53 protein-coding genes (1 of these 53 running past the window's edge) are annotated in these 56,714 nt (G+C 69.8%); 32 read left to right on the forward strand and 21 right to left on the reverse strand.

What is annotated here, in order from left to right; translation table 11 throughout:
• Positions 1–37: 37 nt before the first annotated feature.
• On the forward strand, positions 38–1,120 hold the full coding sequence (gene dxr / locus MO1_RS04410; protein WP_060915307.1) for a 1-deoxy-D-xylulose-5-phosphate reductoisomerase: 1,083 nt from the start codon (positions 38–40) through the stop codon (positions 1,118–1,120).
• 6 nt (positions 1,121–1,126) lie between these two features.
• On the opposite strand, the gene MO1_RS04415 is transcribed toward dxr, so the two are convergent.
• The 3 genes from MO1_RS04415 to MO1_RS04425 all read right to left on the reverse strand — a co-directional run bounded on the left by MO1_RS04415 (position 1,127) and on the right by MO1_RS04425 (position 4,110).
• A complete protein-coding gene (locus MO1_RS04415; protein ID WP_060915308.1) occupies positions 1,127–2,701 on the reverse strand; it encodes a Mur ligase family protein in 1,575 nt (524 codons plus the stop codon).
• A 49-nt stretch (positions 2,702–2,750) separates the two neighbouring features.
• Positions 2,751–3,449 (reverse strand): DUF1775 domain-containing protein, encoded by a 699-nt coding sequence (locus MO1_RS04420; protein ID WP_060915309.1) that lies wholly within the window; start codon positions 3,447–3,449, stop codon positions 2,751–2,753.
• Between the two features lie 76 nt (positions 3,450–3,525).
• Positions 3,526–4,110, reverse strand: coding sequence for a hypothetical protein (locus MO1_RS04425; protein ID WP_060915310.1), 585 nt, complete (start codon positions 4,108–4,110; stop codon positions 3,526–3,528).
• An 85-nt stretch (positions 4,111–4,195) separates the two neighbouring features.
• Between MO1_RS04425 and MO1_RS04430 the strand changes: the two genes are divergently transcribed.
• Positions 4,196–5,512, forward strand: coding sequence for a M50 family metallopeptidase (locus MO1_RS04430; protein WP_060915311.1), 1,317 nt, complete (start codon positions 4,196–4,198; stop codon positions 5,510–5,512).
• A 9-nt stretch (positions 5,513–5,521) separates the two neighbouring features.
• On the opposite strand, the gene MO1_RS04435 is transcribed toward MO1_RS04430, so the two are convergent.
• Positions 5,522–7,423, reverse strand: coding sequence for an anthranilate synthase family protein (locus MO1_RS04435; protein WP_060915312.1), 1,902 nt, complete (start codon positions 7,421–7,423; stop codon positions 5,522–5,524).
• A 238-nt stretch (positions 7,424–7,661) separates the two neighbouring features.
• On the opposite strand from MO1_RS04435, the gene ispG reads away from it, so the two are divergent.
• Positions 7,662–8,792, forward strand: coding sequence for a flavodoxin-dependent (E)-4-hydroxy-3-methylbut-2-enyl-diphosphate synthase (ispG, locus tag MO1_RS04440; RefSeq protein ID WP_036311792.1), 1,131 nt, complete (start codon positions 7,662–7,664; stop codon positions 8,790–8,792).
• Between the two features lie 46 nt (positions 8,793–8,838).
• Here ispG and MO1_RS04445 read toward each other — a convergent pair whose 3' ends face one another.
• From MO1_RS04445 to MO1_RS04455, 3 genes are read right to left on the reverse strand one after another with little or no spacing between them, the layout of a single operon-like run.
• On the reverse strand, positions 8,839–9,858 hold the full coding sequence (locus MO1_RS04445) for a 1-aminocyclopropane-1-carboxylate deaminase (RefSeq protein WP_036311794.1): 1,020 nt from the start codon (positions 9,856–9,858) through the stop codon (positions 8,839–8,841).
• On the reverse strand, positions 9,855–10,517 hold the full coding sequence (locus MO1_RS04450) for a GntR family transcriptional regulator (RefSeq protein WP_060915313.1): 663 nt from the start codon (positions 10,515–10,517) through the stop codon (positions 9,855–9,857). The genes MO1_RS04445 and MO1_RS04450 overlap by 4 nt, the downstream gene beginning before the upstream one ends.
• Before the next feature lie 46 nt (positions 10,518–10,563).
• Entirely contained in the window at positions 10,564–12,000 is a 1,437-nt protein-coding gene (locus MO1_RS04455) for an RNB domain-containing ribonuclease (RefSeq protein WP_157526346.1), read from the reverse strand.
• A 91-nt stretch (positions 12,001–12,091) separates the two neighbouring features.
• On the opposite strand from MO1_RS04455, the gene MO1_RS04460 reads away from it, so the two are divergent.
• Entirely contained in the window at positions 12,092–12,916 is an 825-nt protein-coding gene (locus MO1_RS04460) for a hypothetical protein (RefSeq protein WP_060915459.1), read from the forward strand.
• A gap of 12 nt (positions 12,917–12,928) precedes the next feature.
• Here MO1_RS04460 and pcp read toward each other — a convergent pair whose 3' ends face one another.
• Entirely contained in the window at positions 12,929–13,564 is a 636-nt protein-coding gene (pcp, locus tag MO1_RS04465) for a pyroglutamyl-peptidase I (protein ID WP_174520544.1), read from the reverse strand.
• A 61-nt stretch (positions 13,565–13,625) separates the two neighbouring features.
• Between pcp and MO1_RS04470 the strand changes: the two genes are divergently transcribed.
• From MO1_RS04470 to MO1_RS04480, 3 genes are all read left to right on the forward strand, one after another.
• Complete coding sequence (locus tag MO1_RS04470) at positions 13,626–15,419, forward strand: proline--tRNA ligase (protein ID WP_060915315.1); 1,794 nt, start codon at positions 13,626–13,628, stop codon at positions 15,417–15,419.
• Positions 15,420–15,495: 76 nt separating this feature from the next.
• Positions 15,496–16,575, forward strand: a complete 1,080-nt coding sequence (locus tag MO1_RS04475; protein WP_036311814.1) for an LOG family protein — start codon at positions 15,496–15,498, stop codon at positions 16,573–16,575.
• Positions 16,576–16,579: 4 nt separating this feature from the next.
• Entirely contained in the window at positions 16,580–17,428 is an 849-nt protein-coding gene (locus MO1_RS04480; protein ID WP_255209218.1) for a hypothetical protein, read from the forward strand.
• Position 17,429: 1 nt separating this feature from the next.
• On the opposite strand, the gene MO1_RS04485 is transcribed toward MO1_RS04480, so the two are convergent.
• Positions 17,430–18,230 carry a DUF1206 domain-containing protein gene (locus MO1_RS04485; protein WP_060915316.1) on the reverse strand — a complete coding sequence of 267 codons (801 nt, stop codon included), beginning with the start codon at positions 18,228–18,230 and terminating at the stop codon, positions 17,430–17,432.
• A 119-nt stretch (positions 18,231–18,349) separates the two neighbouring features.
• On the opposite strand from MO1_RS04485, the gene nusA reads away from it, so the two are divergent.
• The 4 genes from nusA (at position 18,350) to rbfA (ending at position 23,028) form a co-directional block, all read left to right on the forward strand.
• Entirely contained in the window at positions 18,350–19,339 is a 990-nt protein-coding gene (gene nusA / locus MO1_RS04490) for a transcription termination factor NusA (protein ID WP_036311820.1), read from the forward strand.
• A 9-nt stretch (positions 19,340–19,348) separates the two neighbouring features.
• Positions 19,349–19,615: a YlxR family protein gene (locus MO1_RS14430; protein WP_076707964.1), complete on the forward strand. Its 267-nt coding sequence runs from the start codon at positions 19,349–19,351 to the stop codon at positions 19,613–19,615.
• Between the two features lie 92 nt (positions 19,616–19,707).
• The gene (gene infB / locus MO1_RS04495; protein WP_174520545.1) at positions 19,708–22,458 is read left to right on the forward strand and encodes a translation initiation factor IF-2; all 2,751 of its coding nucleotides are present in this window, start codon (positions 19,708–19,710) and stop codon (positions 22,456–22,458) included.
• A gap of 138 nt (positions 22,459–22,596) precedes the next feature.
• Entirely contained in the window at positions 22,597–23,028 is a 432-nt protein-coding gene (gene rbfA, locus MO1_RS04500) for a 30S ribosome-binding factor RbfA (RefSeq protein ID WP_036311824.1), read from the forward strand.
• Between the two features lie 6 nt (positions 23,029–23,034).
• Here the strand turns inward: rbfA and MO1_RS04505 are convergent, their stop codons facing one another.
• Positions 23,035–23,901 (reverse strand): iron-sulfur binding domain-containing protein, encoded by an 867-nt coding sequence (locus MO1_RS04505; RefSeq protein ID WP_060915318.1) that lies wholly within the window; start codon positions 23,899–23,901, stop codon positions 23,035–23,037.
• 23 nt (positions 23,902–23,924) lie between these two features.
• Between MO1_RS04505 and truB the strand changes: the two genes are divergently transcribed.
• Genes truB through MO1_RS04525 form a run of 4 tightly spaced genes read left to right on the forward strand, consistent with a single transcriptional unit; the run spans position 23,925 to position 26,664 of the window.
• A complete protein-coding gene (truB, locus tag MO1_RS04510; RefSeq protein WP_060915319.1) occupies positions 23,925–24,821 on the forward strand; it encodes a tRNA pseudouridine(55) synthase TruB in 897 nt (298 codons plus the stop codon).
• Complete coding sequence (locus MO1_RS04515) at positions 24,818–25,186, forward strand: hypothetical protein (protein WP_036311832.1); 369 nt, start codon at positions 24,818–24,820, stop codon at positions 25,184–25,186. Before truB ends, MO1_RS04515 begins: the two co-directional genes overlap by 4 nt.
• Before the next feature lie 57 nt (positions 25,187–25,243).
• Positions 25,244–25,708 (forward strand): hypothetical protein, encoded by a 465-nt coding sequence (locus tag MO1_RS04520; RefSeq protein WP_060915320.1) that lies wholly within the window; start codon positions 25,244–25,246, stop codon positions 25,706–25,708.
• Positions 25,705–26,664, forward strand: a complete 960-nt coding sequence (locus tag MO1_RS04525) for a bifunctional riboflavin kinase/FAD synthetase (RefSeq protein WP_060915321.1) — start codon at positions 25,705–25,707, stop codon at positions 26,662–26,664. The genes MO1_RS04520 and MO1_RS04525 overlap by 4 nt, the downstream gene beginning before the upstream one ends.
• Before the next feature lie 3 nt (positions 26,665–26,667).
• Here MO1_RS04525 and deoC read toward each other — a convergent pair whose 3' ends face one another.
• Positions 26,668–27,378 (reverse strand): deoxyribose-phosphate aldolase, encoded by a 711-nt coding sequence (deoC, locus tag MO1_RS04530; protein ID WP_036311841.1) that lies wholly within the window; start codon positions 27,376–27,378, stop codon positions 26,668–26,670.
• Between the two features lie 227 nt (positions 27,379–27,605).
• Between deoC and MO1_RS04535 the strand changes: the two genes are divergently transcribed.
• Complete coding sequence (locus MO1_RS04535) at positions 27,606–29,762, forward strand: DEAD/DEAH box helicase (RefSeq protein ID WP_036311844.1); 2,157 nt, start codon at positions 27,606–27,608, stop codon at positions 29,760–29,762.
• 93 nt (positions 29,763–29,855) lie between these two features.
• Entirely contained in the window at positions 29,856–30,884 is a 1,029-nt protein-coding gene (locus MO1_RS04540) for an ATP-dependent 6-phosphofructokinase (RefSeq protein WP_036311846.1), read from the forward strand.
• Positions 30,885–30,992: 108 nt separating this feature from the next.
• Here MO1_RS04540 and msrB read toward each other — a convergent pair whose 3' ends face one another.
• A complete protein-coding gene (msrB, locus tag MO1_RS04545; protein WP_036311848.1) occupies positions 30,993–31,403 on the reverse strand; it encodes a peptide-methionine (R)-S-oxide reductase MsrB in 411 nt (136 codons plus the stop codon).
• Positions 31,404–31,490: 87 nt separating this feature from the next.
• Here msrB and MO1_RS04550 point away from each other — a divergent pair, with 87 nt between their 5' ends.
• The 5 genes from MO1_RS04550 to groL all read left to right on the forward strand — a co-directional run bounded on the left by MO1_RS04550 (position 31,491) and on the right by groL (position 35,608).
• The gene (locus MO1_RS04550) at positions 31,491–31,751 is read left to right on the forward strand and encodes a DUF3263 domain-containing protein (RefSeq protein WP_036311851.1); all 261 of its coding nucleotides are present in this window, start codon (positions 31,491–31,493) and stop codon (positions 31,749–31,751) included.
• Between the two features lie 9 nt (positions 31,752–31,760).
• Positions 31,761–32,393 carry a LytR C-terminal domain-containing protein gene (locus MO1_RS04555; RefSeq protein WP_036311853.1) on the forward strand — a complete coding sequence of 211 codons (633 nt, stop codon included), beginning with the start codon at positions 31,761–31,763 and terminating at the stop codon, positions 32,391–32,393.
• 142 nt (positions 32,394–32,535) lie between these two features.
• A complete protein-coding gene (locus tag MO1_RS04560; RefSeq protein ID WP_036311856.1) occupies positions 32,536–32,739 on the forward strand; it encodes a cold-shock protein in 204 nt (67 codons plus the stop codon).
• Between the two features lie 58 nt (positions 32,740–32,797).
• Positions 32,798–33,850 (forward strand): DUF3048 domain-containing protein, encoded by a 1,053-nt coding sequence (locus tag MO1_RS04565; RefSeq protein ID WP_152540146.1) that lies wholly within the window; start codon positions 32,798–32,800, stop codon positions 33,848–33,850.
• Positions 33,851–33,988: 138 nt separating this feature from the next.
• A complete protein-coding gene (gene groL / locus MO1_RS04570) occupies positions 33,989–35,608 on the forward strand; it encodes a chaperonin GroEL (RefSeq protein WP_036311861.1) in 1,620 nt (539 codons plus the stop codon).
• A 78-nt stretch (positions 35,609–35,686) separates the two neighbouring features.
• Here the strand turns inward: groL and MO1_RS04575 are convergent, their stop codons facing one another.
• From MO1_RS04575 to MO1_RS04585, 3 genes are all read right to left on the reverse strand, one after another.
• Positions 35,687–35,974, reverse strand: a complete 288-nt coding sequence (locus MO1_RS04575) for a WXG100 family type VII secretion target (protein ID WP_036311864.1) — start codon at positions 35,972–35,974, stop codon at positions 35,687–35,689.
• 115 nt (positions 35,975–36,089) lie between these two features.
• Entirely contained in the window at positions 36,090–37,730 is a 1,641-nt protein-coding gene (locus MO1_RS04580) for a sensor histidine kinase (RefSeq protein ID WP_036311866.1), read from the reverse strand.
• A gap of 88 nt (positions 37,731–37,818) precedes the next feature.
• The gene (locus MO1_RS04585; protein ID WP_036311868.1) at positions 37,819–38,511 is read right to left on the reverse strand and encodes a response regulator transcription factor; all 693 of its coding nucleotides are present in this window, start codon (positions 38,509–38,511) and stop codon (positions 37,819–37,821) included.
• A 96-nt stretch (positions 38,512–38,607) separates the two neighbouring features.
• Between MO1_RS04585 and MO1_RS14945 the strand changes: the two genes are divergently transcribed.
• Entirely contained in the window at positions 38,608–39,957 is a 1,350-nt protein-coding gene (locus MO1_RS14945) for a CPBP family intramembrane glutamic endopeptidase (RefSeq protein ID WP_303621046.1), read from the forward strand.
• 9 nt (positions 39,958–39,966) lie between these two features.
• On the opposite strand, the gene MO1_RS04595 is transcribed toward MO1_RS14945, so the two are convergent.
• The 3 genes from MO1_RS04595 to MO1_RS04605 are packed head-to-tail and all read right to left on the reverse strand — an operon-like array spanning position 39,967 to position 43,642.
• Positions 39,967–41,610, reverse strand: coding sequence for a DNA repair helicase XPB (locus MO1_RS04595; protein ID WP_060915322.1), 1,644 nt, complete (start codon positions 41,608–41,610; stop codon positions 39,967–39,969).
• Positions 41,611–41,655: 45 nt separating this feature from the next.
• Positions 41,656–43,362 carry a helicase-associated domain-containing protein gene (locus MO1_RS04600; RefSeq protein WP_060915323.1) on the reverse strand — a complete coding sequence of 569 codons (1,707 nt, stop codon included), beginning with the start codon at positions 43,360–43,362 and terminating at the stop codon, positions 41,656–41,658.
• Position 43,363: 1 nt separating this feature from the next.
• On the reverse strand, positions 43,364–43,642 hold the full coding sequence (locus MO1_RS04605; protein WP_036311877.1) for a hypothetical protein: 279 nt from the start codon (positions 43,640–43,642) through the stop codon (positions 43,364–43,366).
• Between the two features lie 105 nt (positions 43,643–43,747).
• On the opposite strand from MO1_RS04605, the gene MO1_RS04610 reads away from it, so the two are divergent.
• Positions 43,748–44,131, forward strand: a complete 384-nt coding sequence (locus MO1_RS04610; protein ID WP_036311879.1) for a cold-shock protein — start codon at positions 43,748–43,750, stop codon at positions 44,129–44,131.
• Positions 44,124–44,813 (forward strand): DUF3027 domain-containing protein, encoded by a 690-nt coding sequence (locus tag MO1_RS04615; protein ID WP_306307168.1) that lies wholly within the window; start codon positions 44,124–44,126, stop codon positions 44,811–44,813. Before MO1_RS04610 ends, MO1_RS04615 begins: the two co-directional genes overlap by 8 nt.
• Before the next feature lie 74 nt (positions 44,814–44,887).
• On the opposite strand, the gene serC is transcribed toward MO1_RS04615, so the two are convergent.
• On the reverse strand, positions 44,888–46,006 hold the full coding sequence (gene serC, locus MO1_RS04620; RefSeq protein WP_060915325.1) for a phosphoserine transaminase: 1,119 nt from the start codon (positions 46,004–46,006) through the stop codon (positions 44,888–44,890).
• Between the two features lie 107 nt (positions 46,007–46,113).
• Between serC and MO1_RS04625 the strand changes: the two genes are divergently transcribed.
• The 6 genes from MO1_RS04625 (at position 46,114) to MO1_RS04650 (ending at position 54,758) form a co-directional block, all read left to right on the forward strand.
• On the forward strand, positions 46,114–46,818 hold the full coding sequence (locus tag MO1_RS04625; protein WP_060915326.1) for an iron-dependent transcriptional repressor DtxR: 705 nt from the start codon (positions 46,114–46,116) through the stop codon (positions 46,816–46,818).
• A gap of 349 nt (positions 46,819–47,167) precedes the next feature.
• Complete coding sequence (locus MO1_RS04630; RefSeq protein WP_235186114.1) at positions 47,168–47,932, forward strand: M23 family metallopeptidase; 765 nt, start codon at positions 47,168–47,170, stop codon at positions 47,930–47,932.
• Between the two features lie 305 nt (positions 47,933–48,237).
• Positions 48,238–48,735 carry an HNH endonuclease gene (locus tag MO1_RS04635; RefSeq protein WP_036311890.1) on the forward strand — a complete coding sequence of 166 codons (498 nt, stop codon included), beginning with the start codon at positions 48,238–48,240 and terminating at the stop codon, positions 48,733–48,735.
• A 325-nt stretch (positions 48,736–49,060) separates the two neighbouring features.
• Positions 49,061–49,747, forward strand: a complete 687-nt coding sequence (imuA', locus tag MO1_RS04640) for a DnaE2-dependent mutagenesis accessory factor ImuA' (protein ID WP_060915327.1) — start codon at positions 49,061–49,063, stop codon at positions 49,745–49,747.
• Positions 49,747–51,348, forward strand: a complete 1,602-nt coding sequence (locus MO1_RS04645; RefSeq protein ID WP_036311896.1) for a DNA polymerase Y family protein — start codon at positions 49,747–49,749, stop codon at positions 51,346–51,348. Before imuA' ends, MO1_RS04645 begins: the two co-directional genes overlap by 1 nt.
• Positions 51,348–54,758: an error-prone DNA polymerase gene (locus tag MO1_RS04650; RefSeq protein ID WP_060915328.1), complete on the forward strand. Its 3,411-nt coding sequence runs from the start codon at positions 51,348–51,350 to the stop codon at positions 54,756–54,758. Before MO1_RS04645 ends, MO1_RS04650 begins: the two co-directional genes overlap by 1 nt.
• A gap of 55 nt (positions 54,759–54,813) precedes the next feature.
• On the opposite strand, the gene MO1_RS04655 is transcribed toward MO1_RS04650, so the two are convergent.
• A complete protein-coding gene (locus MO1_RS04655) occupies positions 54,814–55,845 on the reverse strand; it encodes a GTP-binding protein (RefSeq protein ID WP_060915329.1) in 1,032 nt (343 codons plus the stop codon).
• Positions 55,846–55,909: 64 nt separating this feature from the next.
• On the opposite strand from MO1_RS04655, the gene ykgO reads away from it, so the two are divergent.
• Positions 55,910–56,032, forward strand: coding sequence for a type B 50S ribosomal protein L36 (gene ykgO, locus MO1_RS04660; protein ID WP_036311902.1), 123 nt, complete (start codon positions 55,910–55,912; stop codon positions 56,030–56,032).
• A 7-nt stretch (positions 56,033–56,039) separates the two neighbouring features.
• On the opposite strand, the gene MO1_RS04665 is transcribed toward ykgO, so the two are convergent.
• Positions 56,040–56,714, reverse strand: the 3' portion of a protein-coding gene (locus tag MO1_RS04665; protein ID WP_255209219.1) for a PepSY-associated TM helix domain-containing protein. Its footprint extends 729 nt past the window's final position; only the last 675 of its 1,404 coding nucleotides appear in the window; its start codon lies off the right edge, out of view — the gene reads right to left on this strand; its stop codon occupies positions 56,040–56,042.

The following is a 56,714-nucleotide window of genomic DNA, read 5'->3' on the forward strand; positions in this document are numbered from 1 at the left end:
GGCGGGCGCTTCGGCGCCCGCCGGTAGGGTGAAGCACATGCGACGCATCCTGATCCTGGGTTCCACCGGTTCGATCGGAACGCAGGCTCTCGACGTCATCCGCGCGAACCGCGACCGTTTCGAGGTCGTCGGTCTCGCGGCCGGCCGTGACCGCGACGGCATGCAGGCTCAGGCCGACGAGTTCGGCGTCGACGAGACGGCGCTGGGTGCGGAGGACGCGGAGCGCCTCGTCAGAAGCGTCGAGGCTGACGTCGTCCTCAACGGCATCACAGGGTCCGTCGGGCTCGGCCCGACTCTCGCAGCCTTGGAGACCGGTGCGGTCCTCGGTCTCGCCAACAAGGAGTCACTCATCGTCGGCGGCCCGCTCGTCACGAAGATCGCTGCTCCCGGTCAGATCGTCCCCGTCGACTCGGAGCACTCCGCCATCGCCCAGTGCCTGCGCTCCGGCGACGCCCATGAGGTGCGACGCCTCGTCCTGACGGCCTCCGGAGGACCGTTCCGAGGACGGAACCGAGCTCAGCTCGCCGACGTGACGCCGCGTGAAGCGCTCGCCCACCCGACCTGGGACATGGGGCGCGTCGTAACGACGAATTCCGCGACCCTCGTGAACAAGGGTCTCGAAGTCATCGAGGCCCACCTCTTCTTCGACGTCCCCTACGACCGCATCGACGTCACGGTCCACCCGCAGTCCATCGTCCACTCGATGGTCGAGTTCGTCGACGGCTCGACGATCGTTCAGGCATCCCCGCCCGACATGCGCCTGCCGATCTCGCTCGCACTCGACTGGCCGCATCGCGTCGCGGGTGTCGGAGCGCCGCTCGACTGGACGACCTCGTCGAGCTGGACCTTCGAGCCGTTGGATGCCGAGGCGTTCCCGAGCGTCGCTCTCGCCAAGCAGGTCGGTGTCGCCGGAGCGACCTACCCCGCCGTCTTCAACGCCGCCAACGAGCAGGCGGTCGACGCCTTCCACGACGGCGCCCTGCCGTTCCTCGGCATCGTCGACACGATCGCGCAGGTCGTCGACGCACACGAACCTCCCGCGGAGCTGACGCGGGAGTCTCTCGCCGCGGCCGAGCAGTGGGCGCGCGAGACGGCGGACCGGCTCATCGCCGCTCGCTGATCCCGATCAGTCGGGAGCCGGCCACCCGCCGCCGCGGAGCGCTTCCCGCGCCGCGCCGGCGGCGTCGAAGGGCGTCCGCACGCCCTGGATCTCGCGGTAGTGCTGGTGCCCGGGACCCGCCCAGAGGATCGCGTCACCATCGCCCACGAGCGAGACGGCGGTCGCGATCGCATCCTCGGGCGGAGTCACCTCGTGCACGACGGCATCGGGCCGCGCCGCCAGGGCTCCCTCGATGAGGGCGCGACGGATCGTCGCCGGATCCTCCGACCGCGGGTGCTGATCGGTGACGACGAGGATGTCGCTGCCGAGAGCCGCGACGGCCCCCATGTCGGCGCGCTTGGTCGTGTCGCGGTCGCCGTTCGCGCCGCACACCATCACGAGGCGGCCCGGAGTCACGCGCCGGACGGCGTCGAGCGTCTTCTCGAACGCGTCGGGGGAGTGGCCGAAGTCGAGGTAGAGGGCGGGTCCACGGTCGCCCGACAATCGCTGGATTCGGCCGGGCAGATGCGCGTCGATGCGCCCGTCGCCGACGAGACGGCTGAGCGCCGCCCACTCCCAGCCCGCCTCGAGCAGCATGACGATCGCGAGGCCCGCGTTGGAGGCCATATGCGGCCCGATCACGGGGACCGTGGTGGTGAGCGAGCCGGCCGGGCCTGTCAGCGTGAAGGTCGTTCCCGTGGGGGTCTCCGCGACGATCTCGACGCGCCAGTCGGCGGGGGCCGTCGGGTCCTCCGCGATGGCCGGGGTGAGGATCGTCGTCACCGGGATGCCGGCGGTCGCCGCGATCTCGATGCCCGCGGGCTGGTCGACGCAGATGACGGCGCGCCGTGAGCGGGCGGGGTCGAAGAGGGCGGCCTTCGCCGCGAGGTAGGCGGTCATGTCGCCGTAGTCGTCGAGGTGATCGTGCGTCAGGTTCGTGAACCCGGCGACATCGAAGTGCAGCCCGTCGACGCGGTGACGGGTGAGCGCCTGAGCGCTGACCTCGACGAGGATCGCCTCGACATCCCGTTCGCGCATCAGGGCGATGAGCGCGTGCATCTCGGATGCTTCGGGTGTCGTCAGTCGCGACGGGATGACCTCGCCGGCGATGTGACGCTCCGCCGTGGAGGACAGGCCGGTCACGACGCCGAGGCCGTGCAGCATGCCCTCCATGAGGTGGGTGACGCTCGTCTTTCCGTTGGTGCCGGTGACGGCGATAAGCGGCGGGAGGGCGGCATCCGCTCCCGTCCCGTAGACGAGCGCGGACAGCTCGCCCAGCACCGCTCGGGGGTCGTCGACGACGAGGACGGGCACCCCGGCGCCTGCGAGGAGCGCGGCACCGTCGGCATCCGTTACGACCGCGACAGCGCCCTTTGCGATCGCGTCGCCGGCGAACTCGGCGCCGTGCCGGTGCACGCCGCGGACGGCGACGAACAGCTCACCCGGCCGGAGGTCCGCCGTGGCGAGGGTGACTCCGCGGGCGGAGACGCCATCCAGGCTCGCTTCCGACACCGCGCCGAGGTGGGCGGCGACGTCGGCGAGGGGCACCGTCGGGGAATCCGACGGCCGGAGGACGGGGGGCGGAGCGGAGGGGTTCTGCATGGTCCCTCCATCATCGCACCCGGCCTCCGGCCGCCCGGATCGGAGCGGATCAGGCCCGGCGGCGGTTCAGCAGGGCGACCACGAGCGCGGTCGCTGCGAGAACGAGTGCCCCGCCGCCCAGCCACGTCGCGACGGGCTGGTCGGTCGACGTCTCCGCCGCGGCGGGCGCAGCCTCGGCGGCCGCTCCGTGGTGGTCACCGTCGTGGTCGCCGTCGTGATCCGACGAGGTCGCGGCGGATGCCGGGGCGACCGCCACGATGGGCGCGGGAGATTCGAGCGTCTCGGGGTCCTCACCGTCCTTCGCGATCTGCGTCCAGGCGGTCTCGCCCGTGACGCACTTCTGCGTGACGGGGAAGGCGATGTCGGTTCCGCCGACCTTCGACGAGAACAGTGCGTCGAGCGAGACGGAGGCGGCGAGGCCGTCCTCGATGGGCGTCACTGCGGTGTACGTCACCTGGGTGGGGACGTTGTTCTGGCCGAGGGCGCGGCTGATCTTCCACGACGCGTCGACGACGGGGGTGACGTTGTCGACGCCCTTCGGAACGTCGAACACGAGGGCCCTCGTCGCGGCCCCGTCGCAGCCGTGGCTGAAGGAGAACTCCAGCCGCGAGGTGGCGCCGGCGGCAGCGTCGTCCGAGTGGACGTGGACGTGGGCGGATGCCGCGAGGGGAGCGGCGAGGACGAGGGCGCCGCCGAGGGCGAGGCCGCTGAGGGTGAGCGCCGAGCGGCGCGCGGAACGAGTGGTCATGTCGAGATCTCCCGGTGGGATGCGGGGCGTGCCCGCGAGTGAATGGTGAGCAAGGCGCCGCTGGTGAGCGGCTGGCTCAGCGGGGAGGTCCGCGACGGGAGAGGTCGGCGAGGAGAAGACGCGGGCGGAGCCCGTGCGGGGCCGAGGTCGGCAGTGCCGGGATCGTCGACCTCGGCGGGACGATGACAGCAACGGCGGGGCGCAGGAGTTCCCGGATGCCGCGGGCCACGGCACGCAGCATCCGTTCGCCGTGGCAGACCGCCACCGCGGTGAGGATCCCAGCGACGACGTGACCGGCGAGCATCGCGGCGTCGACCGGCATGGCGGCGCCGCTGACGGGGCCGAGGAGGATGTCGCCGTGGTGATGCCCGGAGAGCGCGGCGCTTCTCGGCGCGGTGTCGCCGACGAGCGCGAACGCGCTGTGGAGGAGCGCCTGAGCGGCGGCGACCGCTGTGGCGGTCCGACGCGAGGATGGACGCGTGCCGACGATCAGGACGGCGATCGGCCAGGCGAGGAGTGCGACCGCGACGACGAGCCAGGGTGCGGGCGGGGTGCCTCCGCCCACGGTGTGGGCTGCCGCCGCTGTGAGGGTGGCGATGCTTGCCGCTCCGCCCGCGCGGACGACGCGCACGAGGCGCGAGTCGACGGGGCGGGGGATCACGCCTCCAGCCTAGATCCGCCGCACCGAGGCTGCGGCGGGCGACGTCATCGACGGTTCATAGCGTGCGGGGGTAGCGTGTCGGCTCGTGACCGTTCTCGCATTCATCATCGGCGTCGTCGTGCTGGTGCTCGGGCTCGCCGTGTCCATCGCACTCCACGAGGTCGGCCACCTGCTGCCCGCCAAGGCGTTCGGCGTGCGCGTCGGCCAGTACATGATCGGTTTCGGTCCCACGATCTTCTCCCGCCGGAAGGGCGAGACGGAGTACGGCTTCAAGCTCCTGCCTCTCGGTGGCTACATCTCGATGGCGGGCATGTACCCACCCTCGCCCCGCGCCGCCGAGGCGGAGGCGGAAGGCCGCCCTCCTCGTCGTCGCCGACTCTTCGAAGCGATGATCCAGGACGCGCGCGTGGTCAACGAGGAGACTCTGCAGGGCGACGGCGCCGACCGGGCGTTCTACCGTCTGCCGGTCTACAAGCGCGTCATCATCATGCTCGGCGGCCCGGCGATGAACCTCATCCTCGCCATCATCCTGTTCGCGATCATGTTCTCGGGTATCGGCGTGCAGACCGCGACCACCACGATCGCCTCCGTGAACGAGTGCGTCCTTCCTGCGGGCACGTCGAAGACTTCTTGCGCGGATGGAGACCCCGCGTCCCCGGCGGCCGCCGCCGGCATCCGTCCGGGTGACGTGATCGTCTCGGTCGACGGCACCACCGTTGACACCTTCGCCGAGGCGTCGGCGATCATCCAGAAGTCGCCGGATGCCACGATCCCCGTCGTCGTGGAACGGGACGGTGCGCGCCAGACGCTCCAGGTCACGCCCGTCCTCGCCACCCGCGAGGTCGCGGCGGCGGACGGCACGACCAAGACCGCGGAGGTCGGGTTCGTGGGCATGTCCGCCCGCGTCGCCTTCGTTTCGCAGCCGATCTGGGATGGCCCCCAGGCCGCGCTCGACCAGACCGGCCGCGTCGTCGGCATCATCTGGCAGCTGCCCGCCCGGGTCTACCAGACCGCCGTCGACACGGTCACGGGCGCCGGTCGCGATCCGAACGGGCCGCTGTCGGTCGTCGGCGCGGGGCGCCTCGCGGGAGAGGTCGCCGCGACGGAAGCTCCGATCCTCAATCGCGTCTCGGGCATGCTCGCGCTGCTGGGCTCGCTCAACATCGCCCTGTTCGTGTTCAACCTTGTGCCGCTCCTTCCGCTCGACGGCGGGCACGTCGTGGTGGCGCTCTGGGACGGACTCAAGCGCGTCTGGGCGAAGCTCACCGGTCGTCGTGCGCCGCGGCCGGTCGACGCGACGAAGCTCGTGCCGGTCACGTACATCGTGGTGATCGCGCTCGTCCTGATGGGCGGGACGTTGATCCTCGCCGACATCGTCAACCCGGTCCAGCTGTTCGGCTGAGCCTGACTCTCAGCCCTCGACGGGGCTGAGCGCGTGGGTCACGAGACGCTCCAGCGTCGTGAGTCCGTCGCGCGACAGGATCGACTCGAGGTGGCCCTGCACGGACGCGTACCCGGGGCCGCGGAGCGCGTAGACGTCCCCGGTGGCCGCGTCGGCGGCGATCTCGGTAGCCGCGACGCGGTCGGTGCCGGGGGAGACCCGCGCGGTGAAGGTGTTGTAGAACCCGATGGATGCCGGGGTCCCGAACACGTCGACGGTCTTCTGGAGTCCCTGGTGCGGGCTCGCCAGCGGCGCGAGGTCGAGACCGACCCTGTCGGCGAGCACCTGGTGACTGAGGCAGACCGCGAGAAGCGGTGCTCCCGCGTCGAGGCGCGCGGCGACCACATCGCGGATCCGCGCGATGCGCTCGCTCTCCTCGTCACGCGGATCACCGGGGCCGGGGCCCGAAACGACAAGGTCCGCCGCCGCGACGGCGTCGGGGGATGCCTCGGACCAGTGCGAGATCGTCACGTCGAAACCGAGGTGGCGGAGCTGGTGGGCGAGCATGGTCGTGAAGCGATCCTCGGCATCCACCACCAGTGCACGGGTGCCCGCGAACGGGCCTCGCTCCGGCTCGCCCTGCGGGTTGAGCCAGAACGCCGCCAGTCGAGCGTTCCGAGACGACAACAGCTCCGCGATCGCGGGGTCCTCGCCCAGCGGGCGGGCGGCGGCAGCGGGGGCGTCCTCGTCGACCGGCGCGGGGACGACGTCGCGCGGGATGGCGCCGATGGCACCGAGCACGCCGGCAGCCTTGCCATGGGTCTCGCCGACCTCACCGTACGGATCGGAGTGGCGCACGAGGGTCGCACCGACCGGCACCCGCAGCCGTCCGTCGACGACGTAGGCGGTGCGGATCAGGATCGGGGCGTCGAGGTCGTGGCCGCCGTCGGGGCGCGGCGTGAAGAGGGCCGCGACGCCCGAGTAATAGCCGCGGGGGCTCTGCTCGTGCCGAGCGATCACGGTGCAGGCGTTCTGCATGGGGGAGCCCGTGACGGTCGGAGCGAACATCGTCTCGCGGAGGATGTCGCGCGGGTCCATCGTGCTCGTCCCGCGCAGCATGTACTCCGTGTGCGTCAGGCGCGACATCTCCTTCAGGTGCGGCCCCGTGATGCGGCCGCCGTCGCTGCAGACGGCGGACATCATCTTGAGCTCCTCGTCGACCACCATGAAGAGCTCTTCGGTCTCCTTCGTCGAGGAGAGGAACTCAGTCAGCGTCTCGGCCGTGGCCCCGCCCGCCGGGTGGCGGAACGTCCCCGAGATCGGATTCATCGTGACGACGCCGTCCTGGGCGCTGACGTGCGCCTCAGGGCTCGCGCCGACCGCGAGGTGGTCCGGGGTGGAGACGAGGAACGTCCAGTACGCCCCGCGCTCGTGCTCGAGGAGGGCGCGGAACCAGGTGAGGCCCGCGGTCAGCGGATCCCCGCCGACGCTCGCGGTGTAGTCGCGGCGGATGACGAAGTTCGCGCCCTCACCGCGGCCGATCTCGTCGGCGATGACGCGGCGCACGATGTCGGCGTACGCCTCGTCGTCGATGTCGAACCCGGCGTCCTCGAGCGGGATGCGGGCGGTCGGCAACTGGGCGAGCGCATCGGCGAGGGGGAGCGAGTGGCGCTCGCCGACCACCAGGCAGCGCAGCGGCGCGGCGTCGTCGTGACACGCGAACCCGCGCTCGACGACCTGACGGAAGGGCACCAGCGCCAGGACCTCGCGGGCTCCGCCTGTCGCGTCGGTGAGAGGGATGTCGGCGAGCAGATCGACATCGACGACATCGCCGGTGAGCACCTCGACCGTCTCCCCGTCGCGAGCGAGGAGGGCGAACGGGATGCCGCGGGCGGCGAGGTCGGCGAGGATGATCGGGGCGGTGCCGGACATGGGGGATCTTCCGTTCGGGGCGGTCGCCGGTAAAACGAGAAACGACCGCCGGGCTGTCAGCTCAGGCGGTCGTCGGGATGCTCGCAGCGTCCGCCTCAGGCGGGGCGCCACCACGTGCGGTTCGCGAACATGGGGTGAACCTACCACAGGCGCCTTTGGCGGCATCCTCGCGGGCAGGCGCCGTGCCGCCAGGGCCTGCGCGGCTTAGGCTGGAGTCGTGCCAGCTGTCAATATCGGGATGCCCCGCGTGCCGGAGGTCCTCGCGCCTCGTCGCAAAAGCCGTCAGATCAAGGTCGGCAAGGTCCTCGTCGGTGGCGACGCGCCCGTCAGCGTCCAGTCGATGACGACGACGCCCACCACCAACATCAATGCGACCCTCCAGCAGATCGCCGAGCTCACGGCCTCCGGCTGCGAGATCGTCCGCGTCGCCGTGCCGCACCAGGCCGACGCCGACGCACTCAAGATCATCGCGATGAAGAGCCAGATCCCGGTGATCGCCGACATCCACTTCCAACCGCGCTACATCTACACGGCCATCGACGCCGGCTGCGGCGCCGTGCGCGTGAACCCCGGCAACATCCGCGAGTTCGACGGCAACGTCGGCCAGATCGCCGCTGCGGCCAAGGCTGCCGGCGTCTCGCTCCGCATCGGCGTGAACGCAGGTTCGCTCGACAAGCGGATCCTCGACAAGTACGGCAAGGCGACGGCGGAAGCCCTCGTCGAGAGCGCCGTCTGGGAGGCATCCCTCTTCGAGGAGCACGACTTCCACGACTTCAAGATCTCGGTCAAGCACAACGACCCCGTCGTCATGGTGAAGGCCTACCGGATGCTCGCCGAGCGGGGCGACTGGCCCCTCCACCTCGGTGTCACCGAGGCTGGTCCGGCGTTCCAGGGCACCATCAAGAGCGCGACCGCCTTCGGCATCCTGCTCGGCGAGGGCATCGGTGACACGATCCGCGTCTCGCTGTCGGCTCCGCCGGCCGAAGAGGTCAAGGTCGGCCACCAGATCCTGCAGTCGTTGAACCTCCGGGAGCGCAAGCTCGAGATCGTCTCGTGCCCGTCGTGCGGTCGCGCGCAGGTCGACGTCTACTCGCTCGCCGACAACGTCACCGAGGGACTCAAGGACATGACCGTGCCGCTGCGCGTCGCCGTCATGGGCTGCGTCGTCAACGGCCCCGGTGAAGCGCGCGACGCCGATCTCGGTGTCGCGTCCGGCAACGGCAAGGGCCAGATCTTCGTCAAGGGCGAAGTCGTCAAGACGGTGCCCGAGGAGGACATCGTCGCGACCCTCATCGAAGAGGCGAACCGTCTCGCTGCCGAGATGGGTCCGGACGCTCCTCTCGGAACCGCGCAGGTCGTCACCTCCTGACACGAGACGGATGCCGAGGGGTGCGACCCCCGGCATCCGCATCGCGTCAGCTCCAGAGGGAGTGGTACGCGTTGATCGCGGGCTGCCCGCCGAGGTGCGCGTAGAGGACCGTTGAGTCCTTCGGGATGTCGCCGTCCTTCACGAGGTCGATGAGCCCGGCGAGCGACTTGCCCTCGTAGACGGGGTCGGTGATCATCGCCTCGAGCTGTGCGCCGAGCGCCATCGCCGACATCGTCGAGTCGACGGGGATCCCGTACAGCTCGCCCGCCCAGCCCTCGAGCACCTGGATCTCTTCGTCGCGGAGGTCACGGCCGAGCTCGATGAGCTCCGCCGTGTTGCGGGCGATGCGGGCGACCTGGTCGCGCGTCTTCTGGAGCGTCGCCGAGGCGTCGATCCCGATGACGCGGCGCCGCACGCCGGTCAGATCTTCGAGGGCGGCGAAGCCGGCAATCATTCCCGCGTGGGTCGACCCGGTCACGGTGCAGACGACGATCGTGTCGAAGAAGACGCCGAACTGCTTCTCCTGCTCGGCGACCTCGAACGCCCAGTTCGCGAAGCCGAGACCGCCGAGGCGGTGCTCCGATGCTCCGGCGGGAATCGGGTACGGGGTGCCGCCGGCATCCTCCACGTCCTGCAGGGCCTGCTTCCACGAGTCACGGATGCCGATGTCGAAGCCGGCGTCGTCGAGACGGGAGTCGGCGCCCATCATGCGCGACAGCAGGATGTTGCCGACCTTGTCGTTGACCGGCTCATCCCACGGCACCCACTTCTCCTGCACGAGGCGTGCCTTGAGCCCGAGGTGGGCGGCGACGGCGGCCACCTGCCGCGTGTGGTTGGACTGGTAGCCGCCGATCGACACGATCGTGTCGGCGCCGCTCGCGAGCACGTCCGGGACGATGTACTCGAGCTTGCGGGTCTTGTTGCCGCCGAAGGCCAGGCCGCTCGAAACGTCTTCACGCTTGGCCCACACCTGCGCGCCGCCCAGGTGCTGGGTCAGCCGCTTCAGGTGGTGGATCGGGCTCGGCCCGAAGGTGAGCGGATGCCGGGGGAACTGGTCGAGGATCATGCGGTCTCCTGAGGGGTGGTGTCGGCGAGCAGGTCGAGCCAGAGGCTCTCGGCCACACTGGCCGCGGCCTGGGCGTCGCGGGCGGCGCAGTGTCGGATGAGGTCGGCATGGCGGGCCGCGGAGGCGTCCGCGTCGTCCGACGAGAAGCGGAGGCGCTCTGCTCGCTCCAGGACGGGGCCGTAGAGGGCGAGGACGGTGCGGACCGCGTCGTTGTCGGCGCGATCGACCGCGACGGCGTGGAAGTCGTGGTCGGCGCGAAGGGCGGCCGCGGTGTCGCCGGCGGCGTGGGCGGCGATGAACGCCTCGTTCGCCTCCCGCATCCGCTGGATGTCGTCGTCGGTCAACAGTGGGGTCGCCTCCACCACTGCGACCCGGTGCATCGACGCGACGACGGCCGCGGCATCCCGGACCGCCCGTCCGTCGACGGGAGCCACGATCGTCGACCGGCCCGGCAAGGCGAGCACGAGGCCCGAACGCGCGAGGTCGAGGAGCGCCTCCCGAACCGGAGTGCGAGATACGCCCAGCCACCTCGACAGTTCGAGGTCGCGGAGCTGCTCGCCCGGGGCGAGGGTTCCGTCGACGATCGCGTCGCGCAGGCGGGTGCGGACTTCGTCGCGGAGGAGGGCTCGTGGCGGGAGAGACGTGGCGGGCACCGGCATGCAATATATTGCACACCGAGGTGAGCTTCCGCGCAAATCGGCGCGCTCAGGCCCGTATGAACTCGCTTCTGCCCCGGGTGACGTCGACGCTGACCAGACGGATGCGGACGGTGCTGCCCGGCTCCGCGTCGACGCCCGGGACGACGGTTTCGAGAGGCGGGTCCGAAAGGGCGACGCGCGCGCCGTTCTCCCGCCGCCGGAGGACCACGGCATCGAGCTCCTCGCCCTGACGGCTGGCGAGCACCGCCGCGGCGACCCGCTCGACGGCGGCCCCGTCGACCTGCGACGCGACCCTCGAGGTTCGCTCCATCGCTTCGGGGATCTCCGCGAGCGAGGCGCGGATCTCGCCCGGGACGTCGCGGCCGTTCGCCAGTGCATCGCAGACGAGAAGGGCCCACCGGTCCACGAGGCGACGCAGCGGCGCCGTCACGTGCGCGTAGGGCGCGGCGATCGCCGCCTGCAAGGTCAGCTCGGGAAGCTCGCCGTCGAAAGCGGCGTACCCGGCGCCCCGGAAGAGCCCGGCGGCGTGCTCGCGGATGGCCCGACCGGTCGGCGTGCGCGGGAGGTCGTTCAGGTACTCGCCGTAGGCGACACCCTCGCGCCAGGGCAGCCCGAAGCCCACGGTCTGGGCACGGAAAGTCGTGATGTCCTCGTCGGATGCCGGGGGCATCGTCCGGAGAATCCCGACTTTCCCGGCGATCATGATCTCCGCCGCCGCCATCCCGGTCAGGAGCGAGACCTGCGCGTTGGCGTCCTCGAGGGCCACGCCGTCGTCGGCCTCGAGAGCGTACCCCGCGGCCGAGGTCACGACGCGGATCTCGGGCAGGTTCAGGCTCGCGCCGCCGCGTTCGATCTCCCGTTGCGCGCGCTCGTCGCCGAACCACACGAGGTGGCGGAGAGTGTCGGGAGCATCGCCGCGGTCGAGCGCGGCCTGCGCGTCCACATACGACCACTGGGCGCGGGAGCGGATGACTCCGCGCGTCAGCGTCGTCGCCACCGGGCGGGCCCCGGCATCCAACTCGAACCGCCAGACGTAAGCCCGACGGTCCTGATCCGGGAGGAGGGAAGCGGCATCTTCGCTGAGGACCGCGGGGTGCAGCGGAATGCGCCCATCGGGTGTGTAGATGGTCTGCCCGCGGCGGCGGGCTTCGGCATCCACGGCCCCGCCGAAGGCGACGAAGGCGGGGACGTCGGCGATGGCGTAGTGCAGGATGCCGCCGCCGTCATCGGTGCGCTCGAGATGCATGGCCTGATCGAGGTCGGTCGATCCCGCCGGGTCGATCGTGAGGAAGGGGATGCCTCGCAGATCCGCCAGCGCGGGTTCGGCCGGCTCGACGGAAACCGTCGATGCGGCACGCTCCGCTTCGGCGTTCACCTCGGCAGGGAAGCCGTTGGGAAGCTCGAACTCGTCGCGAAGGGCCGCGAGGGCGTCCTTCAGCTCCGACTGGGCGGGAGAGACGAGGCGGGCGCGGCGGGAGGGCACGCGGTCAGTGTAGGCCGGGCGCCGCTGCCGGTCAGCGGAATCCTCGATCCCGTCCAGGCGCTCCATAACGCGGACGCATACCGTGACGGGCATGAGCAAGCTCTCGCGACTGATCGGCATGGCAACCAAGGCACTCGACTCGACGTCCGGCGGCTCCGCGTCGTCGTCCGCACCGCCCGCACGCTCGGGCGACTGGCGGACGATGGCACGGTCGGCAGCGGACGCGCTGATGGGCGAGGGACGTGCCCCCGCAGCGTCGGGTTCCGCGCCTGCGCCCACCGCACGGTCGGCGGCCACGTCGCTCACGCCGCCGCCCGCGAACGGCGCCCCGTCATCCTCGTCGTCGAGTCCGCTCTCTCCCGCCGACCGTCAGGCGATCGCGCGATATGACTACCTTCTGCAGACCGCGGACCCGCACCAGGTGGAGCAGATCCATCAGGAGGCGTTCTCGCGTCTCACTCCGGAACAGCGCGCGCACGTCCAGGCGCGCATGGTCGCCGAGCTGCCCGCACACGAACACCCTCGGTCAGCTGCTCCCGCTGACCTCGCCCGCGTAGCAGCGCGCACGGAGGCCGCGCGGCCGGGAATGCTCCGAGGCTTGCTTTCCCGCGTGAACCGGGGTGGTGCGGGGCGCGCCGCCGGTGGCGCGGCGATCGGTGCCGGCGTGGGTGTTCTCGGCGTCGTGGCGGGCGGGGCGATCCTCACCTCGGTCGCGGGGCCGCTCCTGGCGCAGGCCACCGGCATGGGCGTCGACATCGACGCGCTCGCGCAGGGCGTCGACCTCGAGGGACTCGCGGGCGGTGCGCTCTCCGATGTCGGCGAGCACGTCAGCGGCGTCGGCGAGCAGGTGGCCGGGTTCGGTGAGAACCTCGGTGGCTTCGAGCTCCCGGGTCTCGGCGACCTGTTCGGTCGCTGAGCGCGCTCCGACTCAGGGGAGCTCGCCGCCGGCCGCCGCGACATCGGTGTCGACGTCGAGTGAGACGCGGACAGCGAGCTCGACGGCGTCGACGATGTCCGCGAAGTCGAGAGCGGGTGCGCCTGCGGGAGCGGTGCCTGCGGCCCACGGCACATGAATGAACCCGGCACGAACCGGCGTTCCCGTCGTGGCGTGCAGGGCCGCGTACATCGTCGCGTTGCAGACGAAGGTGCCCGCCGTGTGGGACACGGTCGAGGGGATGCCGCGGTTCGCCAGGCCCGCAGCGATCGCCTTGACGGGGAGCGTGGCGAAGTAGGCGGCCGGTCCGCCGGCGACGACCGCCGCATCCTGCGGGCGATGCCCTGCGTTGTCGGCGATCCGCGCGTCGGCGAGATTCACCGCGACACGCTCAGGTGTGACGGTGGATCGGTCCCCGGCCAGCCCGACCGAGACCACCACGTCGGGTCGGTGCTCGTCGAGCAACGCCGCCAACCGGGCCGTCGCGCCGTCGAAGGTGACGGGCAGGACGTCGACGATCAGGCGTTCCGGGCCCGCCCACCTCTCCGCGACGGCGCGGACGGCGTCCCCAGACGGGTTGACGGTGTCACCCGCGAAGGGCTCGAACCCGGTCAGCAGCACGGTAGGCATCCCTCCAGGCTAAGCGCCTACCGCCACGCGCGCTCGGCCGGCACACCTAGACTTGACCTTCGTGGTCACCCGTCTCTCGACATACTTCCTCCGCACGCTCCGCGAAGACCCGGCCGACGCCGAGGTCACCAGTCACCGCCTCCTCGTGCGCGCCGGCTACATCCGTCGCGCCGCACCCGGCATCTTCACCTGGCTGCCGTTGGGCCTGCGCGTCAAGGCGAAGCTCGAGCAGATCATCCGCGACGAGATGGCGAACGCGGGTGCCTTCGAAGTGCACTTCCCGGCGCTGCTGCCGCGCGATCCCTACGAGGAGTCGGGTCGCTGGACGTCGTACGGTGATGGCATCTTCCGCCTCCAGGACCGCAAGGGCGCCGACTACCTCCTCGCTCCGACGCACGAGGAGATGTTCACCCTCCTCGTGAAGGACCTGTACTCGTCGTACAAGGACCTGCCGCTGACGATCTACCAGATCCAGGACAAGTACCGCGACGAGGCTCGTCCGCGCGCCGGCCTCCTGCGTGGCCGTGAATTCACGATGAAGGATGCCTACTCCTTCGACTACACCGACGCCGGACAGGACGTCTCGTACCAGTCGCAGCGCGACGCGTACGAGCGCATCTTCACCCGCCTCGGCATGGAGTACGTGATCGTCGCCGCCGACAACGGCCTCATGGGAGGTGCCCGGAGCGAGGAGTTCCTTCACCCGATCGCGGTCGGTGAGGACACGTTCGTCCGATCTGCCGGGGGATACGCCGCCAACGTCGAGGCGTTCACGACTGTTGTTCCCGACGCGCTTCCGATCGCGGAGGGCTCGCCCGTCGTCTTCGATTCGCCGAACACCCCGACGATCGACACGCTCGTCGCCCACACCAACGCGCACCTCGACGCACCCGCGCCCGGGATCGCCGGTCCCGCGACCGACGGCGCCGCGTCGTGGACGGCAGCGCACACGCTCAAGAACGTCGTCCTCGCCCTCACCCACCTCGACGGCACGCGTGAGCTCGTCATCGTCGGACTCCCCGGAGACCGCGACATCGACGACAAGCGTGCCGAGGTCGCCTTCGCGCCTGCCGCCGTCGAGGCGGCCACCGAGGCCGACTTCACGAAGCACCCCGGTCTCGTCAAGGGGTACATCGGCCCCTGGTCCGCTTCGGGCGCCGTGCTGGGCGAAGAGTCGACCACCGGCATCCGCTACCTCGTCGACCCCCGCGTCGTCGACGGCACCGCATGGGTCACCGGCGCGAACGAGCACGAGAAGCACGCCCACTCCGTCGTCGCCGGTCGTGATTTCGTCGCCGACGGCATCGTCGACATCTCCGACGTCCGTGCCGGCGACCCGGCACCCGACGGCTCCGGGCCCGTGGAACTCGCGCGCGGCATGGAGATCGGTCACGTCTTCCAGCTCGGCCGGTTCTTCGCCGAGAAGCTGGGGCTCAAGGTCCTCGACGAGAACGGCAAGCTCGTCACCGTCACGATGGGCTCCTACGGCATCGGCGTGACCCGCATCCTCGCGATCCTCGCTGAGCTCAACAACGACGACCGCGGTCTCGTGTGGCCCGAGTCCATCGCGCCGTTCGACGTCCACGTCGTCGCGACGGGACGGGATGCCGTGGCCTTCGACCTTGCAGAGAAGCTCGCCGCCGAGCTCGAGACAGCCGGCCGCGACGTCCTGCTCGACGATCGGCCGAAGGTCTCCCCGGGCGTCAAGTTCGGCGACGCCGAGCTCGTGGGCGTCCCGTGGATCCTCATCGTCGGTCGAGGCGCCGCCGATGGCCAGGTCGAGCTGTGGGATCGCCGTTCGGGCGAGCGGACGACGCTCACGGCCGCCGAGGCGGTCTCTGCGCTCACGGCCTGACTCGCTCCCGGCATCCGTCACTGACAGAAACCCTGTCGTTCACCCGACGGATGCCGGATCGTGACAGCCTGGGGACATGTCGCCGAGTTCCGCCTCCTTCCTCGACGGTGACGTCACCGACGCCATCCGCACGCTCCTGACCGACGCCGGCGTCGAGGAGGATGCGGATCTCGTCGCGCGCATCCTCATCACAGGAGTCGGGATGGGGATCGACGACACCGACCGCCTCGATCTGAAGATCGCGTCGGCTGCTCTGTCCGAGATGCGCTCCGCGTTCTCCCTGTTCGCGCCCTACCGCTCGTCGCCGAAGGTGACGATCTTCGGCTCGGCCCGGACGCAACCGAACGACCCGCTCTATCGGGCGGCGGCCGACATCGCCCGCGCGCTCGCCGACCGTGGCTGGATGGTCGTGACAGGAGCCGGTCCGGGGATCATGCAGGCCGCTGCGGAGGGGGCGGGGCCCGAACGCTCGCTGGGTGTGTCGATCCGGCTGCCCTTCGAGGAGAAGCCGAACGCCGTCATCGCCGAGGCCGACCGGGTGGTCGCGATGAAGTACTTCTTCACCCGAAAGCTCATGCTCGTCAAAGAGTCCCGCGGCTTCGTCTGCGTGCCCGGTGGCTTCGGCACCCTCGACGAGCTGTTCGAGCTGCTCACCCTGCAGCAGACCGGCAAGGCCGAGCCCACCCCCATCGTCCTCCTCGACGCACCAGGCGGCAGGTTCTGGCAGGGCCTCGAGGACTTCGCCGCGGACCACCTGATCCCGTCGGGCGTCATCTCGCCCGATGACCTCGACCGCGTCCTCGTGACCGACTCGGTCGAGGAGGCAGAGGCGGAGATCACGGGCTTCTGGCGCAACTACGACTCGCTCCGGTGGATCGGATCCCGACTCGTCCTGCGCCTGTGCGCGGAGCCGACCGATGCCGAAGTCGCCGACCTCTCCACTCGCTTCGCGCACCTGCTCACCAGCGGTCGCATCGAGCGGACCGCGCCGCTTCGTCGTGAGCTGCAGGACGAAGACCGCCTCGCACTCCCGCGTCTCCTCATGGATTTCGACCGGCGCCGCGTCGGCGAGCTCCACCACCTCATCCGCGCCGTCAACGAGCTCGACTCGGCGCCCCCGGCCACTCCTCCGATCGAACCCCACGCCGTATCGTGAGCTCATGAGCCGGATGCCGCGACCCCACCGGTCGCGACTGTCCGCGCTCGCGGCGCTCACCGCGGTGCTCATCGCCTTCGGGGGCGCCGCCGCGGGCTGTTCCCCTCCTGCCCCGACACCGACGCCGAGTTCGGCAGACGCGGGCGTCCAGGTCTGGATCCATCAGCAGCGCGGCGATGAGCAGCGCCGCCGCGCATTGGTGCGCGTCAAGAACGACTCGACGAGGGCCCTGGACATCTCCGCGATCCGCATCGTCGACGACCGGCTGGGTGGTGCCGTCCGCGCGGATGGGGGACGGGTCGCCGCGGGGGAGTCGTTCGATTTCCCGCTCGTGCTCCCCGCATCGGCGTGCGACGGAGGCTCTCCCGACCGCCGGTGGGAGCTTCAGCTCGCGGACGGCACCGACCGGACCGGCGTCCTGACCGACGCCCTCGGTTTCCTCGGACGCCTGAACGAACGTGAGTGCCTCGAGAAGGCACTGGCGACCACGCTGCAGGTGTCGTGGCACGACGCTGTGCTCCCCGCATCCGGCCCCGGAGTCCTCCCTCTCGAGATCACGCCGATGAGCACCGGCGGCGATGCGCGTGTGGTCGCGGTGCAGTCCACACCCCTCCTGCAGTTCGGAAGCCGGACCACACGATTCCCCGTGCCCGATGGCAAGACCCTCGTCGACGTCCCGATCGAGCCGCAGCGCTGCGATCCTCACGTCGTCCAGGAGGACAAGCGCGGCACGGTCTTCGCCCTCGAGGTCGACGTCGACGGCAGCACCGGCGTCGTCGACGTGCCGGTATCTGACGACGAGCGGGGCAGGATCCTCAGCTGGGTCGCCGAGCGATGCCACTTCGGCGGGTGAGTCAGAGCTTCGCGTAGCGCGTGCGGAGGAAGCTGAAGGCGGCATACACCACGAGGCCGAACCCGATGAGGAAGACCAGGAACGGGCCGAACATCTGCTCCAGCAGTGCCGCGATGGCCGCGTCGAACCCGCCGGCGGCTGCGGCCTCCTGCTTGACGGCAGCGACCGTGAGCAGCACGCCGACGATCGCGACCGACATCCCCTTGCCGAGGTAGCCGACGATCCCGGTGACCGTCACGGCGACGCCCATCCGACCGCGAGGAATGCGGACCTGCTTGTCGAAGGAGCGTCGCACCCCGATCGAGGCGAAGACGAGACCGCCGATAGCGAGTCCGAGCCCCGCAGCCGCAACCACGAACACGCCGCCCGGCGTGCCGAGCAGGTCGCGGGCCACCGCCTGCGCGCTGCGGTCGCCGTCGGGGCGGGCTCCGAGGGCCACAGTGAGTGCGATCGCCGACAGCGCGAGGTAGACGACAGACTGTCCGGCCGCCGACATCCGCCTGCCCCAGGCCGCCCCGTCAGACCCCTTCGCCGCGAACGCGCGCAGCGCCTGGAATAGCCCCAGCGCCGCGAGGAGCAGGCCGAGCAGCCAGACGAGGGCGAGCCCGAGCGGGGCGGCGAGGATGCTCTTGAACACGCCCGCCTGATCGGATTCGCCGCGCCCGCCGAGGGAGATGACGATGACGACCACGCCGAACAGAAGGTGCACGACGCCGTTGGCGGCATAGCCGCCGCGCGCCAGCATCCGGGCGATGGGGGACCGGCGGACGCTCTTCGCAGCGTCCTTCACGGCATCGGTCATCCCTCGATCTTCTCAGGTCGCTCGCCATCCGATCGGGTAACGTTGACGGGATGCCGCGACGCACCGGAACACCGGGTGCGAGCGGCGCCGTGTTGAGCAACTGAAAAAGGGAGGCACCTATGGACATCGACCTGGGGCTGCTGCGGACTGTCGAACGCGAGCGGGAGATTCCGTTCGAAGAACTGATCCGGATCATCGAGCAGGCCATCCTGACCGCCTACGCGAAGCACACGTCTCCCGACGGCGAACTCCCCGAGGGCGCCCGCGCTCAGCTCGACCGCAAGACCGGCCACGTCGCGGTCTACATCCCGCTCCGTGATGAGGACGACGTCATCATCGGCGAAGAAGAATCGACGCCCGACGACTTCGGCCGCATCGCCGCCTTCGCCGCGAAGCAGGTCATCAGCCAGCGTCTCCGCGACATCGCGGACGACGCCGTGCTCGGCGAGTTCAAGGGCAAGGAAGGCGACATCGTCGCGGGCGTCGTGCAGCAGGGGCCCAACCCGCGCATGGTGCACGTCGACCTCGGCACGATCGAGGCGATCCTCCCGCCCGAGGAGCAGGTGCCGGGTGAGAACTACGCGCACGGTTCGCGCCTCCGCGTCTATGTGACGTCGGTGTCGAAGGGCATGAAGGGCCCGCAGATCACCGTGTCCCGCACGCACCCGGGTCTCGTCCGCAAGCTCTTCGCACTCGAGGTTCCCGAGATCGCCTCCGGCGTCGTCGAGATCATCTCGCTCGCCCGCGAAGCCGGTCACCGCACCAAGATCGCCGTCAAGGCGAACGACCCCGCCGTCAACGCGAAGGGCGCCTGCATCGGCGAGCTCGGCCGCCGCGTCCGTGCCGTCACCGAGGAGCTCGGCGGCGAGAAGATCGACATCGTCGACTACGACGAGACTCTTCCGAAGTTCGTCGCGAACGCCCTGTCGCCGGCCAAGGTGACGTCGAGCTTCGTGCTCGACCAGGCTACGAAGGCCGTGCGGGCGCTCGTTCCCGATTACCAGCTTTCCCTGGCGATCGGCAAGGAAGGTCAGAACGCCCGGCTCGCGGCCAAATTGACCGGCGCCAAGATCGACATCCAGCCCGACAGCATTCTCGACGAGTCCTGACGCGGTAGGATGGAACCTGTTCGAACGTGCGTGGGATGCCGCGCGCGTGCCCCCCGGTCCTCGTTGCTCCGCATCGTGGCCAGGGACGGTGCCCTCGTCATCGACGAGAAGGCCGTCCTCCCGGGTCGGGGCGCGTGGGTGCATGACACGGACAGATGCGTGAGCACCGCGGTCAAGCGGCGCGCATTCGGACGCGCACTACGGGTATCCACCCCGCTGGACACAGCGGGACTGGATGCGCGGACCACCAGAGAATCCCTCCAGCGAAACGGCTGAACGGCTATGGACACAAAGTGAACGGCTCGAAATGAGACCCGTCCGCGATTGACGGTCCACCCTGTCCGGGGTGGGCCCCAGACAGGAGAATTGTGGCAAAACCACGCGTGCACGAGATCGCTTCCGAGCTCGGCGTCGACAGTAAAGTCGCCCTCGCGAAGCTGAAGGAGCTCGGCGAATTCGTCAAGAGCCCCTCATCCACCATCGAGCCCCCCGTGGCTCGCAAGCTCCGCGCCGCCCTCGAGGCGGAAGGCGTGAAGGCACCCGCCGCCGCCCCCGCGAAGCCCGCTACCAAGGCACCGGCATCCGGCGCGACCCCCGGACCCCGTCCGTCGGCGCCGAAGCCCGCCCCGGCTCCCGAGCCCGCTGCCCCGGCAGCGCCTGAGCGGCCCGCGGCCGCCGAGAAGCCCGCGGCGTCTGCACCGGCTCCCGCGCCTGCAGCTGCGGAGAGCGACGCTCCCAAGCCCGGCGGCACGCCCGCGCCGGGTGCGACCGGTTCGCAGCCGCCCCGTCCCGGCGGCGCCGCGCCGCGTCCCGGCAACAACCCGTTCGCCAGCGCACAGGGCATGGGTCAGCGTCCCGCCGGCCCCCGCCCCGGCAACAACCCCTTCGCTTCGGCGCAGGGGATGGGCCAGCGTCCGAGCCCCGGCAACATCCCGCGCCCTCAGGCCCCGCGTCCGGGTGCCCCGCGTCCGGGTGCGCCCCGTCCCGGTGGTGCTGGTCGCCCCGGTGGCGCAGGTCGTCCCGGTGCTCCGTTCCAGCAGCGTCCCGGCGGTCCCGGCCGTCCCGGCGGTGCCGGTGGTTTCGGTGCAGCCCGTCCCGGTGGTGCACCTGCCGGCGGTTTCGCCGGTCGTCCCGGCGGTGGTGGCGGTCGAGGCCGTGGCCCCGGCGGCGGCACGGCCGGTGCCTTCGGTAAGGGTGGCGGCAAGTCCAAGCAGCGCAAGTCGCGCCGGGCGAAGCGGCAAGAGTTCGAGATGCGGTCGGCGCCTGTCGTCGGCGGCGTCAACGTCTCCAAGGGCAACGGCGAGATCATCCGCCTGCGTCGCGGTGCGTCGATCTCGGACTTCGCTGACAAGCTCGAGGCCCTCCGCGGGTACAACGTCCAGCCCGGCACCCTGGTGACGATTCTCTTCAACCTCGGCGAGATGGCCACGGCCACCGAGTCGCTGGACGAGGCGACGTTCGAGATCCTCGGGGAGGAGCTCGGCTACAAGATCCAGATGGTCTCGCCCGAGGACGAGGACAAAGAGCTCCTCGAGGGCTTCGGTCTCGACCTCGAGGCCGAGCTGGAGGCGGAGAGCGAGGATGACCTCGAGATCCGTCCTCCCGTGGTCACCGTCATGGGCCACGTCGACCACGGTAAGACGCGACTGCTCGATGCGATCCGTCAGACCAACGTCGTCGGTGGTGAGGCGGGTGGCATCACCCAGCACATCGGTGCGTACCAGGTGTGGACCGAGCACGAGGGCATCGAGCGCGCGATCACCTTCATCGACACCCCGGGTCACGAGGCGTTCACCGCCATGCGTGCCCGTGGTGCGCAGGTGACCGACCTCGCGATCCTCGTGGTCGCGGCCGACGACGGCATCATGCCGCAGACGGTCGAGGCGTTGAACCACGCTCAGGCAGCCAACGTGCCGATCGTCGTCGCGGTCAACAAGGTCGACAAGCCCGACGCCAACCCGGCGAAGGTCCGTCAGCAGCTGACCGAGTACGGCCTCGTGGCAGAGGAGTACGGCGGCGACGTCATGTTCGTCGACGTCTCGGCTCGCCAGGGCACCAACATCCAGGAGCTTCTGGATGCCGTCCTGCTCACCGCCGACGCGGGTCTGGACCTCACGGCCAACCCGAACAAGGCGGCGCGTGGTGTCGCGATCGAAGCCAAGCTCGACAAGGGCCGCGGTTCGGTCGCCACGGTGCTGATCCAGTCCGGAACGCTGCGCATCGGTGACGCGATCGTCGCCGGCACGGCTTACGGCCGCGTCCGCGCCATGATCGACGAGAACGGCGATGCCGTGGACGAGGCGTACCCGTCGCGTCCCGTGCAGGTGCAGGGTCTGAACTCCGTGCCCCGCGCCGGCGACGTGTTCATCGTCACCGAAGAGGACCGCATGGCGCGCCAGATCGCTGAGAAGCGTGAAGCGGTCGAGCGCAACGCTCAGCTGGCCAAGGCCCGCAAGCGCATCTCGCTCGAGGACTTCACCCGCGCTCTCGAAGAGGGCAAGGTCGAGTCGCTCAACCTCATCATCAAGGGTGACGTCTCGGGTGCCGTTGAGGCCCTCGAGGAGTCGCTCCTCAAGATCGAGGTCGACGACAGCGTCCAGCTGCGCATCATCCACCGCGGTGTCGGTGCCGTCACCGAGTCGGACATCAACCTGGCGACGATCGACAACGCGATCGTCATCGGCTTCAACGTCCGACCCGACGCGAAGGCCCGCGAGCGTGCCGCCCGTGAGGGCGTGGACGTCCGGTTCTACTCGGTCATCTACAACGCGATCGACGACGTCGAGCAGTCCCTCCAGGGCATGCTCAAGCCGGAGTTCGAAGAGATCCAGTCGGGTGTCGCCGAGATCCGCGAGGTGTTCCGCTCCTCCAAGTTCGGCAACATCGCCGGTGTCATCGTCCGCTCCGGAACGATCACGCGAAACGCCAAGGCCCGCGTCATCCGCGACGGTGTGGTCCTGGCCGATGGCCTGGCCATCGAGTCGCTGCGTCGCTTCAAGGATGACGTCACCGAGGTCCGTACGGACTTCGAGGCCGGTATCGGTCTCGGCAAGTACAACGACATCCAGATCGGCGACGAGATCGAGACCACTGAAATGGTCGAGAAGCCGCGCGGCTGATCTGAGTCTGTTTGCTACGGCGATGGATGCCGCCGGGATAACGGGACCCTTGAGACCCCGACTATCCCGGCGACATCCATCGCCTCCGCACTTCCCCCGTCAGCCGACCGCGGGCGGGGAGAACAAGAGGAGAAAGACATGGCCGGAGAACGGCAGGCACGGCTGGCGGACCGCATCCGCGTCGTCATCGCGGAGCGCCTCGAGAAGGGGCTGCGCGACCCGCGGCTCGGATTCGTCACGATTACCGACGTCCGCGTGACGGGTGATCTGCAGCACGCATCCGTCTTCTACACCGTCTACGGCGATGACGAAGCGCGGACGGACTCCGCCGCGGCACTGAAGGCGGCGACCGGACTGCTCCGCAGCGAGGTCGGGCGTCAGCTCGGCACACGGCTCACTCCGAGCCTCGAGTTCATCCTCGACGCCCTCCCCGAGAACGCGGGACACATCGAGGAGCTTCTGCGCGCAGCGCGCGAGCGCGACGCCGAGGTCGCGGGCATCGCGGCATCCGGCACCTACGCCGGCGAAGCCGACCCGTACGTGAAGGCGCGCGAAGAAGACGAAGACTGACCCGCGTCAGCGCGGCAGATGCAGCATCCCGCCGGTGGCCTCGACCAGGCCGTCGGCGATGAGTGAGTCGATGGCCCGGTCCCGCTGACGCGGGTCGGGCCATTCGGCGATCACGTCCGCTGCGCGCGCGACGTGGTCGTCGGCATCCCGCAGCACCTTCAACACGGCGCCGCGGGCCTGCCGGTCGCTGCCCTCGTAGCGCGCCTGCTTGCGGCGCTCGTCGCCGGTGTCGGGATAACCCGCCGCTCGCCACGCGCAGGCGTCGGCGAGGGGGCAGACCTCGCAGCGAGGGGAGCGCGCCGTGCAGACGACGGCGCCGAGCTCCATCGCGGCCGCGTTGACGAGGGCGGCATCGTCGACGGCCTCGGGCAGGATCGCCGTCATCGCGGCGAGATCGGCCTTGGCGGGTGAGCCGGGCTGGGAGCGTCCGTCGACCGCGCGCGCGAGCACGCGTCGGGTGTTCGTGTCGACGACGGGATGCCGGTCGCCGTAGGCGAACACCGCGACCGCGCGAGCCGTGTAGTCACCGATGCCCGTGAGGGCGAGAAGCGCGTCGACGTCGCGGGGCACGACCCCGTCGTGACGATCGCGGATCTCCGTCGCCGCGCGGTGGAGCCAGAGCGCCCGACGCGGGTAGCCGAGGTTCGCCCACAGGCGCACCGCGTCCGCCGGGGGAGCGGCGGCGAGGTCGGCAGGGGTGGGCCAGCGCGTGAGCCACTCCTCGAGGCGCGGGATGACGCGGGCCACTGGAGTCTGCTGCAGCATGAACTCGCTCACGAGCGTGCCCCAGGCGCCGAAACCGTCGCGTCGCCACGGCAGGTCCCGGGCATTCTCGCGGTACCACGCGATCAGCGGCGGGGCGAGGTCGGGCACCGCTCCAGCCTAGGCTGGAACCCATGCAGCACAGCCAGGGGAGCGGCGGGATCCTCCTCGTCGACAAGCCGGGGGGCGTCACCAGCCACGACATCGTGGCGCGGGCCCGCCGCGCGTTGAACACGCGCAAGATCGGCCACGCCGGCACGCTCGACCCGATGGCGACCGGACTCCTCGTGTTGGGCATCGGGCACTCCACAAGGCTCCTCACTTACGTCGTGGGCCTCGACAAGACGTACGAGGCCACGATCCGCCTGGGGGTCACGACGGACTCCGATGACGCCGACGGAGTTGACACCTCCCGGACGGATGCCGCCCACGTCACCGACGAGGCGATCCAGGGTGGCATCCGCTCGCTGACCGGGCCGATGGCCCAGGTTCCGAGCACCGTGTCGGCGATCAAGGTCGGTGGACGCCGCGCGTACGACCTCGCACGCGCGGGCGTCGAGGTGGAGCTCAAGGCGCGCGACGTCGTCGTCAGCCGGTTCGAGGTTCGCGGCATCCATCGTCGCGACGGTGTCATCGACGTGGACGTCGTCGTGGACTGCTCGAGCGGCACCTACATCCGCGCCCTCGCCCGTGACCTCGGAGCCGACCTCGGCGTCGGCGGCCACCTCACGGCGCTCCGGCGCACGTGCGTCGGACCGTTCGACGTCTCCGACGCTGTCACCGAGTTGACCCCCGATGCGCCGCTGCAGGATGCCGCGGGTGTCGCGGCATCCCTGCTCGGCGCCTTCCCGGTCACCGCCGACGAAGCGCGCGATCTCCGTCACGGCAAGCGACTGCTCGGTGCCGCCGAACGACTGCAGGGGGAGACTCCGGCCGCGATCGCGCCCGACGGTGTGCTCGTCGGAATCGTCGGCCGGCGCGGCGACGACGTGAAGAGCCTCATGAACATGCCCGAGGAGCAGCAGCCGTGATCGCCTGGTTCACTGTCGCGCAGATCGTCGTCGCGTGCGCCGCGGGTCTGCTTTGCACCGTGCTGGGACTCGTCGGACGACGCCCGAGCGATCTGTCCGTCGGCACGCAGGCGCTCATCCTCGTGCTCCTGGTCGTGCAGGTGGTGATCGCGATCATCGCTCCGCTCGCGGGCAATCCGCCTACGGGCGACCTCCTCGAGTTCTGGGTGTACCTCGTATCGGCGGTGCTGATCCCGCCCGCGGCCGTCATCTGGGCGCTCATCGAGCGCAGCCGTTGGAGCACGGTGGTCATGGGATTCGCCGCGTTCGCGATCGCGATCATGGTGTGGCGCATGAACGTCATCTGGACCGTCCAGGTCGCCTGAGCGCGACACGGGCGGGACGGCGAGGGCACCCCGCGCCGGTCGTAGGATTGAGGTGCCATGCCTGAGACCGCGCCGCCCTCGACCGCTTCGTCGGCCGCATCCTCCTCGTCCCCTCGTCGGATGACCGGCATCGGGCGGGTCCTGGTCGTCGTGTACGCGATCATGGCGCTCGGAGCGACGGGACGCTCCTTCGTCCAGATCGTCCGGGACTTCGACGATGCGCCGCTCGCGTACTCGCTCTCGGCGCTCTCAGCGCTCGTCTACATCCTCGCGACCCTCGCCCTGATCTTCAGCGCGTCGGAGCGGTGGTACCGCGTCGCCTGGGCGGCCATCGTCTTCGAGCTCGTCGGGGTTCTGGTCGTCGGGACACTGTCGCTCACGCACCCCGAGCTGTTCAACCATCCGACGGTCTGGTCGGGCTACGGCATCGGGTACGTGCTGATCCCGCTCGTGCTGCCCTTCTTGGGTATCTGGTGGCTCGTCGCGCATCGCCACATCCGTCCGACGGAGGTGGCGGCATGATCGTCTTCCGCGACCCGATGGAGATCCCCGAGGGCTTCGGCCCGAGTGTCGTCGCGATCGGCAAGTTCGACGGTGTGCACTCCGGTCACCGCGCCGTCGTCGACCGTGCCCGGGTCACGGCGACGGATGCCGGGGCTCGCGTCGTCGCGGTCACCTTCGACCGTAACCCGCTCAGCCTGCTGCGTCCCGAGCGCTGCCCCGAGGCGCTCGTCAGCGTCGACCAGAAGATCGCGCTCCTCCGCGACGCCGGGGTCGACGCCGTCCTCGTCCTCCGCTTCGATGAGGCCCTCGCGGCGCTCGCGCCCGAGACCTTCGCCGAGCACATCCTGGTCGACGCGCTGGGCGCCGTCCGCGTCATGGTGGGCGCCGATTTCCGCTTCGGTCGCGGCGGAGTGGGGACCCCCGAGTTCCTCGTCGCCTTCGGGCAGGAGCACGGCTTCACCGTCGACGTCGTCGGTGACGTCCAGGGCGGCGGCCGCCGGGTCTCCTCGACGTGGGTGCGCGAACTGCTCGCCGCGGGCCAGGTCGAGGACGCTGCACGCCTCCTGGGACGACCCCACGCCGTCCGCGCCGAGGTCGTCCACGGTCTGAAGCGCGGCCGCGAGCTCGGCTACCCGACGGCGAACCTCGCCACGGAGGCCGAGGGCTTCATCCCCGCCGACGGCGTGTACGCCGGCTGGCTCGTCGACGAGGGGACGGATGCCGGTGGCTACGCCCCCGCGACCCGGTACGCCGCCGCGATCTCCGTCGGCACGAACCCCACGTTCGACGACGTTCCCGTCCGCCAGGTCGAGGCCTACGTCCTCGACGAGACGGGCCTCGACCTGTACGGACACATCGTGCAGGTGCAGTTCACCGCACGCGTCCGAGGCATGGTGCGCTTCGACGGCGTCGAGGCGCTGATCGCGCAGATGGATGCCGACGTCACCGCCGTTCGGTCTGCGCTGCAGTCCTGAGCCTCAGTACGAGGTGTCGTCCACGGCGCCGGTCGCGCCTGCTCCGGCATCCACTCGACGTGCTTCACCGAGGATGACGGCGCTGCCGCTCGTGCCGAGGCGCGTCGCGCCGGCATCGATCATGGCGAGGGCGTCGGCGTAGCTGCGGACTCCGCCGGACGCCTTCACCTGCACGTCGGCACCGACGGTGCGACGCATCAGCTCGACGTGGGGGACCGTCGCGCCGCCGCCGGCGAAGCCCGTGGAGGTCTTGACGAAGTGCGCGCCACCCGCTTCGGTGAGGCGGCTGCCTCGCTCGATCTGCTCGTCGTCGAGGAGGGCGGTCTCGAGGATCACTTTCGTCACGTGTCCGTCCGCAGCGTCGACGACCGCGCGGATGTCGGCGACGACCACGTCGTCGAAGCCGGAGCGGAGAGCGGCGATGTTGACGACCATGTCGACCTCGGCGGCGCCGTCGGCGATCGCCTGGCGGGTCTCGGCGACCTTCGCCGCGGTGGAGGTCGTGCCGTGGGGGAAGCCGATGACCGTGCCGACGGCCACGCCGGTGCCGGCCAGCCGCTCGACGGCGTGGGGGATGTCGCTCGGGCGCACGCAGACGCTGAAGACGCCCCACTCGGCCGCGATGTCGAGCTCTGCATCGACATCGGCACGAGTGAGCTCGGGCTTCAGGATCGCGTGGTCGATGGTGGCGGCGAGTTCACGTTCGGTGGGCATGCTCACCAGCGTACGCGTCCGCTCCGGTGCGGCGACGTGTCCCGCGTCCCGGACGCGCTAGACTGGCGCCTGAAGGATTCCTCCGTCGCCGCAGCTCGCAGAAGCGAGTACCCGCAGCCGGAGGATCCGAGGAACACACCTCGCCGCGACTCGTCCGTCGCGGTCCCGTAAGACGTCGTCACTGACGGCGATCGCCGGCATCCGCCGGTGTCACGCTCAGGAGGAGCATGCCGACCACGGCAGCCACCGCCCCCAAGACCGCCGCTCGGCGTCGCCGGGGATCATCGTCGCGTCGAGACGACGAAGCCCCCCTCATCCCGATCCTCGCCCGCAAGGTCCGCGAGGTCGAGGCGAAGGCGCAGCGCGGAAAGCTGGGGCCGACCAACCGCGTCAAGTTCCAGGTGATCGCCTTCCTCGTCCGCGAGGAACGCGCCCGTGTCAAGGCCGCGACCGACATCGCCGACGGCGCCCGCGCCGAGCTGCTCAAGCGGCTCGACGGTGTCGCGACGATCCTCGCCAAGACGGCAGCGCGCGACACTTCGCTGATCCAGCTGCTCGAGGTCGACCAGGCGACGTCGCCCGTCGCCCGTCGGATGCGGCGCGACTGGCTGATCGAATCGGGTGCCGATCTCCCCGAAGACGAGCTGATCATCACGGACGCGAAGCCGGCGCAGGCTCCGGTCGTTCCCGAGGGTGTCGTGGACCGTCAGGTGGTGCCTCCGCAGATCGAGGCGCGCAAGGAGTCCAATCCCTTCCTCGCCCCCGACAGCGCGCTCCGCGCCGCCGGTCCGACGCCGCGTCGTCGTCTCGACGGCTGGGAGCTCATGGGGCCCCTCTACAAGGCGTTCGAGATCGGTGCCGGTGGCGGTGCCGCCTCCATGGACCTGCCGCCTCTGCCCGAGTTCGATCGGCTGTCGCCCAAGGGCCTCGATGTCATGCCGCACCAGTCGCGGTTCCTCGAAGCCGTCCGCACCGGACACCGCAGCTTCCTCCTCGCCGACGAGCCGGGCCTCGGCAAGACCGCGCAGTCGGTGCTGGCGGCATCCGTCGCCAACGCGTACCCGCTGCTGGTCGTCGTCCCGAACGTCGTCAAGATGAACTGGGCGCGCGAAGTGCAGCGGTGGACCCCGCAGCGTCGCGCGACGGTCATCCAGGGCGACGGCGAGACGATGGACGCCTTCGCGGACATCTTCATCGTCAACTACGAGATCCTCGACCGTCACCTGTCGTGGCTCGGCTCGATCGGCCTCAAGGGCATGGTCGTCGACGAGGCCCACTTCATCAAGAACCTGACCTCGCAGCGCTCCCGGAACGTCCTGGCCCTCGCCGGACGCATTCGCGAGCAGGTGCGGGACCCGCTCCTGCTGGCGCTCACGGGTACCCCGCTCATCAACGATGTCGAGGACTTCGACGCCATCTGGCGTTTCCTCGGCTGGACCAACGGCGAGAAGCCCGGTCCCGACCTCATGGCCCGCCTCGACGAGACCGGCCTCACGCCGGCTGACAAGGCGTTCTATCCCGAGGCCCGCTCCGCCGTGATCTCGATGGGCATCGTCCGCCGGAAGAAGAAGGACGTCGCCGCCGACCTCCCCGACAAGCTCGTCGCTGACCTCCCCGTCGAGCTCGACGACGAGTTCGGTCGCTCGATCCGCGCCGCCGAGCGCGAGCTCGGTGACCGCCTGGCTGCAAAGTACCGCCGCATCCTCGAAGCGCGCGGCGACCGTGTCGTCCGCGGCGACGTCGACGAGGACATCGTGCGCCTCGTCGCCCATGGCGAGCTCGAAGAGGCGAAGGCAGCGGGCAGCGGCTCCGAGAACGTCTTCACGATGGTGCGCCGCATCGGCCAGGCGAAGGCGCATCTCGCCGCCGACTACGCGGTGCAGCTGCAGCGCTCGGTCGGCAAGGTGGTCTTCTTCGCCAAGCACATCGACGTGATGGATGCCGCCGAGGCGCACTTCGCATCGGCGGGGCTGCGCACCGTCTCGATTCGAGGCGACCAGACGACGCCGGTCCGCCAGCAGGCCATCGACGACTTCAACGGCCAGCCGGATGTTGCGATCGCCGTGTGTTCGTTGACGGCCGCCGGTGTCGGCCTCAACCTGCAGGCCGCGTCTAACGTCGTGCTCGCCGAGCTCAGCTGGACAGCAGCCGAGCAGACCCAGGCGATCGACCGCGTGCACCGGATCGGTCAGGGCGAGCCCGTCACCGCGTGGCGGATCATCGCGGCGCACACGATCGACACGAAGATCGCCGAGCTGATCGACAGCAAGCAGGGCCTCGCCCAGCGAGCCCTCGACGGTGACGCGGTCGACCCGACGTCCAGCGACTCCGTGCAGCTGTCGGCGCTGATGCACCTGCTCCGGCAGTCCCTCGGAGCCGCCTGAACGCGCTCCGCTGGCAGGCGCTGCCTCCGCGACGCTAGTGTCGTGGAGGCAGCGTCGCCCCCAGCATCAACCCGAATCACCAAAGGACGTCTCATGAAGATCGGTATCCTCACGAGCGGCGGCGACTGCCCCGGCCTGAACGCCGTCATCCGAGGCATCGTGCTGAAGGGCACGACGACCTACGACATCGAGTTCGTCGGGATTCGTGACGGCTGGCGCGGCGTCGTCGACGGTGATTTCTTCCCCCTCACCCGCCACGAGGTGAAGGGGTTGTCGAAGGTCGGCGGCACGATCCTCGGCACGAGCCGCACGAACCCCTACGAGGGCCCGCGCGGCGGGGCTGAGAACATCTCGAAGACCATGTACGGCCACCGCCTCGACGGCATCGTCGCGATCGGCGGCGAGGGCACCCTTGCGGCCGCCGACCGTCTCCACAAGGACGGCATCAACGTCCTGGGTGTGCCGAAGACGATCGACAACGACCTGCACGCGACCGACTACTCGTTCGGGTTCGACACGGCCGTCAACATCGCCACGGAGGCGATGGACCGCCTGCGCACGACCGGCGATTCGCACCAGCGCTGCATGGTCGCCGAGGTCATGGGCCGCCACGTCGGATGGATCGCTCTGCACTCCGGGATCGCCGCGGGTGCGCACGTCATCTGCATCCCCGAGAACCCGATGTCGATCGACGACATCGCCGAGCAGGTCACCAAGGCGCATGACCGCGGTCGCGCTCCCCTCGTCGTCGTGTCCGAGGGCTTCACGCTCACCGGCATGGACGAAGCGTTCAGCGACAAGGGACTCGACGCGTTCAACCGTCCCCGACTCGGCGGCATCAGCGAGATCCTCGCGCCCGAGATCGAGCGCATCACGGGCATCGAGACCCGCTCGACCGTCCTCGGTCACATTCAGCGCGGCGGCTCGCCTTCGGGCTTCGATCGTGTCCTCGCGACGCGACTGGGCCTCCACGCCGCCGACGCGATCGTCGACGGCGCATGGGGGCAGATGGTCGCCATGCAGGGCACCGAGATCGTCCGCGTCCCCTTCGCCGAGGCGCTGGGCTCGCTTCACACCGTGCCGCCGCACCGCTACGAAGAAGCCGCGGCGCTGTTCGGTTGACCCGCGCCGATCACAGGTCGCACACAACACCCCGGGGGAGCCAAGGCTCCACCCCGGGGTGTTTCGGTGTGATCTACGGCCCGCCCAGGCGGTCGCGACCTCCTCGAATCAGGCCTCGTCGGCCTTGGGCTGGAACGACAGTGACAGCGAGTTCATGCAGTACCGGTCGCCGGTCGGCGTGCCGAACCCGTCGGGGAACACGTGCCCCAGGTGCGAACCGCAGTTCGCGCAGCGCACCTCTGTGCGCACCATGCCGTGGCTGTTGTCCTCGATGAGTTCGACCGCCTCGGGACGTACGGACTCGTAGAAGCTCGGCCATCCGCAGTGCGAGTCGAACTTGGTTCCGCTCTGGAACAGCTCCGATCCGCACGCGGCGCAGGCGTACAGTCCGGCGCGGTCCTCGTCGAGGAGCTCGCCGGTCCAGGCGCGCTCCGTCCCGGCTTGGCGCAGGACGGCAAACTGCTCGTCCGTCAGTTCTTCACGCCACTGCTCGTCGGTCTTCTCCACGCGATAGCTCATGTGTTCTTCCTTCCCTCGTCCTATTCAACCGGACGAACCGCGCGGATGTTCCGCGGTGTCGCCCGATGTCGGTCGTACGGTGGGGGAGTGCCCCTTTCCGACCGTGATCGCGCCGTGCTCGACTTCGAGGCGCACTGGCACGGGCACTCGGGAGCGAAGGAGGAAGCGCTCCGGGCCGAGCTCGCGCTGACGCCCGCACGCTACTACCAGCTCTTGGGTCGCATCCTCGAATCCGCGGATGCCGTCGCCCACGACCCGGTCCTCGTCCACCGCCTGCGGCGCCTCCATGCCGCGCAGGAGCGCGAGCGTCGCAGCCGCGCCAGGGTCCTCCCGGCCTCGGCCCGGTAGCATTCTCGAGTGCCGTCTCCGACCTCCCCGCCCGAGCAAGAGCAGCCCGCCCCGACGGAACTCTCCGCCTCGACCGCGCGGCCCGCCATAAAGGACCGCTTCGACGACCTCCCCGCACGCACGTCGCGTGTCGGCGCGCACCGCGCGGAGGCCCCCCGCCTGCGCGTGGGTGTCATCGTGCTGTGGTCCGCCGTGGCGACCGTCGCCATCGTCGCCGCGGGTGTCTTCGGCACCTTGTTCGCGACGGGACGGCTCGATCTGGCCCAGGCGTCGAAGCCGAGCGGCACGTCGCAGGTGGTGGCTCCGAAGGTGGACACGTCCTACGAGGTGCTCGTCCTGAACGCGACGAGCGAGTCGGGCCTCGCCGCTCAGGTACGTGACAAGGTCGTCGCAGCCGGCTGGGCGAAGGCCGACGTCGAGACGAGCAACGCGAGCGAGACGGACTTCCCGACCACGACGGTCTATTACGGCGCCCGCGCTGACGAGGCCGCCGCGCGTGGGCTCGCTGACGCGATCGGCGGAGCCGAGGTCTCTCTCGACGACTCCTATCAGGTGGTCGCGCCGCCGGAGACGACCGCAGCGGGGGGCGCGAGCCGACCCCAGCTCGTGGTCATCGTGGGACTCGATTTCGGCACGGAATGACGCGGGTCGCGGCGGTGGCCGCCCTGCGTGTTTCGCCGTCGTAAACACTTCGGTTCCGGGGTGTCAACAAAGCCCGTAACGGCCTGTCGCAGCCTGACGGCGTGGTTAGCATTTCGATGTCCCACAGCTTCAGGAGATTCGCATGACCCAGGGAACCGTCAAGTGGTTCAACGCCGAGAAGGGCTTCGGCTTCATCACCCTCGGTGACGGACAGGACGTCTTCGTCCACTACTCCAACATCGACATGTCGGGCTTCCGCGTCCTCGAAGAGGGCCAGGCGGTCGAGTTCACCGTCGGCAGCGGGCAGAAGGGCCCGCAGGCCGAGTCCGTCCGCGTCGTCGCCTGATCCTCGACGTGGGCTGCCCCGACGCAGCACCCGCAGCGCGCTCCGCTAGTCTGCACGCGTGACCCGTCTCGCTGCCCCGCGCCTGTCCGCACTGGTGATCCTCGCGGTGCTGGCCGGCCCGCTCTCCGCGTGCACGCCCTCGCCCGAGGCTTCCGGAACGCCCTCGCCCGTGGCGACCTCGGAGCGTCCGCAGTCCACCCCGACCCCGACGCCACCGCCACCGCCACCGCCTACGACCGTGTCGGCGCCGTTGCGGGGGACGGAGATGAGTGTGGCGGATGCCCGGCGCCCCGCGCTCTCGGTGAAGATCGACAACCACTACGACGCGAGGCCGCAGTACGGGATCGACCGGGCGGACATCGTCGTCGAGGAGCTCGTCGAGGGCGGGCTCACCCGCTACGTCGCCACCTGGCATTCCGACCTGCCGGCGGAAGTAGGACCGGTGCGGAGCATCCGCCCGATGGATCCCGACATCGTCTCCCCGCTGGGCGGCATCATCGCCTACTCCGGCGGTCGTGCCCAGTTCGTCTCGATGATGCAGAAGAGCGGACTGCACAACGCCGTGCACGGCGGCGCGGACGACCGGTTCATGTACCGCACCGGGGAGCGTCGCGCACCTCACAACGTCATCCTGAAAGCGCCCCAGCTGGTCGCGGCATACGACGACCTCGCCGCGCCGAAGGCTCAGTTCCGTTACACGGAGACGGGGGCGGCTCCGCTGTCCGGAACGAAGTCGGCCGGGATCGATCTCACGTTCTCGAGGGTGTCACCCCGTTCCTGGACGTGGGACCAGAAGTCGTCGACCTACGTGCGCTCCCAGCACGGTCGGGCCGACACCGCTGCCGGCGGTACACGCATCGCGGCGACGAACGTCCTCGTGCTGCGCGTCTCGATCGACGGGCGCTACGGCGATGTCCCGAAGACCGTCCTCGTCGGCTCCGGCAAGGGCACACTGTCCACAGGGGGATACGCCATGCCCGTCGTGTGGTCCAAGGAGTCACGGACGGCGCCGATCGTCCTGAAGGATGCCGCGGGCAGCGAGGTTCCACTGGGGATCGGGAAGACCTGGGTCGAGCTCGTTCCCACCGCGGGCGGCGTCGCGATCCGCTGACCTCCGATCGGCTTGCACTCCCTAGGGTCGAGTGCCAGAATGATTTAGCACTCACTCATCCTGAGTGCCAGAACGATCCCGCTCCCAGTCCCTGGGGGCACGGTACTGAACCTCACGTCCGGGAGGGACGACACACTTATGGCAAAGATCATCGCTTTCGACGAAGAGGCCCGCCGCGGCCTCGAGCGCGGCCTCAACATCCTGGCCGACGCCGTCAAGGTGACGCTCGGCCCCCGTGGCCGCAACGTCGTGCTCGAGAAGAAGTGGGGCGCCCCCACGATCACGAACGACGGCGTGTCGATCGCCAAGGAGATCGAGCTCGACGACCCGTTCGAGAAGATCGGCGCGGAGCTCGTCAAGGAGGTCGCCAAGAAGACCGACGACGTCGCCGGTGACGGCACGACGACGGCCACCGTCCTGGCTCAGGCGCTCGTCCGCGAGGGTCTGCGTAACGTCGCAGCCGGCGCCGACCCCATCTCCCTGAAGAAGGGCATCGAGAAGGCCGTCAAGGCTCTCTCCGACGAGCTGCTCGCAGGCGCGAAGGAGATCGAGACCAAGGACCAGATCGCGGCGACGGCATCCATCTCGGCTGCCGACCCCGAGATCGGCGCCCTGATCGCCGAGGCCATCGACAAGGTGGGCAAGGAAGGCGTCGTCACCGTCGAGGAGTCCAACACCTTCGGCACCGAGCTCGAGCTCACCGAGGGCATGCGCTTCGACAAGGGGTACATCAACCCGTACTTCGTCACCGACGCCGACCGTCAGGAAGCGGTCTTCGAAGACCCCTACATCCTGATCGCGAACCAGAAGATCTCGAACATCAAGGACCTTCTGCCCGTCGTCGACAAGGTGATCCAGGACGGCAAGGAGCTCCTCATCATCGCTGAGGACGTCGAGGGCGAAGCCCTTGCGACCCTCGTGCTGAACAAGATCCGCGGCATCTTCAAGTCTGCTGCCGTCAAGGCTCCCGGCTTCGGCGACCGTCGCAAGGCTCAGCTCCAGGACATCGCGATCCTCACCGGCGGCCAGGTCATCACCGAGGAGGTCGGTCTCAAGCTCGAGAACGCCACCCTCGACCTGCTCGGCCGTGCTCGCAAGGTCATCATCACGAAGGATGAGACCACGATCATCGAGGGTGCCGGCGACGCTGCGCAGATCGAGGGTCGCGTGACCCAGATCCGCCGCGAGATCGAGAACACCGACAGCGACTACGACCGCGAGAAGCTCCAGGAGCGTCTCGCCAAGCTTGCCGGTGGCGTTGCCGTCATCAAGGCCGGCGCGGCGACCGAGGTCGAGCTCAAGGAGCGCAAGCACCGCATCGAGGACGCCGTTCGCAACGCGAAGGCAGCAGTCGAAGAGGGCATCGTCCCCGGTGGTGGCGTCGCGCTCATCCAGGCTGGCGAGAAGGCTTTCGCCAAGCTGGAGCTCGTCGGTGACGAGGCGACCGGTGCGAACATCGTCAAGGTGGCCATCCAGGCTCCCCTGAAGCAGATCGCTCTCAACGCCGGCCTCGAGCCGGGCGTCGTGTCGAACCGGGTCGCCGAGCTTCCCGCCGGCCAGGGCCTGAACGCTGCGACCGGCGAGTACGTCGACATGTTCGCCGCGGGCATCATCGACCCGGCCAAGGTCACGCGCTCGGCGCTGCAGAACGCAGCCTCGATCGCCGGCCTGTTCCTCACCACCGAGGCAGTCGTGGCCGACAAGCCCGAGAAGGCGTCGGCTCCGGCTGGCGACCCGACCGGTGGCATGGACTTCTGATCCACCGCTGAGTACGACGAAGGGCCCCTCCTCCGGGAGGGGCCCTTCGTCGTTCCCGGGTCGCCGTTCCCGGCTGCGTCAGCGGAACATACCCGCGGCGGCCATCTCGGTCTGCGCGTACTGCTGACCGACGGTCCCGAGCGCCGTGCTGATGTCTGCGAGAGCGGCATCCAGCTCTCGCTGCGCGGCGCGCCAGCGCTCGACGACGGACTGGAAGGCGACCGACGCGCTGCCGGTCCACGACCCTTGCAGCTGCGTGAGGTGCCCGAGCATCGCGGCGGTCTCGGACTGCACCCGGTCGCCCGTCGCCCGGATCGTGGAAGTGGCGGCGAGGACGGCGTCGCTGTCGACGGTGAAGGCGGTCATGACGGTTCCTTTCGAATGAGATGCCGCCACGCTAGGAACCCCGAACGGCATCCGCAGCGGGCCCCACGCCTCTGGGGATGATCCCGTGCGTCGGCATCCTGGGGAGGAACCGGGCTCAGTCCTCGGTGCGGGCGGCGCGGGGGAGCGGCTGGGTCGCCAGGTCCACTGCTTCGCCGGCTGTCGCCCGGTCGATCGCGAGGGGGAGTGAGACCGTGAACGTCGCGCCGCCACCGGGGGTGTCGGTGACGTCGATCGTGCCCTGAAGCGTCGCGACGATCGAGGCGACGATCGAGAGCCCCAGTCCCGAGCCGCCGGTCTCGCGGGTGCGCGAGGAATCGGCACGCCAGAAGCGTTGGAAGATCTTGCTCCGGATCTGCTCCGGCACGCCCTCGCCGTGATCGGCGACGGAGATCCAGCCGCGTGCCGAGTCGAGGTCAGCGCCCACGAACAGCTCGATCGGTGAGCCCGGGGGCGTGTAGCGCCGGGCGTTGCCGAGGAGGTTCGCGACGACCTGGCGGATGCGATTCTCGTCGCCGAGCACGATCGGCGTGACACTCAGCGGCGGCTGCATCAGCACCGGCTCGGTCTCGAGCGTGGGGGACGCGGCATCCGTTCGAGGACGGCGTCGAAGAAGGCGCCCCGCGCCCGCGATCCCACCGCTCCGCTTCTTGGGGGAGGGATCCTGCGCGGCGAATACCGCGATCGGGACCGTGGAGGTGGGGGTGTGGCCGGTGAACGTGACTTCACGGTCGGGGGACGCGGCGCGCGCGTCGAGAGCGGCATCCCTCGCGATGGGGCGCAGATCGATCGGAACGACGGCGACATCGCGCTGCTCGTCGAGACGGGCGAGGGCGAGGAGGTCTTCGACGAGGGCGCCCATCCGGATCGCCTCCTTCTCGATGCGCTCCATGGCCTGCGCGGTCTGTTCGGGGTCGCCGATGGCGCCCATGCGGTACAGCTCGGCGTAGCCGCGCACGGTGACGAGGGGCGTGCGGAGTTCGTGGCTCGCGTCACCGATGAAACGCCGCATCCGTTCGACGGTTGAGTCGCGCTCGCCGAGGGCTTCGTCGATGCGTTCCAGCATCACGTTGATCGCCGTCTTCAGTCGCCCGACCTCGGTGCCCGGCGCGATGTCGCTCATGCGCTGACTGAAATCGCCCTTCGCGATCGTCATCGCGGTCGACTCCACCTGCCCGAGGCCGCGGAAGGCGAGGGTCACGAGGCCGCGGGTCAGAATCGCGCTGCACACGATGGTGAAGAGCGCCAGTGCCGTGTAGATGCCGATGTAGTTGGCGACAGTGCGGTTCACGTCGTTCAGGGGAAGTGCGACGAGCTGCGTGTAGTACTCGCGCGAACCTGCGATCGGCAGGGTGTCGACACTCGCCCGGTACCGCACGGTGCCGTCGGCCGATGTGAGGTCGAAGGGGGTGGTGCCGTCGAGCACGGTCTGGTCGAGGGCGAACGTCTCGGGGAACGCCGGCGGGGAGAGCGATGCGTCGCCGCCGGCGACCGCGAGGCGCTCTCCCTCGCCCTTGCCGCTGTAGACGGCGACGGAGAAGTCGGTCGGAGCGGCTGCGATCGGTGTGAACGTCGCCTCGCCGTCGTCGAGCGTCACGTTCATGAGGTTGCTGGCGATGTCGGTCGTGACGGTCTGCGTCAGCGACTGGTCGACGGCGCCGAGCTGGGCGTTGCGGAGGAAGATCATGGTCCCGACGCCTGCGGCGATCATGCCGAAGGCGAGGATGCTGACGGTCACCCCGGTGACTTTGGTGCGCAGGCTGAGGCCACGCCACCAGTGGGTGACGCGGTCCTGCGATGCCGTCGGGCCCAGGGGGCGCCTCCGTTCAGGCGGTGCGGTCGGCCTTCAGCATGTATCCGAAGCCCCGCTTGGTCTGGATGAGCGGCTCGGAGGAGTGCGGATCGATCTTGCGGCGGAGGTACGAGATGTAACTCTCGACGATGCCGGCGTCGCCGTTGAAGTCGTACTCCCACACGTGGTCGAGGATCTGCGCCTTGCTGAGCACCCGGTTCGGGTTGAGCATCAGGTAGCGGAGCAGCTTGAACTCGGTGGGGGAGAGGTCGATCGAGACATCGCCGACCTGGACGTCGTGGGTGTCCTGGTCCATCGTGATCTCGCCGGCCTTGATGATCGAGTCCTCGTCGGCCTGCATGGTCCGGCGGAGGATGGCCTGGATGCGGGCGACGATCTCGTCGAGGCTGAACGGCTTCGTGACGTAGTCGTCGCCGCCGGAGTTCAGGCCCTCGATCTTGTCCTCGGTGGCATCCTTCGCCGTCAGGAAGAGGATGGGGGCGGTATAGCCCGCCCCTCGGAGACGCTTCGTGACGCTGAACCCGTTCATGTCGGGGAGCATGACGTCGAGGATGATCAGATCGGGTTCCTCTTCGAGGACAGCCGAGATGGTCTGGGCGCCGTTCGCGACGGCACGGACCTGGTATCCGGCGAACCGGAGGCTGGTGACGAGCAGGTCCCGGATGTTCGGCTCGTCGTCCACGACGAGGATTCGTGCAGCGGTCATGAGCCCATACTGGCACCGGAATCAATCGGTTTGCTGGACATTCCGGTTCCGGGTTGCTCCGGGGTACGATCCCTGGCCACGGTGAGACAGGATGGAATGGTGACTGTCCCGCAGCCCGTCCCCGTTCCGTACCGACCCGCGTCGACGTTGCCCGCCGATGTCACCGGGCCGGGCGCCGCCTTCCACCGGCTGCTGTTCGCGCGCCAGCGTCGCGGCTGGTGGACGCCGCTCGCCACGGGGGCGATCGGGGTCGTTCTCTACCTCATCGTGAGTACTGTCATCGGTCTCGTCTTCGCGCTGGGTGTCCTGGCGTGGGATCCCTCCGCCGACATCTTCACGCTGACGGACCGGCTGTTGACCATCGACGTGACCGACCCCGTCGGGCTGGCCGTCATCCTGCTGTCGCTCGCGGTGATGTGGCCCATCTACCTCCTGTCATCGTTCCTCGTGAACGGTCGCCGCGTCGGACACATCTCCTCGGTGGCGGGTCGGCTCCGCTGGAAGTGGCTGCTGCTCTGCGCCGGCGCGGCAGTCGTCGTCTACGTCGTCATCTCCGCCCTGTCGTTCCTCCTGCCGGCGGATGAAGGATCGGAGGGCAACCTGGTCTCACCCGCGGAGAACCCCGCGTTCGTGGCATCCCTTCTCGTCGTCCTCCTGCTCGTGCCGTTCCAGGCGGCGGCGGAGGAGTTCGTCTTCCGCGGATACCTCATGCAGACCGTGGGGCGCTGGCTGAAGCACCCCGCATGGGCGATCCTGCTGCCCGTGCCGCTGTTCGTCCTGGGGCACATGTATGACTGGGTGGGGCAGGCGAGCGTCGGCGTGTTCGCCATCGCCGCAGGGTGGCTGACCTGGCGCACCGGTGGGCTCGAGGCGGCCATCGCCCTGCACATCGTGAACAACCTCGCCGCGTTCGGCTTCTCTGTCTTCGGCCTCAGCGACGCTGCGGCGACCGACACGAGCATCGTCAGCCTGGTGTCGTCCGTCGTCATGATCGGCGCTTTCGTCGGCGTCGTCGAATGGCTCTGGCGTCGTGGCGACGGCCGGCGCACGCTGCGCCTCACACCCCCGCCGGAGCCTGTCTACGCCCCGCCGGTGTACGGCCAGCCGCCGGTCTACGGGCAGCCACCGGTCTACGGGCAGCCGCCGGTGTACGGGCAGCCGCCCGTCTACGGGCAGCCGCCCGTCTACGGTCAGGCGCCTATGTACGGCCAGCCGCCGGTCTATGGCCAGCCGCCGGCTGTCGATCCGACACCGGCGCCGGCGCCGGCGCCCTACGACGGTCCGCCGCTCGAACCGCACCAGGCGCCGCGGTGGGGCGAGTACGCTCCCACGCCGGACTCGACGCCCAGCCCCGACCCGACGGCTCCGTTCGAAAGCGGCTCCGGGTGGTCAGGATCGGACGCTGGTGGCTCCGACGGATCGTCGGGCTCGTCGTCCTCTGACTGACGTGATCGCTCAGGCGGCGCGGACGTTGTCCGCGTCGAGGATTGTGTAGCTGTAGCCCTGCTCCGCGAGGAACCGCTGACGGTTCTGAGCGAAGTCCTGGTCGACGGTGTCGCGCGCGATCAGCGTGTAGAAGCTTGCCTTGTGCCCGTTCGACTTGGGACGCAGGAGGCGTCCGAGTCGCTGCGCCTCTTCCTGGCGGGACCCGAATGAGCCCGACACCTGGATTGCGACGGATGCGTCGGGCAGGTCGATGGAGAAGTTGGCTACCTTCGACACGACGAGCACGGGAATGCGCGCGTGCCGGAAGTCGTCGAACAGCACCTCGCGCTCATCGACCGGCGTCGAGCCGGTGATCTTCGGTGCACCCAACGCCTCGGCGAGCACATCGATCTGATCGAGGTACTGACCGATCACCAGGATCTGCTCGCCCTCGTGCTTGGCGACCAGATCGCGCACGACGTCGATCTTCGCGTGAGCCGTCGCCGCCAGGCGGTAGCGCTCGTCGTCGGCGGAGGCCGCGTACTCGAGCCGATCGGATGCCGGGAGGTCGATACGGACCTCGTAGCAGACAGCGGGGGAGATGAAGCCCTGGGCCTCGATCTCCTTCCACGGGGCGTCGAAGCGCTTGGGCCCGATGAGGCTGAAGACGTCGCCCTCCCGGCCGTCCTCGCGGACGAGCGTCGCGGTGAGGCCGAGGCGCCGGCGCGCCTGCAGATCGGCGGTGAGCTTGAACACCGGCGCGGGGAGCAGGTGTACCTCGTCGTACACGATGAGGCCCCAGTCGAGGGCGTCGAGCAGCGCGAGGTGGGCGTACTCGCCCTTCCGCTTCGCCGTGAGGATCTGGTAGGTCGCGATCGTGACCGGCTTGACCTCCTTGACCTGGCCCGAGTACTCGCCGATCTCCTCAGGTGTGAGCGAGGTGCGCTTGAGCAGCTCGTCGCGCCACTGGCGGGCGCTGACGGTGTTGGTCACGAGGATGAGCGTCGTGGTCTTCGTGTCGGCCATCGCCGCAGCTCCGACGAGCGTCTTGCCGGCGCCGCAGGGGAGCACGACGACGCCTGATCCGCCCTCGCTGAAGATGTCGACGGCCTTCCGCTGGTAGGGGCGGAGCGACCAGCCGTCCTCGTGCAGCTCGATCTCGTGCGGCGTTCCGGGGGTGAAGCCGGCGTGGTCTTCGGCGGGCCAGCCGATCTTCAGGAGCTCCTGCTTGATCTGTCCGCGGGCCCAGGCATCGATGACATAGGTGTCGGGAGTCGGGTGGGCGATGAGAAGCGGCTGGATGCGGCGGTTCCGCGCGATCTCGGAGAGCACGGGCTTGTCGGTCGAGCGAAGGATGAGGGTGCCCTCGTCGTCGCGCTCGATGATCAGACGGCCGTAGCGTCCGACGGTCTCGCGGATGTCGATCGACACCGACGGCGGAACGGGGAACTTGGCCCAGCGCTCCAGGGTCGCGAGCATGTCCTCCGCATCGTGGCCGGCGGCCCGCGCATTCCACAGTCCCAGGCGCGTGACGCGGTAGGTGTGGATGTGTTCGGGGGCGCGCTCGAGTTCGGCGAAGATCGCCAGCTCGTGACGCGCGTTCTCCGCGTCGGGGTGCGCCACTTCGAGCAGCACGGTGCGGTCGCTCTGGACGATGAGGGGGCCGTTAGCCATAGCGGGAAAGTCTACCGGCCACGCCGGTCATCGCGGTCGGTCGGCTCAGACCGGCCGGACGCTCACGATGCTCGACAACGGCAGGGTCCGCTCGACATCGGCCGCGCGATCGCGACCGCGCAGGCGACCACCGCCGAGACCTGCGGCTTCGAGCGTCACATCACGCGTGGAGCCGTCCGGCATCCGTACCGTGATGCCGATCGTCGCGCGGGTGCGTACCGCCTGCTCGAGCTCGCGCTCGAGCCAGGCGGCATCCGCATCCTCCGACAGGCTCGCTTTCAGCGTCTCGATCAGAGGGCGGTACCGATCGGATGCCGAGGGTTCCGGCGCGGCGGTCTCGGCGACCTCGTGCCGACCGAGGGCGCGGGGGGCGCCGTCGGCATCCACCGCCAGCACCGGGTAGCGGGCATCGGAGAGCATCCAGAAGGTCGTGTCGGCGCTCGTGCGCGTGACGAGGTCTTCGCCGTCGGGAACGAGCCCGAGGGGGCGGAGGGCCTGATCGACGTTGATCGCCTCGAGGAGGTCGCGGTCGCCCGAGACGCGGGTGTCACCGTGCCGGTCGAGCCCCACCCGGAGCGTTCCGTGGCGCGTCGCGGCGCGTTCGATCTCGTACGCGAGGGGCTGCGGCACGCCCGTCAGCGAGAGCTCGGTGAGGAACGCTGTCAGGGATGCTGCGGTCTCCCCGCCCGCGAACGCCGCCCCGATCGTGTCGGCGGTGAAGCGGTAGGTCGCTGCCTGCGCCCGCGATTCCCGGCGTGCCGTCGTGCGGAGGCGGAGGTCGAGCTGCGGTTCCAGCGGCCCGGGAGCGATGGCCGTCAAGTCGTTCTGCAGGTAGACCTTGTCGACCTCGTGCGGCAGGAGCGAGCGAAGCGCGTCAGCGTCGGCATCCTTGCCGTCGGCCAGCTCCGTCGCCCATGCGGGCGGGGTGCCGTCGGGGGTGAACATCGCCCACTGCGTGAGCATTGCGGCGAGGCGCCGCACCCGCTCGGGCCACGCCGGGTCGAACGGGTGGGCTCCAGGCCAGTCCGCCGGCTTCCGCCAGCCGCCGTCGGGAGAGCGGAGAGAGTGGGGGAGCCGGTCGCGGAGGCGATGGGCGACCTCCGTCCACCGCTCGACGGTGCGGGTGCCGAGCCATGTCGAGCCGGCCTGCGTGATCGTCCAGTTGCGGTCGGAGCCGGCGAGGAGGCCGGTCTCGGCGGCGATGGCGACCAGGGTGTCTGCGTCGTCGGGCGTCGCGGCGGCTCCCGCTTCGACGAGGCGTCTCCGGTCGCCCGCGCTCAAGGCGCCGGATCCGATGCGTCCCAGCGGTGTGCGCGTGGCGGCATGGAGGATGTCGGCGAGGGAGGCGACGGCGTCGAACGCGCGCTCGGCACTCGCGGCATCCGACTCCGGTTCGCCCTCGAAGACGGCCGGCGCACCGACGGGTGCGGCGGAGCCGAGGGCGGCTGCGACGGCGTCATAGGGCCGGCCGGTCTCGTCGGCGAGCGCGCGGGCTACGAGGCCCGCGCGGAAAGGCTGTGCGACGGGGGAGGAACGGTCGACGGCCTCCCGGAGGGCTGCCGCCTCGAGGTCGGAGACGTCGCCGAAGGCGCGGGTCAGCTGCGCCGGGTCGAGCAGGGAGTCGGCGGCGTCGAAGAAATCCGTCCAGGACGTGTTCGGCGCGATGTGCCGAGCATCGAAGAGTGCGGCGAGGGCATCCGGATCGAGCGTGGCGAGGCGGGTCGCAAGGGCACGAGCATCGGAAGCTGTCACGTCAACGACCCTTGTTGGCCCGTCCCCGTCGCACGAAGGTCATGATCAGCAGTGCGAGCAACAGGGCGAACGCGACCGGCGGGGCGACGTAGACGACGAGGCTCACCACGGGCCACACCCCGGTTGCGAAGTCGGCCTGCTTCAGCCCACCCGGACCCGACGCGAGGATGATCGCGAAGAAGCACACCACCGACAGGATCAGCAGCCCCAAAGACATGAACGCCAGGATGCGGTCGATGCGACGGACGGGAAGGTCGCCGGCCGGGGGCGGAGTGCTCATCCGATCAGAGTAGCGGCTCGCCGCGGTGCCGTAGTCTGGTGGTGGGGCTGAGACGGTCCCACTTTTCCATGCCCGCACGCGGGCTCGAGCAGCGAGGTTCGACACATGCCCACCGGCAAGGTCAGGTTCTACGACGAGGCGAAGGGCTTCGGCTTCATCACCGGCGACGACGGTCAGGACGTCTTCCTGCACGCGACCGCGCTCCCCGCCGACACCACGACGATGAAGCCCGGCACCCGGCTGGAGTACGGCGTCGCCGACGGCCGCCGTGGTCTGCAGGCGCTCGCCGTCCGCGTGCTCGACGCGCCCGTCAGCCTCAGCAAGCGCAACCGCAAGCCGGCCGACGACATGGCGGTCATCATCGAGGACCTCGTCAAGCTGCTCGACGGCATCGGCGGGGACCTTCGCCACGGACGGTACCCGAGCGGTGCACACGGCAAGAAGGTCGCCGCTGTGCTCCGCAAGGTCGCCGATGAACTCGATGCCTGAGTCGACCGAACCGGACTCCGCCCCGGCGGACCCGCGTCTGATCGAGGCCCACGACCTCGCGCGCGCCGCGCTCTTCGAGGTCACGCCCGAATCGACCGTCGGCGACGCCGCCGGTTACCTCGTCGAGGACGGCGGAGTGGTCTCGTTGCGCTTCGCGAACCGGATGGCGGGCTACCCCGGCTGGTTCTGGACCGTGAGTGTCGCCGTTGTCGAGGGCTCCGCCCCGACCGTGCTCGAGATCGAGCTGCTCCCCGGCGACGGTGCGCTTCTCGCTCCCGAGTGGCTGCCGTGGGCCGAGCGCCTCGCGGAGTATCAGGCTGCTCAGGCCGCGTCCGACGAGGACGAGGGCGACGACTCGGATGACGACGACACCGACGACACCGACGAAGACGACACCGACGATGACGATGATGTCGACGCAGAGGACCTCGACGTGAGCGACTTCGACGGCGACGGCTCGTCGATCCTTCACGCGGGCGACGTCGACGGCGTCGACATCGACGAGCTCGACGAGACGGCTCCGGACGATGATGAGGCGGACGACGACTCTGATGTCGACGAATCGGATGATGACTCAGACGACGACTCTGACGACGACGACTCTGACGACGACGAGTCGGACGACGACGATGAGTCCGACGACGATGACGACGAGAACTCCGAGGTCCTGCGCGAGTACTGACGCGCGGCATGCGCTCTGAAACGACGCGGCCCCGGGAATCACTCCTCGGGGCCGCGTCGTCGTATGAGCAGAGGTCAGTCGCTCAGGTGCTCGACCGTGTAGTCGATCGCCTTGATCAGCTGGCGCACGTCGTCGGGCTCGATCGAGACGAACGTCGCGACGCGCAGCTGGTTGCGTCCGAGCTTGCGGTACGGCTCGGTGTCGACGATGCCGTTCGCGCGGAGGCTCTTGGCGACGGCGGCCGCGTCGATCGAGTCGTCGAAGTCGATCGTGACCACGACGGGGGAGCGGTCGGCGCGATCGGTGACGAACGGCGTCGCGAAGGAGGCGGCATCCGCCCAGTCGTAAAGCGCGTTCGAGGATTCCGCGGTGCGGGCCCCGGCCCAGGCGAGGCCACCGTTGCCATTGATCCACTGCAGCTGGCTGTCGAGGAGCTGCAGGGTCGCGACCGCCGGAGTGTTGAGCGTCTGCTGCAGGCGCGAGTTGTCGAGTGCGTTCTTCAGGCTCAGGAACTCCGGGATGTACCGACCGGATGCCGCGACCCGCTCGATCCGCTCGATGGCGGCCGGCGACACCGCGGCGTACCAGAGGCCGCCGTCGGAGCCGAGGTTCTTCTGCGGTGCGAAGTAGTAGACGTCGGTCTCGGCGATGTCGATGTCGATGCCGCCCGCGGCGCTCGTGGCGTCGATCACCGTGAGCGCGCCCGCGTCGCCGTGAACGCGTGAGATCGCGGTCGCGACACCCGTGGAGGTCTCGTTGTGCGCCCAGGCGTAGACGTCCACTCCCTCGACCGCCTCCGGCTTCGCGCTCGTGCCGGGCTCCGCGCGGCGGACGTCCGGCGCCTCGAGCCAGGGGGCGGCGGCCGCGGCGGCGAACTTGCCGCCGAACTCGCCGAACACGAGGTTCTGCGCGCGCTTCTCGATGAGGCCGAAGGCTGCGGCATCCCAGAACGCCGTCGACCCGCCGTTGCCGAGGATGATCTCGTAGCCGTCGGGGAGGCGGAACAAGTCAGCCAGGCCCGCGCGGGTGCGTCCGACGAGGTCCTTCACGGGAGCCTGGCGGTGCGACGTCCCGAACAGCGACGCTCCCTGTGTTACGAGAGCCTCGAGCTGCTCGGCACGGACCTTGGACGGGCCGCAGCCGAAGCGGCCGTCGACGGGGAGGATTTCGCGGGGAAGGGTCACTGTCGCCATGCCGAGAAGTCTAGGGCGCGGGCTGTGGCGGCTTCGGTTCCGTGACGCTCCGAGACCGGATGCCGGATAGGCTGGGACGGTACTGTCTCCCGCGCGAAAAGGCCTTCATGACCGACCTCATCGACACCACTGAGATGTACCTGCGCACCATCCTCGAGCTCGAGGAGGAGGGGATCACTCCCCTTCGCGCGCGCATCTCGGAGCGCCTCGGCCACTCCGGCCCCACGGTGTCGCAGACGATCGGCCGCATGGAGCGCGACGGACTCGTCGTCGTCTCGGAGGACCGCAAGCTCGAGCTCACGGATCCGGGTCGGCAGAAGGCCGTCGACGTGATGCGAAAGCACCGTCTCGCGGAGCGTCTGTTGTCGGACGTCATCGGCCTCGACTGGGCGTACGTCCACGAAGAGGCGTGCCGCTGGGAGCACGTCATGAGCGAGCTCGTCGAACGCCGCCTCATCGAACTGCTCGACCACCCCACCGAGTCGCCGTACGGCAACCCGATCCCCGGACTCGACCAGCTCGGCGATGTGCCCGCGAATGCGTTCGACAACGGTGTCGTGGGTCTCGTCCGCCGACTGAACGATGCCGGCGGTCCGGTGACCGGCAGCATCCGTCGCCTCGCCGAGCCCATGCAGGTCGACCCGGAGCTGCTGACCCAGCTGCGCGACGCGGGCGTCATTCCCGGTCGCACCGGCTCGTTCCGGTTCAACGAGGGCTACGTCCTCGTGGAGATGGACGACGTCGATGAGGCTCTCGAGCTGCCCGTCGAGGTCGCCTCGCACATCTTCATCGTGGACGCGCGCGAGATCTGACCCCCGAGCCCGACGCCGGCCATCGGCGACGAGAGCGTGACTTATTCGTTACCTTCCGGTAGCCTCGGAGAGTCCATCGGCGAGAAGCCCGCCACGGACCGCTCCGCGAGTTGCCTTTCCGGCTCGTCATTCACGGAGTGCCCCGTACATCTGTGCCCGATCACTGATTGCCGACGAGCCAGCATCCTTCCCCCTGGATGCGAAGGCGCCGGAGGACAGCTTGGCTGAAGAGTTCCACCCGTCGAACGAGATTTCTGAGGCATCGACGGCCCATCGCACTGGTCGTCTGAGCCGTCGCGTCGCCGCTAAGGCGCCCGCCACTCGTTCGGCCTCCACCCGTCCGCACCCGATGCGCAGCTTCCTCACGGTCGCCGCCGTCGCCGGTATGGTCGCCACTGTCGCCATTCCCGCCTTCGCCGCGGCTGACCGGGGCGACGCCGCCCAGGCCCGCACGTTGCAGCAGGTCTCGGCAGACGATGCGCAGTCGCTCGTCGTCGCCTCCGAGGGCAGCCCCGCCACGCTCGAGCGCGGCGGCTACTCGGCCACCACGCCGGAAGAGATCGAGAAGGCCAAGGCGAAGGAAGCCGCGGAGAAGGCCGCCAAGGCTGCACTCGCTGCACGTCTCGCCGCCTCCTCCAAGGCTCGCACCTCGTCGTCCGACTCGTCGTCGTCCTCGGGATCGTCCTCGAGTTTCTCGTCGGACGTTCCGCTCGTATCGCCCGGATCAGGCACCGTGCGTCGTCCGCTCGCGCACTTCGACAACTTCGGTCGTCCGTACGCCGGCCACAAGGGAACCGACTACATGGTCGGCCGTGGTGAACCCATCTACGCCGTCGCAGATGGCACCGTCGTCGCGTCGTCCGAGTCCGGTCCGGGCTGGGGTGTCTACGTGAAGATCGCCCATAACATCGGCGGTGTGCGGGTCACCTCGCTCTACGCGCACATGAATTGGGGTACGCGCCGCGTCTCCGTCGGCGACACCGTCTCCGTCGGTCAGCTCATCGGCCAGGTCGGCGACACCGGCCGTGCGAACGGCACCCACCTGCACCTCGAGATCCGCATCAACAACGGGTACACCAACGCCGAGTCGTGGCTGCAGGCCAACGCCGGCTGACGACACACGGCATCCGTTCTTCTGCTGTTCGCCCTCAGGCATCCCGGGGTGTAATACCCTGACCCCGACGCTCGTTCGAGCCGAGGGGAGCCGTATGGACATCCAACCCCGCATTCGCAACCGGAATGCGCTAGGTCGGCATGTGCTGCGGCATCGTGTGCACGAATGCCACGACGTCGGTCGTGCGATTAAGGCGCTGTCTTCATGACGGCGCCTTTTTTCGTACCCGCACCCCTCTCGACCCGCGCCGCGTCGGCGACACGGAAGGCCCTGAAGCCGTCAGGGCCGTTCGAGAGGACACCCTTATGCGCACTCTGGTGCTGAACGCAGGTTACGAACCCCTGGCCGTCATCTCCTTCAAGCGGGCTCTCGTGCTCGTCATGACGGAGAAGGCCACCATCGTCGAGCGCGTCGAGGGGGATCCCGTCTGGGGGTCCCATGACGTGTACGACCGACCCGCCGTCATCGTGCTGACCCGGTACGTGCGGATCCCCGCCGGACGCCGGGTGCCCGTCACCCGCCGCGGCGTGCTCCGCCGCGACGGGCACCGGTGCGCATACTGCGGCAAGAGCGCGTCGACCATCGACCACGTGCTGCCGCGCTCGCGCGGGGGAGCCGACTCGTGGGAGAACCTCGTCGCCGCGTGCCTCCGCTGCAACAACATCAAGGGCGACCGCACACCGCAGGAGATGAAGTGGGAACTGCGGTGGATGCCGCAACCGCCCCGCGGCGCCGGCTGGCGTGTGCGCGGTGCCGAGCGCGCAGAACCCGCGTGGGAGCCGTACTTGGCGCTCGCGGCCTGAGCCGAGCCGTTCGCTCTCGGTGCCTCGTGCGGCACCGAGAGCGTTCGCGTGTCTTGGGGTGGCATCGCGCGGTTGGGGGCGGTGAGCCGCGGCATCCGCTCGGGTGTGGCGCGTGCTGTTTGCAGATTCGGAGAAGTGTGCCGGATTCGGATGGATCAGGGTGTTGGGGTCCGAATCCGGGGTGGATGTCCGAATCCGGGGCGATCCGGGGCGTGGGGCAGGGGCGCGGCATCCCTCAGGGGATGTCGGAACCCGTGCGTATCTTCGAGGTAGACCGCTTGAGTCATTCGAACAAAGCTTCTACCATGTCGAGGTGAGATCCATCGTGCGAAGCACCGCCACTGCCCAAGAGGTGCAGCGGCTGCGCGCGCAGATGGCCCAGATCCAGGGGCGCAAGCTCGACGCGCCGCCCCTTCCCACCCATCCTGCCCTGGCTGATCTGCTGCCGGGCGGGGGGCTGCGCCCCGGATCGTCGTATTCGATCGGCGGCTCGATGTCGCTGCTGTTCGGCCTGCTGGCGCAGCCGTCGCAGACCGGTAGTTGGTGCGGTGTGGTGGGCATGCCGGGGTTCGGCGCCGAGGCGGCCGAGAAGGCGGGCGTCGACCTGACGCACCTCGTGCTGATCCCCGAGCCGGGTCCGCGCTGGCTCGCTGTGACGGCGACGATCGCTGATGTGCTGCCGGTCGTCGCGGTGCGGCCGCCGACCCGGGCGAAGGATGCCGACATCTCACGACTCGCGGCGCGCATGCGCGAGCGCGGGGTCGTGCTGCTCGTGCAGGGCCCGTGGCCGCAGACGGAGGCGATGATCGATGTGACGGATGCCCGCTGGTCCGGCCTCGGCGACGGGTACGGTGTGCTCTCGGATCGCGAGCTGACCGTGACGGTCACGAGCCGGCGCTTTCCGGTGCCGCGGTCGTCGCGGATGCTGCTGCCCGCCCCCGACGGCGCGATCGCGGTGCGCCCGCAGCCTGTCACGCCGATCGTCGACCTGCCGATGCGGGCGGTGAGCTGATGGATCCCGCGCTCGTCGACACCGGGACTGAGCCGGTGCGGAGCCTCGTCGTCTGGGTGCCCGACTGGCCGGTCGTCGCGCTCGGGCTCGAGGGGCTCGCCGAGGTCGGCCAGCCCATCGCCGTCTTCGCGAAGGGGACGGTCGCCGCGACCTCGCCGACCGCACGTGCCGACGGGGTGCGCCGGGGGATGCGGCGCCGCGACGCGCAGGCGCGATGTCCGCAGCTCCATGTGGTCGACGCCGACGACGCCCGCGACCACCGCACATTCGCGCCGCTCATCGCCCGGCTCGAGGAGATCGCGCCGGGTGTGCAGCTGCGCGAGCCGGGGCTCTGCGCGCTGCGGGTGAAGGGACCCGCCCGGTTCTACGGCGGCGAAGCGGGCGCGGCGACCGCGCTGACCGGCGCGCTCGCCGAGCTCGGCGTGCACGATGTGCGCGCGGGAGTCGGCGATGGTCCGTTCACGGCGGAGCAGGCCGCCCGCACCACCGGCCCGGACGCGCCGATGCGGATCGTGCCGCCGGGTTCGGCGGCCGCGTTCCTGTCGACGCTGCCGGTGACGTCGCTGGAAGACGAGTCTGTCGCGAGCCTGTTCGCGCGTCTCGGCATCCACACGCTCGGTCAGCTCGCCGCCCTTCCGCCCGCGCGGCTCGTCGAACGGCTCGGCCCGCGCGGAGCGCGACTGCACGCGCTCGCGTCGGGGCTCGACTCGCAACCCGTGCAACCGCGCACGCCCCCGCCCGAGCTCGAACGAGAGGTCAGCTTCGAGCCGCCGCTCGAGATCGCCGACCAGGTCGCGTTCGGCGTACGCCTCGCAGCGGAGCAGTTCATCTCGGGGCTCGGCGCCGTCGACCTCGTCTGCACCGAGCTGCGCGTCGCGCTGACGGGCGACCGCGGCGATCACAGCGAGCGGGTCTGGCTGCATCCAGGCGCGTTCGATGCCGCTGCCGTCGTCGACCGGGTGCGCTGGCAGCTCGCCGAGCGCGGGCTCAAGAGTGCGGTCGCGAAGGTGCGGATCGCGCCCGAAAAGGTGGATGCGGCATCCCATCACGTGACGGGGCTGTTCGGTTCGGGGCCGGAAGAACGCGTGCACTCGGCGCTGTCGCGCGTGCAGGCGATGCTCGGGCACGCCGGGGTCGTGACCCCGCAGCTGGGTGGCGGCCGGTGGCTCGCGGAGCGGCAGGTGCTCGTGCCCTGGGGAGACGGAGGGAGCAGGGGCGACCGTGCGGTCATCGCCGAGCGCGCTCGGCCGTGGCCGGGGAGTCTTCCCGATCCGCTGCCGGCGACCGTGTTTCCCGAGCCGATTCCCGTCGCGGTGATCGACCGCGATGACGACATGGTCGCGGTCGACGGGCGGGGAGAGCTGACCGCCGAGCCGGTCGCGCTGATCCTTCCCGGAGCGCCGGATGCGTCGGGGGCGCGGAGGCCCCGGCATCCGCGTCGCATCGCCTCGTGGGCGGGACCGTGGCCGGTCATGGAGCGGGGATGGGACCCCGCGCGTGCCCGCCGCGCGAACCGGTTCCAGATCGTCGACGAGGCGCAGACCGCCTGGCTGCTCGTCTGCGAAGAGGGCGTTTGGCACGCCGAGGGCAGGTACGACTGATGGGGTGGGGGAACAACCCGTCGGTCTCGTGGTCCGAGATGGAGCGGATCCTCAGCGACCGGCGCCGCCCCGAGGGAGCGCCGGCGGGCGCCGACGGCGGCGACAGTCCGGCGTGGTCGCACAAGCGCGGGAAGTATCGGACGCCCGAGATCGAGCGTCCGATCGATGCGGTGCCGTACGCGGAGCTGCACGCGCACTCGTCGTTCTCGTTCCTCGACGGTGCGTCCTCACCCGAAGACCTTGTCGAGGAGGCTGAGCGTTTGGGCCTTCACGCCCTCGCGATCACCGACCACGACGGGTTCTACGGCATCGTCCGTTTCGCCGAAGCCGCCGAGCATCTGCAGCTGCAGACCGTGTTCGGCGCCGAGCTGTCGCTGGGACTCCCCGGTCCGCAGAGCGGCGAACCCGATCCGCACGGCAGTCATCTGCTGGTGCTCGCGCGCGGTGAGGAGGGGTACCACCGGCTCGCCGCCGCCATCACGCACGCGCAGCTGTCGGGCGGCGAGAAGGGGCGTCCGGTCTACGACCTGCGTGATCTCGCCGATCGCGCCGGCGGGCACTGGCAGGTGCTGACCGGATGCCGCAAGGGCGCCGTCCGGCAGGCACTCGCCGCCGACGGGGTGGATGCCGCCGCCTACGAGCTCGATCGGCTCGTCGACCTGTTCGGGGCGGAACGGGTCGACATCGAGCTCATCGATCAGGGCGCGCCGACCGACTCGCGCGACAACGACGTGCTCGCCGCGCTCGCCGCCGAGCGGGGGCTTCCGGTCGTCGCGTCGAACAACGTGCACTACGCCGTGCCCGAGAAGGTGCACCTCGCGGCGGCGGTCGCGGCGGTGCGTGCGAACCGCGGGCTGGACGAGCTCGACGGGTGGCTGCCCGCGCACGCGAGCGCACACCTGCGGTCGGGTGCCGAGATGGCCAGGCGCTTCCGTCGGTACCCGGGCGCCGTCGAGCGGACCGTCGCACTCGCCGACGAACTCGCGTTCCCCCTCCGCCGCGCGAAGCCCGCGCTGCCGAAGATGCAGGTTCCCGAGGGGCACACGCCGATGACGTGGCTCCGGCACCTGGTGTGGGAGGCGGTGCCCCGCAAGTATCCGGATGCCACCGACGCGAACCGCGCGCGCATCGAGAAGGAGCTCGGCGTCATCGAGCAGAAGGACTTCCCCGGCTACTTCCTCATCGTGCACGGCATCGTGCAGGAGGCGCGGCGCCGCGGCATCCTGTGTCAGGGGCGGGGATCCGCCGCGAACAGTGCCGTCTGCTATCTGCTCGACATCACGGCGATCGACTCGATCTTCTACGACCTGCCGTTCGAACGGTTCCTGTCGGCGCTCCGCGACGAGGAGCCCGACATCGACGTCGACTTCGACTCGGATCGGCGTGAGGAGATCATCCAGTGGGTCTACGAGACCTACGGACGCGAGCGGGCGGCGCAGGTCGCGAACGTCATCCAGTACCGGCCGAAGAACGCGATCCGCGACATGGCGAAAGCACTCGGGCACTCGCCGGGGCAGCAGGATGCCTGGTCGAAGCAGGTCGAGCGGTGGGGGGCGACGCTCGACACCCCGGGCGATCATGACATCCCGGACCGGGTCGTGGAGTACGCGGGCGAGCTGTTGAAGGCGCCTCGGCATCTCGGCATCCACTCGGGCGGCATGGTGCTGACGGATCGTCCGGTCGGCGAGGTCGTGCCGATCGAGCACGCGCGCATGGAGAACCGCACCGTCATCCAGTGGGACAAGGACGACGCCGCGTGGATGGGTCTCGTGAAGTTCGACCTGCTGGGGCTCGGGATGCTCGCCGCCCTGCAGTACTGCTTCGACATGATCGAGGCCGCGACGGGGGAGCGGTGGTCGCTCGACGCGATGCCGAAGGAGGAGGCGGCGGTCTACGACATGCTGTGCCGGGCCGACTCGATCGGCGTGTTCCAGGTCGAATCCCGGGCGCAGATGGGGCTCTTGCCGCGCCTCCAGCCGCGGAAGTTCTACGACCTCGTGGTCGAGATCGCGCTCATCCGTCCGGGGCCGATCCAGGGCGGCGCGGTGCATCCGTTCGTGCGGCGCAAGCTCGGCGACGAGCCGATCACGTACGCGCATCCCAAGCTCGAGCCGGTGCTGGAGCGGACTCTCGGCATCCCGGTGTTCCAGGAGCAGCTCATGCAGATGGGCATGGCCATCGGCGACCTGTCGGGGGAGGATGCCGACCTGCTCCGTCGCGCGATGGGATCGAAGCGCGGCATCGAGCGGATCGACTCGCTGAAGAAGAAGCTCTACGAGGGTATGGCTCGCAACGGCCTGACGGGCACGGCCGCCGACGACATCTACGTGAAGATCCAGGCGTTCGCGAACTTCGGCTTCGCCGAGAGTCACTCGCTGTCGTTCGGGCTGCTCGTATACGCGTCGTCGTGGCTGAAACTGCACTACCCGGCGGCATTCCTGGCGGCCCTGCTGCGTGCGCAGCCGATGGGTTTCTACTCGCCCGCGACCCTGACCGCCGACGCGCGCCGGCACGGAGTCGAGGTGCGGCGTCCCGACCTGCACGCGTCGGGGGTCGAAGCGGGGATGGAGCCGGTGGCGGAGGGGGCGACCTACCGCCGTGCCCCGACGGGCAGGGACTCGTGCACCGACCGCATCCAGCCGCCTGTGCCGACCTTCGACCGGTCGCTGCCCGACGAGTCGGCGGCGCACCGGCGCGATGGGGAGTTCGCGGTTCGGCTGGGGCTCGCCTCGATCACGGGGATCGGGGTGCCGCTGGCGACGAAGATCGTGACGGAACGGGAGGCATCCGGTCCGTACCGGGACCTGCGCGACCTCGTGCGGCGCACCGGCGCGACGGCGGCGCACCTCGAGGCGCTCTCGACGGCGGGGGCGTTCGAGAGCCTCGGGATCACGCGGCGCGAGGGCATCTGGCTGGCGGGGGATGCTGCACAGGACCGGCTGGAGTTCCTCGAGGGCTCGCTCGTGTCGGTGCAGCCGCCGCTGTTCCCCGACCAGTCGAGTTACGACGTGCTCGCCGCCGACCTCTGGGCGACCGGGGTGTCAGCCGACGACCATCCGCTGACGCACTACCGGTCGCAACTCGACGCGCGCGGGGTGATCACCTCACGCGGCATGCGCGAGCACGAGGTCGGCCGCCGCATCGAGGTCGCGGGTCTGGTGACGCACCGACAGCGGCCGGCGACGGCATCCGGCATCACCTTCCTCAACCTCGAAGACGAGCACGGCGTGATGAACGTGATCTGCTCGGTCGGAGTGTGGAACAGATACCGCCGCATCCTGCGCGACAGTCCCGCACTCATCGCCCGCGGCATGCTGGAGCGCTCTCCCGAGGGGGTGACCAACCTCGTTGCCGATGCGTTCGAGGATCTGCGAGTGGGGGTGACGCACCGCTCGCGAGACTTCCAGTGACTCTCGGTCGGATGCCGCGCCGCGGGCGCAGACCGCCCGTCGCCGTCCGGTCCGCTCACTCGCCGCTGCGGGTCACCTGCCACGTCGGGAAAGGATCCTCGAACTCCGCCCACGCCACCGGCCCCGCCGCGAGCTCATCGTCGGTCAACGCCGTCTCGTCGAGGGCAGCCCGCAGAGCCCGGTGGTGCAGGTCGAGACCCAGGAACGCGATGTCCTCGCCGACCGCGAGAAGCGCCTCGGGCTCCCGCATCCCGTCGTCCACCTGCACCGGCGAGAACGCGATCATCGCGCCGACGTGATCCCACTGCGCGACCGTGTGCGAGCGCGTCGCGAAACGGCAGAACCCCGCCGAGCGGATCACGAAACCGAACTGCCCACTTTCGATGCGCTCGTCCAGAAGGGCGGCCAATCGTCCGGGATGCAGGGGCCGTACGTTCTCGTAGCGGAACGCGCTGATCCGCGGATCCGTCATGTGCGGTGCGAACTCGTCGTTCAGTAGTCGCACCCACCCCGGCGCCGGCTGGTGATGTCGCCCGACGGTGAAGGCCGGTAGGGGGTCGGCCGTCTCCTGATGGAGTCGCAGCCTCGCGGCGGGTGCGAGGTGACTCACGAGCGCCATCGTGATCGAGAGGTCGGGAGTCGACAGCCCCGACCAGTTCACGAGGATGATCGTCGAGGCGTACTCGAGCTGCTGCACCGCCAGCAGGGCGTGCGCCGTGTACCGGACTCCCGGCGTGCCGGTCTCGTCCACGTCGGGTGCGCCTGCGTACGTCTCGCGTCGCAGGTCGTCCAGCAGATGCGGGGCGTCGACCACGCAGACGACGCCGGTGAGGCGCAGTCCGCTGTCGTGCTCCGAGAATGTTCCGATGACGTCGAGGATCGATGTGTCGGACGGAAACTCGGCGATGACACCGGGGCCGAGGTCGATCCACGGCAGGAACGCCCCCGCCTGCGCCGCGGGATCGTCCCCACCGAGTCGGGATGCCGGGAGGAGAGGCTTCCCCGTCGCCAGACTCAGGCGCTCGGCGTACACCGCCCGTTCAGGTCCGCACGCTCCCATCACGGCGATCACGTCCGTCTCGTGCATTCGACACCCCACTCATCCCGGTTTGTGTAGCCTTGATGATAACCGTTCTCAATAGGAGTGTGTCATGAAGGTTCGTGCGTCCCTCAAGTCCCTGAAGAACCAGCCCGGCGCGCAGGTCGTGCGTCGCCGGGGCCGGGTCTTCGTCATCAACAAGCTCAACCCCCGCTTCAAGGGCCGTCAGGGCTGAGCCACCGTCAGGCCGCCGCGCGCCTCCGCTGCACGGCGTCCACGATCACGTCCACCACGACGAACGCGGCGAGCGTCCACCCGAGCAGCGGCAGCGCGAGACCGAGCAGCACGCCACCCGCGACGACGGCGGCGACACCCCACCACGGCGCGCCGTCGAGGACGCCTCGGCGCGGCGGCATCCCGACCCGTGCGGTCTTCGTCGGGCGGCGCTTCACCCACATGGCGTAGCCGAGCACGACCATGCCGGCGATGCTCATCGCGAGCAGGAACATGACGATCTGGTTCGCGAGGCCGAACATCGTGCCCATGTGGATCGAGACGCCCCACGAGGCCAGCTTCGCGGGCAGCGAGAAGTTCTCGAAGTCCACGCGGTCGACGGGCTTCAGCGTCGTGCCGTCGATCGCGACGGCGTCGAGGTGGCCCGGGAAGCCGCGGTCGATCTCCTGCACCTTCCATGCCTGGTCGGCCGCCGCGGGCGGCGTGATCTGCACCAGCCCGGTGTCGATGTTGACGCGCTCCGCCTCGGCGAGCACGGCGTCGAACGTGGCGGGGTCGACGTTCACCGCTCCGGATGCCGCGCCGTGCCCGGCGTGCTCATCGCCGGCACCCGTGGCGCCACCGAGGCTCGTCGACACGGTGGGCGTCGTCCAGTCGAGCGCGGCGCGCAGGTCCGTGACGTT

The organism is Microbacterium oleivorans NBRC 103075, assembly GCF_001552475.1.
In the GTDB taxonomy this organism is placed as follows: Bacteria; Actinomycetota; Actinomycetes; order Actinomycetales; family Microbacteriaceae; genus Microbacterium; species Microbacterium oleivorans.

Bases quoted from the DNA above. Each gene is read 5' to 3' on its own strand.
- dxr (WP_060915307.1), top strand. From the start codon at position 38: ATGCGACGCATCCTGATCCTGGGTTCCACCGGTTCGATCGGAACGCAG.
- MO1_RS04415 (WP_060915308.1), bottom strand. From the start codon at position 2,701: ATGCAGAACCCCTCCGCTCCGCCCCCCGTCCTCCGGCCGTCGGATTCC.
- MO1_RS04420 (WP_060915309.1), bottom strand. From the start codon at position 3,449: ATGACCACTCGTTCCGCGCGCCGCTCGGCGCTCACCCTCAGCGGCCTC.
- MO1_RS04435 (WP_060915312.1), bottom strand. From the start codon at position 7,423: ATGTCCGGCACCGCCCCGATCATCCTCGCCGACCTCGCCGCCCGCGGC.
- ispG (WP_036311792.1), top strand. From the start codon at position 7,662: ATGCCCCGCGTGCCGGAGGTCCTCGCGCCTCGTCGCAAAAGCCGTCAG.
- MO1_RS04445 (WP_036311794.1), bottom strand. From the start codon at position 9,858: ATGATCCTCGACCAGTTCCCCCGGCATCCGCTCACCTTCGGGCCGAGC.
- MO1_RS04450 (WP_060915313.1), bottom strand. From the start codon at position 10,517: ATGCCGGTGCCCGCCACGTCTCTCCCGCCACGAGCCCTCCTCCGCGAC.
- MO1_RS04460 (WP_060915459.1), top strand. From the start codon at position 12,092: ATGAGCAAGCTCTCGCGACTGATCGGCATGGCAACCAAGGCACTCGAC.
- pcp (WP_174520544.1), bottom strand. From the start codon at position 13,564: ATGCCTACCGTGCTGCTGACCGGGTTCGAGCCCTTCGCGGGTGACACC.
- MO1_RS04475 (WP_036311814.1), top strand. From the start codon at position 15,496: ATGTCGCCGAGTTCCGCCTCCTTCCTCGACGGTGACGTCACCGACGCC.
- MO1_RS04480 (WP_255209218.1), top strand. From the start codon at position 16,580: ATGAGCCGGATGCCGCGACCCCACCGGTCGCGACTGTCCGCGCTCGCG.
- MO1_RS04485 (WP_060915316.1), bottom strand. From the start codon at position 18,230: ATGACCGATGCCGTGAAGGACGCTGCGAAGAGCGTCCGCCGGTCCCCC.
- nusA (WP_036311820.1), top strand. From the start codon at position 18,350: ATGGACATCGACCTGGGGCTGCTGCGGACTGTCGAACGCGAGCGGGAG.
- MO1_RS14430 (WP_076707964.1), top strand. From the start codon at position 19,349: ATGGAACCTGTTCGAACGTGCGTGGGATGCCGCGCGCGTGCCCCCCGG.
- rbfA (WP_036311824.1), top strand. From the start codon at position 22,597: ATGGCCGGAGAACGGCAGGCACGGCTGGCGGACCGCATCCGCGTCGTC.
- truB (WP_060915319.1), top strand. From the start codon at position 23,925: ATGCAGCACAGCCAGGGGAGCGGCGGGATCCTCCTCGTCGACAAGCCG.
- MO1_RS04520 (WP_060915320.1), top strand. From the start codon at position 25,244: ATGCCTGAGACCGCGCCGCCCTCGACCGCTTCGTCGGCCGCATCCTCC.
- MO1_RS04525 (WP_060915321.1), top strand. From the start codon at position 25,705: ATGATCGTCTTCCGCGACCCGATGGAGATCCCCGAGGGCTTCGGCCCG.
- deoC (WP_036311841.1), bottom strand. From the start codon at position 27,378: ATGCCCACCGAACGTGAACTCGCCGCCACCATCGACCACGCGATCCTG.
- MO1_RS04535 (WP_036311844.1), top strand. From the start codon at position 27,606: ATGCCGACCACGGCAGCCACCGCCCCCAAGACCGCCGCTCGGCGTCGC.
- MO1_RS04540 (WP_036311846.1), top strand. From the start codon at position 29,856: ATGAAGATCGGTATCCTCACGAGCGGCGGCGACTGCCCCGGCCTGAAC.
- msrB (WP_036311848.1), bottom strand. From the start codon at position 31,403: ATGAGCTATCGCGTGGAGAAGACCGACGAGCAGTGGCGTGAAGAACTG.
- MO1_RS04560 (WP_036311856.1), top strand. From the start codon at position 32,536: ATGACCCAGGGAACCGTCAAGTGGTTCAACGCCGAGAAGGGCTTCGGC.
- groL (WP_036311861.1), top strand. From the start codon at position 33,989: ATGGCAAAGATCATCGCTTTCGACGAAGAGGCCCGCCGCGGCCTCGAG.
- MO1_RS04575 (WP_036311864.1), bottom strand. From the start codon at position 35,974: ATGACCGCCTTCACCGTCGACAGCGACGCCGTCCTCGCCGCCACTTCC.
- MO1_RS04585 (WP_036311868.1), bottom strand. From the start codon at position 38,511: ATGACCGCTGCACGAATCCTCGTCGTGGACGACGAGCCGAACATCCGG.
- MO1_RS14945 (WP_303621046.1), top strand. From the start codon at position 38,608: ATGGTGACTGTCCCGCAGCCCGTCCCCGTTCCGTACCGACCCGCGTCG.
- MO1_RS04595 (WP_060915322.1), bottom strand. From the start codon at position 41,610: ATGGCTAACGGCCCCCTCATCGTCCAGAGCGACCGCACCGTGCTGCTC.
- MO1_RS04605 (WP_036311877.1), bottom strand. From the start codon at position 43,642: ATGAGCACTCCGCCCCCGGCCGGCGACCTTCCCGTCCGTCGCATCGAC.
- MO1_RS04610 (WP_036311879.1), top strand. From the start codon at position 43,748: ATGCCCACCGGCAAGGTCAGGTTCTACGACGAGGCGAAGGGCTTCGGC.
- MO1_RS04615 (WP_306307168.1), top strand. From the start codon at position 44,124: ATGCCTGAGTCGACCGAACCGGACTCCGCCCCGGCGGACCCGCGTCTG.
- serC (WP_060915325.1), bottom strand. From the start codon at position 46,006: ATGGCGACAGTGACCCTTCCCCGCGAAATCCTCCCCGTCGACGGCCGC.
- MO1_RS04625 (WP_060915326.1), top strand. From the start codon at position 46,114: ATGACCGACCTCATCGACACCACTGAGATGTACCTGCGCACCATCCTC.
- MO1_RS04630 (WP_235186114.1), top strand. From the start codon at position 47,168: ATGCGCAGCTTCCTCACGGTCGCCGCCGTCGCCGGTATGGTCGCCACT.
- MO1_RS04635 (WP_036311890.1), top strand. From the start codon at position 48,238: ATGCGCACTCTGGTGCTGAACGCAGGTTACGAACCCCTGGCCGTCATC.
- MO1_RS04645 (WP_036311896.1), top strand. From the start codon at position 49,747: ATGGATCCCGCGCTCGTCGACACCGGGACTGAGCCGGTGCGGAGCCTC.
- MO1_RS04650 (WP_060915328.1), top strand. From the start codon at position 51,348: ATGGGGTGGGGGAACAACCCGTCGGTCTCGTGGTCCGAGATGGAGCGG.
- MO1_RS04655 (WP_060915329.1), bottom strand. From the start codon at position 55,845: ATGCACGAGACGGACGTGATCGCCGTGATGGGAGCGTGCGGACCTGAA.
- ykgO (WP_036311902.1), top strand. From the start codon at position 55,910: ATGAAGGTTCGTGCGTCCCTCAAGTCCCTGAAGAACCAGCCCGGCGCG.